This is a genomic window from Mycobacterium sp. NGS45 (genome assembly GCF_059812645.1).
Genome location: NZ_JCALDB010000004.1, coordinates 112,828 through 168,944, shown reverse-complemented (window position 1 = coordinate 168,944; position 56,117 = coordinate 112,828). Strand labels below are relative to the sequence as shown.

Annotated in this window: 52 protein-coding genes, 1 tRNA gene and 1 pseudogene (2 of these 54 only partly in view); 18 read left to right on the top strand and 36 right to left on the bottom strand. The window is 69.7% G+C overall.

The window, feature by feature from the left end; genetic code table 11:
* Positions 1–601, top strand: the 3' portion of a protein-coding gene (locus tag AC5Y3P_RS05890) for an NUDIX hydrolase (protein ID WP_500044947.1). It extends 92 nt beyond the left edge of the window; only the last 601 of its 693 coding nucleotides appear in the window; the start codon falls outside the window, past its left edge; it ends in the stop codon at positions 599–601.
* Between the two features lie 102 nt (positions 602–703).
* Positions 704–2,053, top strand: a complete 1,350-nt coding sequence (locus AC5Y3P_RS05885; RefSeq protein WP_500044946.1) for a lipase family protein — start codon at positions 704–706, stop codon at positions 2,051–2,053.
* On the opposite strand, the gene AC5Y3P_RS05880 is transcribed toward AC5Y3P_RS05885, so the two are convergent.
* The 3 genes from AC5Y3P_RS05880 to bioB are packed head-to-tail and all read right to left on the bottom strand — an operon-like array spanning position 2,004 to position 3,938.
* Positions 2,004–2,675 (bottom strand): DUF2567 domain-containing protein, encoded by a 672-nt coding sequence (locus AC5Y3P_RS05880; protein ID WP_500044945.1) that lies wholly within the window; start codon positions 2,673–2,675, stop codon positions 2,004–2,006. The genes AC5Y3P_RS05885 and AC5Y3P_RS05880 overlap by 50 nt on opposite strands.
* Positions 2,672–2,917, bottom strand: a complete 246-nt coding sequence (gene bsaP / locus AC5Y3P_RS05875; protein WP_500044997.1) for a biotin synthase auxiliary protein BsaP — start codon at positions 2,915–2,917, stop codon at positions 2,672–2,674. Before bsaP ends, AC5Y3P_RS05880 begins: the two co-directional genes overlap by 4 nt.
* A 13-nt stretch (positions 2,918–2,930) precedes the next feature.
* The gene (bioB, locus tag AC5Y3P_RS05870) at positions 2,931–3,938 is read right to left on the bottom strand and encodes a biotin synthase BioB (protein WP_500044944.1); all 1,008 of its coding nucleotides are present in this window, start codon (positions 3,936–3,938) and stop codon (positions 2,931–2,933) included.
* A 53-nt stretch (positions 3,939–3,991) separates the two neighbouring features.
* Between bioB and AC5Y3P_RS05865 the strand changes: the two genes are divergently transcribed.
* Positions 3,992–4,582 (top strand): TetR/AcrR family transcriptional regulator C-terminal domain-containing protein, encoded by a 591-nt coding sequence (locus tag AC5Y3P_RS05865; protein WP_500044943.1) that lies wholly within the window; start codon positions 3,992–3,994, stop codon positions 4,580–4,582.
* 16 nt (positions 4,583–4,598) lie between these two features.
* Here the strand turns inward: AC5Y3P_RS05865 and AC5Y3P_RS05860 are convergent, their stop codons facing one another.
* The 5 genes from AC5Y3P_RS05860 to AC5Y3P_RS05840 are packed head-to-tail and all read right to left on the bottom strand — an operon-like array spanning position 4,599 to position 8,966.
* On the bottom strand, positions 4,599–5,222 hold the full coding sequence (locus AC5Y3P_RS05860) for a hypothetical protein (RefSeq protein WP_500044942.1): 624 nt from the start codon (positions 5,220–5,222) through the stop codon (positions 4,599–4,601).
* A 40-nt stretch (positions 5,223–5,262) separates the two neighbouring features.
* On the bottom strand, positions 5,263–5,814 hold the full coding sequence (locus AC5Y3P_RS05855; protein ID WP_500044941.1) for a 2'-5' RNA ligase family protein: 552 nt from the start codon (positions 5,812–5,814) through the stop codon (positions 5,263–5,265).
* A 4-nt stretch (positions 5,815–5,818) separates the two neighbouring features.
* A complete protein-coding gene (gene bioD / locus AC5Y3P_RS05850) occupies positions 5,819–6,496 on the bottom strand; it encodes a dethiobiotin synthase (protein WP_500044940.1) in 678 nt (225 codons plus the stop codon).
* Positions 6,493–7,641, bottom strand: coding sequence for an 8-amino-7-oxononanoate synthase (locus AC5Y3P_RS05845; protein ID WP_500044939.1), 1,149 nt, complete (start codon positions 7,639–7,641; stop codon positions 6,493–6,495). Before AC5Y3P_RS05845 ends, bioD begins: the two co-directional genes overlap by 4 nt.
* A 29-nt stretch (positions 7,642–7,670) precedes the next feature.
* Positions 7,671–8,966: an adenosylmethionine--8-amino-7-oxononanoate transaminase gene (locus AC5Y3P_RS05840; RefSeq protein ID WP_500044938.1), complete on the bottom strand. Its 1,296-nt coding sequence runs from the start codon at positions 8,964–8,966 to the stop codon at positions 7,671–7,673.
* Positions 8,967–9,079: 113 nt separating this feature from the next.
* Here AC5Y3P_RS05840 and sucT point away from each other — a divergent pair, with 113 nt between their 5' ends.
* The 5 genes from sucT to AC5Y3P_RS05815 all read left to right on the top strand — a co-directional run bounded on the left by sucT (position 9,080) and on the right by AC5Y3P_RS05815 (position 18,015).
* Positions 9,080–11,278: an acetyltransferase SucT gene (gene sucT / locus AC5Y3P_RS05835; RefSeq protein WP_500044996.1), complete on the top strand. Its 2,199-nt coding sequence runs from the start codon at positions 9,080–9,082 to the stop codon at positions 11,276–11,278.
* 75 nt (positions 11,279–11,353) lie between these two features.
* Entirely contained in the window at positions 11,354–13,510 is a 2,157-nt protein-coding gene (glgX, locus tag AC5Y3P_RS05830) for a glycogen debranching protein GlgX (RefSeq protein WP_500044937.1), read from the top strand.
* A 2-nt stretch (positions 13,511–13,512) separates the two neighbouring features.
* Positions 13,513–15,792 (top strand): malto-oligosyltrehalose synthase, encoded by a 2,280-nt coding sequence (gene treY, locus AC5Y3P_RS05825; protein ID WP_500044936.1) that lies wholly within the window; start codon positions 13,513–13,515, stop codon positions 15,790–15,792.
* Complete coding sequence (treZ, locus tag AC5Y3P_RS05820) at positions 15,785–17,533, top strand: malto-oligosyltrehalose trehalohydrolase (protein ID WP_500044935.1); 1,749 nt, start codon at positions 15,785–15,787, stop codon at positions 17,531–17,533. Before treY ends, treZ begins: the two co-directional genes overlap by 8 nt.
* An 89-nt stretch (positions 17,534–17,622) precedes the next feature.
* A complete protein-coding gene (locus AC5Y3P_RS05815) occupies positions 17,623–18,015 on the top strand; it encodes a hypothetical protein (RefSeq protein ID WP_500044934.1) in 393 nt (130 codons plus the stop codon).
* A gap of 6 nt (positions 18,016–18,021) precedes the next feature.
* Here the strand turns inward: AC5Y3P_RS05815 and AC5Y3P_RS05810 are convergent, their stop codons facing one another.
* From AC5Y3P_RS05810 to AC5Y3P_RS05800, 3 genes are read right to left on the bottom strand one after another with little or no spacing between them, the layout of a single operon-like run.
* Complete coding sequence (locus tag AC5Y3P_RS05810) at positions 18,022–19,017, bottom strand: patatin-like phospholipase family protein (protein WP_500044933.1); 996 nt, start codon at positions 19,015–19,017, stop codon at positions 18,022–18,024.
* Complete coding sequence (mshC, locus tag AC5Y3P_RS05805; RefSeq protein WP_500044932.1) at positions 19,014–20,255, bottom strand: cysteine--1-D-myo-inosityl 2-amino-2-deoxy-alpha-D-glucopyranoside ligase; 1,242 nt, start codon at positions 20,253–20,255, stop codon at positions 19,014–19,016. Before mshC ends, AC5Y3P_RS05810 begins: the two co-directional genes overlap by 4 nt.
* A 26-nt stretch (positions 20,256–20,281) precedes the next feature.
* Positions 20,282–21,067 carry a 3'(2'),5'-bisphosphate nucleotidase CysQ gene (locus AC5Y3P_RS05800; RefSeq protein ID WP_500044931.1) on the bottom strand — a complete coding sequence of 262 codons (786 nt, stop codon included), beginning with the start codon at positions 21,065–21,067 and terminating at the stop codon, positions 20,282–20,284.
* A 68-nt stretch (positions 21,068–21,135) separates the two neighbouring features.
* Here AC5Y3P_RS05800 and AC5Y3P_RS05795 point away from each other — a divergent pair, with 68 nt between their 5' ends.
* Positions 21,136–21,594: an META domain-containing protein gene (locus tag AC5Y3P_RS05795; protein WP_500044930.1), complete on the top strand. Its 459-nt coding sequence runs from the start codon at positions 21,136–21,138 to the stop codon at positions 21,592–21,594.
* On the opposite strand, the gene AC5Y3P_RS05790 is transcribed toward AC5Y3P_RS05795, so the two are convergent.
* The 5 genes from AC5Y3P_RS05790 to AC5Y3P_RS05770 are packed head-to-tail and all read right to left on the bottom strand — an operon-like array spanning position 21,591 to position 24,928.
* Entirely contained in the window at positions 21,591–22,439 is an 849-nt protein-coding gene (locus tag AC5Y3P_RS05790; RefSeq protein ID WP_500044929.1) for an SCO1664 family protein, read from the bottom strand. The two genes, AC5Y3P_RS05795 and AC5Y3P_RS05790, sit on opposite strands and share 4 nt — an antisense overlap.
* The gene (locus AC5Y3P_RS05785) at positions 22,423–23,010 is read right to left on the bottom strand and encodes a DUF3090 domain-containing protein (RefSeq protein WP_500044928.1); all 588 of its coding nucleotides are present in this window, start codon (positions 23,008–23,010) and stop codon (positions 22,423–22,425) included. Before AC5Y3P_RS05785 ends, AC5Y3P_RS05790 begins: the two co-directional genes overlap by 17 nt.
* A gap of 31 nt (positions 23,011–23,041) precedes the next feature.
* A complete protein-coding gene (locus AC5Y3P_RS05780; protein ID WP_500044927.1) occupies positions 23,042–23,740 on the bottom strand; it encodes a histidine phosphatase family protein in 699 nt (232 codons plus the stop codon).
* Complete coding sequence (locus AC5Y3P_RS05775) at positions 23,737–24,567, bottom strand: undecaprenyl-diphosphate phosphatase (RefSeq protein ID WP_500044995.1); 831 nt, start codon at positions 24,565–24,567, stop codon at positions 23,737–23,739. The genes AC5Y3P_RS05780 and AC5Y3P_RS05775 overlap by 4 nt, the downstream gene beginning before the upstream one ends.
* Positions 24,568–24,616: 49 nt before the next feature.
* Positions 24,617–24,928 (bottom strand): hypothetical protein, encoded by a 312-nt coding sequence (locus tag AC5Y3P_RS05770; RefSeq protein ID WP_500044926.1) that lies wholly within the window; start codon positions 24,926–24,928, stop codon positions 24,617–24,619.
* 85 nt (positions 24,929–25,013) lie between these two features.
* Between AC5Y3P_RS05770 and AC5Y3P_RS05765 the strand changes: the two genes are divergently transcribed.
* Genes AC5Y3P_RS05765 through AC5Y3P_RS05755 form a run of 3 tightly spaced genes read left to right on the top strand, consistent with a single transcriptional unit; the run spans position 25,014 to position 27,444 of the window.
* Positions 25,014–26,087, top strand: coding sequence for a YncE family protein (locus tag AC5Y3P_RS05765; RefSeq protein WP_500044925.1), 1,074 nt, complete (start codon positions 25,014–25,016; stop codon positions 26,085–26,087).
* Complete coding sequence (locus tag AC5Y3P_RS05760) at positions 26,084–26,347, top strand: DUF5703 family protein (protein WP_500044924.1); 264 nt, start codon at positions 26,084–26,086, stop codon at positions 26,345–26,347. The genes AC5Y3P_RS05765 and AC5Y3P_RS05760 overlap by 4 nt, the downstream gene beginning before the upstream one ends.
* A gap of 5 nt (positions 26,348–26,352) precedes the next feature.
* Positions 26,353–27,444, top strand: coding sequence for a quinone-dependent dihydroorotate dehydrogenase (locus AC5Y3P_RS05755; protein ID WP_500044923.1), 1,092 nt, complete (start codon positions 26,353–26,355; stop codon positions 27,442–27,444).
* A gap of 46 nt (positions 27,445–27,490) precedes the next feature.
* Here the strand turns inward: AC5Y3P_RS05755 and AC5Y3P_RS05750 are convergent, their stop codons facing one another.
* On the bottom strand, positions 27,491–28,021 hold the full coding sequence (locus AC5Y3P_RS05750; RefSeq protein WP_500044922.1) for a YbhB/YbcL family Raf kinase inhibitor-like protein: 531 nt from the start codon (positions 28,019–28,021) through the stop codon (positions 27,491–27,493).
* A 45-nt stretch (positions 28,022–28,066) separates the two neighbouring features.
* On the bottom strand, positions 28,067–29,401 hold the full coding sequence (locus tag AC5Y3P_RS05745; RefSeq protein WP_500044921.1) for a M20/M25/M40 family metallo-hydrolase: 1,335 nt from the start codon (positions 29,399–29,401) through the stop codon (positions 28,067–28,069).
* A gap of 141 nt (positions 29,402–29,542) precedes the next feature.
* On the opposite strand from AC5Y3P_RS05745, the gene AC5Y3P_RS05740 reads away from it, so the two are divergent.
* The 4 genes and pseudogenes from AC5Y3P_RS05740 to AC5Y3P_RS05725 all read left to right on the top strand — a co-directional run bounded on the left by AC5Y3P_RS05740 (position 29,543) and on the right by AC5Y3P_RS05725 (position 30,709).
* Positions 29,543–29,628 (top strand) — tRNA-Leu (locus AC5Y3P_RS05740).
* Positions 29,629–29,771: 143 nt separating this feature from the next.
* Positions 29,772–29,867: pseudogene (locus AC5Y3P_RS05735) on the top strand (type II toxin-antitoxin system VapC family toxin); the annotation flags it as partial.
* Positions 29,868–29,896: 29 nt separating this feature from the next.
* The gene (locus tag AC5Y3P_RS05730; RefSeq protein ID WP_500044920.1) at positions 29,897–30,211 is read left to right on the top strand and encodes a helix-turn-helix domain-containing protein; all 315 of its coding nucleotides are present in this window, start codon (positions 29,897–29,899) and stop codon (positions 30,209–30,211) included.
* A gap of 6 nt (positions 30,212–30,217) precedes the next feature.
* Positions 30,218–30,709 carry a hypothetical protein gene (locus AC5Y3P_RS05725; protein ID WP_500044919.1) on the top strand — a complete coding sequence of 164 codons (492 nt, stop codon included), beginning with the start codon at positions 30,218–30,220 and terminating at the stop codon, positions 30,707–30,709.
* 1 nt (position 30,710) lies between these two features.
* Here AC5Y3P_RS05725 and AC5Y3P_RS05720 read toward each other — a convergent pair whose 3' ends face one another.
* Positions 30,711–34,823, bottom strand: coding sequence for a bifunctional nitrate reductase/sulfite reductase flavoprotein subunit alpha (locus AC5Y3P_RS05720; protein ID WP_500044918.1), 4,113 nt, complete (start codon positions 34,821–34,823; stop codon positions 30,711–30,713).
* Between the two features lie 8 nt (positions 34,824–34,831).
* Positions 34,832–36,268: a nitrate/nitrite transporter gene (locus AC5Y3P_RS05715; RefSeq protein ID WP_500044917.1), complete on the bottom strand. Its 1,437-nt coding sequence runs from the start codon at positions 36,266–36,268 to the stop codon at positions 34,832–34,834.
* Between the two features lie 301 nt (positions 36,269–36,569).
* Here AC5Y3P_RS05715 and AC5Y3P_RS05710 point away from each other — a divergent pair, with 301 nt between their 5' ends.
* Both AC5Y3P_RS05710 and AC5Y3P_RS05705 read left to right on the top strand, forming a co-directional pair.
* Positions 36,570–37,775 carry a cytochrome P450 gene (locus AC5Y3P_RS05710; protein ID WP_500044916.1) on the top strand — a complete coding sequence of 402 codons (1,206 nt, stop codon included), beginning with the start codon at positions 36,570–36,572 and terminating at the stop codon, positions 37,773–37,775.
* A gap of 59 nt (positions 37,776–37,834) precedes the next feature.
* Complete coding sequence (locus tag AC5Y3P_RS05705) at positions 37,835–38,476, top strand: phosphoribosyltransferase (RefSeq protein ID WP_500044915.1); 642 nt, start codon at positions 37,835–37,837, stop codon at positions 38,474–38,476.
* Here AC5Y3P_RS05705 and AC5Y3P_RS05700 read toward each other — a convergent pair.
* The 16 genes from AC5Y3P_RS05700 to AC5Y3P_RS05625 all read right to left on the bottom strand — a co-directional run.
* Positions 38,473–38,946: a hypothetical protein gene (locus AC5Y3P_RS05700; protein ID WP_500044914.1), complete on the bottom strand. Its 474-nt coding sequence runs from the start codon at positions 38,944–38,946 to the stop codon at positions 38,473–38,475. The genes AC5Y3P_RS05705 and AC5Y3P_RS05700 overlap by 4 nt on opposite strands.
* A 62-nt stretch (positions 38,947–39,008) precedes the next feature.
* On the bottom strand, positions 39,009–39,809 hold the full coding sequence (wag31, locus tag AC5Y3P_RS05695; RefSeq protein WP_500044913.1) for a DivIVA-like cell division protein Wag31: 801 nt from the start codon (positions 39,807–39,809) through the stop codon (positions 39,009–39,011).
* Between the two features lie 230 nt (positions 39,810–40,039).
* Positions 40,040–40,336, bottom strand: coding sequence for a YggT family protein (locus AC5Y3P_RS05690; protein WP_500044912.1), 297 nt, complete (start codon positions 40,334–40,336; stop codon positions 40,040–40,042).
* Between the two features lie 207 nt (positions 40,337–40,543).
* Entirely contained in the window at positions 40,544–41,167 is a 624-nt protein-coding gene (locus AC5Y3P_RS05685; protein ID WP_500044911.1) for a cell division protein SepF, read from the bottom strand.
* A 64-nt stretch (positions 41,168–41,231) separates the two neighbouring features.
* Positions 41,232–41,972 (bottom strand): YggS family pyridoxal phosphate-dependent enzyme, encoded by a 741-nt coding sequence (locus AC5Y3P_RS05680; protein WP_500044910.1) that lies wholly within the window; start codon positions 41,970–41,972, stop codon positions 41,232–41,234.
* Positions 41,969–42,682 carry a peptidoglycan editing factor PgeF gene (pgeF, locus tag AC5Y3P_RS05675; protein ID WP_500044909.1) on the bottom strand — a complete coding sequence of 238 codons (714 nt, stop codon included), beginning with the start codon at positions 42,680–42,682 and terminating at the stop codon, positions 41,969–41,971. The genes AC5Y3P_RS05680 and pgeF overlap by 4 nt, the downstream gene beginning before the upstream one ends.
* A 16-nt stretch (positions 42,683–42,698) precedes the next feature.
* On the bottom strand, positions 42,699–43,865 hold the full coding sequence (gene ftsZ / locus AC5Y3P_RS05670; protein ID WP_500044908.1) for a cell division protein FtsZ: 1,167 nt from the start codon (positions 43,863–43,865) through the stop codon (positions 42,699–42,701).
* Positions 43,866–44,095: 230 nt separating this feature from the next.
* Positions 44,096–45,064, bottom strand: coding sequence for a cell division protein FtsQ/DivIB (locus AC5Y3P_RS05665; protein ID WP_500044994.1), 969 nt, complete (start codon positions 45,062–45,064; stop codon positions 44,096–44,098).
* Positions 45,058–46,515 (bottom strand): UDP-N-acetylmuramate--L-alanine ligase, encoded by a 1,458-nt coding sequence (gene murC / locus AC5Y3P_RS05660; RefSeq protein ID WP_500044907.1) that lies wholly within the window; start codon positions 46,513–46,515, stop codon positions 45,058–45,060. The genes AC5Y3P_RS05665 and murC overlap by 7 nt, the downstream gene beginning before the upstream one ends.
* Positions 46,512–47,639: an undecaprenyldiphospho-muramoylpentapeptide beta-N-acetylglucosaminyltransferase gene (gene murG, locus AC5Y3P_RS05655; RefSeq protein WP_500044906.1), complete on the bottom strand. Its 1,128-nt coding sequence runs from the start codon at positions 47,637–47,639 to the stop codon at positions 46,512–46,514. Before murG ends, murC begins: the two co-directional genes overlap by 4 nt.
* Positions 47,636–49,426, bottom strand: a complete 1,791-nt coding sequence (ftsW, locus tag AC5Y3P_RS05650; protein WP_500044905.1) for a putative lipid II flippase FtsW — start codon at positions 49,424–49,426, stop codon at positions 47,636–47,638. Before ftsW ends, murG begins: the two co-directional genes overlap by 4 nt.
* A 3-nt stretch (positions 49,427–49,429) precedes the next feature.
* On the bottom strand, positions 49,430–50,902 hold the full coding sequence (murD, locus tag AC5Y3P_RS05645) for a UDP-N-acetylmuramoyl-L-alanine--D-glutamate ligase (RefSeq protein WP_500044904.1): 1,473 nt from the start codon (positions 50,900–50,902) through the stop codon (positions 49,430–49,432).
* Between the two features lies 1 nt (position 50,903).
* Positions 50,904–51,983: a phospho-N-acetylmuramoyl-pentapeptide-transferase gene (gene mraY, locus AC5Y3P_RS05640; RefSeq protein ID WP_500044903.1), complete on the bottom strand. Its 1,080-nt coding sequence runs from the start codon at positions 51,981–51,983 to the stop codon at positions 50,904–50,906.
* The gene (locus tag AC5Y3P_RS05635) at positions 51,974–53,479 is read right to left on the bottom strand and encodes a UDP-N-acetylmuramoyl-tripeptide--D-alanyl-D-alanine ligase (protein ID WP_500044902.1); all 1,506 of its coding nucleotides are present in this window, start codon (positions 53,477–53,479) and stop codon (positions 51,974–51,976) included. Before AC5Y3P_RS05635 ends, mraY begins: the two co-directional genes overlap by 10 nt.
* Complete coding sequence (locus AC5Y3P_RS05630; protein WP_500044901.1) at positions 53,476–55,011, bottom strand: UDP-N-acetylmuramoyl-L-alanyl-D-glutamate--2,6-diaminopimelate ligase; 1,536 nt, start codon at positions 55,009–55,011, stop codon at positions 53,476–53,478. The genes AC5Y3P_RS05635 and AC5Y3P_RS05630 overlap by 4 nt, the downstream gene beginning before the upstream one ends.
* A gap of 71 nt (positions 55,012–55,082) precedes the next feature.
* On the bottom strand, positions 55,083–56,117 hold the 3' portion of the coding sequence (locus AC5Y3P_RS05625; RefSeq protein WP_500044900.1) for a peptidoglycan D,D-transpeptidase FtsI family protein. 885 nt of this gene lie beyond the right edge of the window; only the last 1,035 of its 1,920 coding nucleotides appear in the window; its start codon lies beyond the right edge, outside the window — the gene reads right to left on this strand; it ends in the stop codon at positions 55,083–55,085.

Sequence of the window (56,117 nt, the reverse complement as noted above, 5' to 3'; positions counted from 1 at the left end):
CTGGGAACGGGCGCTGGACCCGCAGCGCGGCACCTGGGCGCTGCCCGGCGGCAGCCTGCGCCACGACGAGGACATGACCAGCTCGGTGCGGCGGCAGCTGGCCGAGAAGGTGGATCTGCGCGAAGTCGCCCATCTCGAACAGCTTGCGGTGTTCTCCGATCCGCACCGGGTGCCGGGCGAGCGCATCATCGCCTCGACCTTCCTGGGTCTGGTGCCCTCCCCCGCGACGCCCGAGCTGCCGCCGGACACCCGCTGGTGCCCGGTGTCGGCGCTGCCGCCGATGGCCTTCGACCACGGCCCCATGGTGGCCCACGCACATACCCGGCTGATCGCCAAACTGTCCTACACCAACATCGGATTCGCCCTGGCGCCAAAGGAATTCGCGCTGTCCACATTGCGCGACGTGTACAGTGCGGCGCTCGGTCACCAGGTGGACGCGACCAATCTGCAGCGCGTGCTGGCCCGCCGCAAGGTGATCACCCGGACCGGGACCACCGCGCAATCCGGGCGCAGCGGCGGCCGGCCGGCGGCGCTGTTCCGATTCACCGACTCGGCGCTGCGGATCACCGACGAATTCGCCGCGCTGCGCCCGCCGGTCTGACCTGACCTGCCGACGGATCCCGACGCGCTAGCCAACCGACCGGTTGGACATTAAGGGAACGGTAAGAGAGAATGTCCGGCAGCCTCGGCCGGAAGGAAGTACATGGAGCTCGGCAGCGCAGCGACCGTCAGCACCAGCCCCCGCAGCACCGAGTGGATCGGTGCTGCCGAACACCAGCCGCTGCAGCCGGGCGCCCGCCCGATCCGGCCGTCCGACGACGACTTCTACCGTCCGCCCGCCGGCTACCAACACGCCCGGCCGGGCACCGTCCTGCGCAGCCGGGACGTGCAGCTGGCGTTCCTGGGCCTGATCCCGCAGCGGATCACGGCCATCCAGCTGCTCTACCGCACCACCGACATGGACGGCGAACCGGAAGCCGCGGTCACCACCGTGCTGCTGCCGGCCGAACGTTCGCCGCGCCGGCCCACCCCGATCCTGTCCTATCAGTGCGCGATCGACGCGGTGGCCGACCAGTGCTTCCCGTCCTACGCGCTGCGCAAGGGCGCGCGGGCGCTGGGCGCGCTGCCGCAGTTCGAGTTCCTGCTGGTCGCCGCTGCGTTGGCGGAGGGCTGGGCGGTCTCGGTGCCCGACCACGAAGGTGTCCGCGGCATGTGGGGCGCACCGACTGAACCCGGCTATCACGTGCTCGACGGTGTCCGCGCCGCGCAGTCCGCGCCGACCCTGGAGCTGTCCCAGGACGCCCCGGTCGGGCTGTGGGGCTATTCCGGCGGTGGCCTGGCCACCGCCTGGGCCGCCGAGGTGGCCGCCGACTATGCGCCCGAGCTCAACGTCGTCGGCGCCGTGCTGGGCTCCCCGGTCGGCGATCTCGGCAACACCTTCCGACGGCTGAACGGGACCATCTACTCCGGGCTGCCGGCCACCGTCGTCGCCGCACTCACGCACATCTACCCGGACCTGGACCGGCTGATCAACGAGCACGCCACCCCGGACGGGCTGGCGATGCTGCGCCGGATCGAGAAGATGACCACCGCGCACGCGGTGCTGCGGATGGCCCGCGTCGACATGGACAAGCTGGTGGACTGCCCGCTGCAGCAGATCCTGGACACCCCCGAGGTGCAGCACGTGTTCAGCGAGATCAAGCTCGGCCGCACCGTGCCGACACCGCCCGTCCTGGTGGTGCAGGCCGTGCACGACCGGATCGTCTCGGTCGACGACATCGACGCGCTGGCCGACGTCTACTCGGCCGGCGGCGCGCATGTCACCTATCACCGCGACATGTTCAGTGAGCACCTGCTGCTGCATCCGATGTCGGCGCCGATGACGCTGCGCTGGCTGATCGACCGGTTCGAGGGCCGGCCGCTGTCACAGCATCTGGTGCGCACCCGCTGGCCCACGCTGCTGAACCCGATGACCTACGCCGGGATGTGGCGCCTCGGCACGGTCAGTGCCCGGGTGCTGACCGGCCGGCTGGTCCGGCGTTGTCCACTCTGATCTCGGCCGGCGTCGGCGCCGCTACCGGCGGCGCGGGCGCAGCCGGCTCGGCACCCAGATCGTCGCGCTCGACGGCGACCACGAACAGCGCATAGACCAGCGCCGCGGTGGCAGCCGGCAGCAGCACGGTTACGGCCAGCTGCAGCGGGCCGTAACCGAAGAACGCCGACGGCGCCTGCACCACGTAGTGCACCCGGTGCTCCGGGCTGACCGGCGCGCCCGCGACGTCCACGGTGCCGAACCGCCAGTGCATCAATGCCGTCCCGACCCCGGTCGAGATCAGCGTGCCGAGCCCGGCCCCGCCGATCAGCGCACCGGCCAGCACCGGTCCGCGGTGCGCGCGGCACTGCCAGACCGCGACCGCGGCCACCACCGCGACCACGGTCCACAACCCCACCATCAAGAACGCGGCCAGGAAGAAGTTGTCCGACTCGGCCCCCAGGTAGGCGTGCACCCGCTCGCCGGTGCGGGTCAGCGCCACCACGCCGCGCACCGGCGGGGCCAGCACCGCCCACAGTGCGCCCACCGCGATCCCGGCGAGCGCCAGCGCCGCCAGCACCTTGCGTGCCGCCCGGGTGCGGCCGCTGCGCCCGGCAGCGACGCCGACGGGGTCGGCGCTCATCGCCGCTCCAGATCCTTGGAATCCACCACACCGTGCCGCGAGCACTTGGCCCACCAGCCGTCCGGCCGCACCTGCACGATCATCCGCCGGCCACAGGCCGCGCAGAACCGCGGCGGTTCCAGCCCGAGTTGGGCCGCGGTCGGGACCACCGCACCGGCGGCGGCGTCGGCGGCCACCCCGGTGTAGACGTTGTAGTCCCCCGCACTCACCGGCACCGGCAGCGCCGGAAAATCCGAGACCATCACCTGTTCGGTTCTACAGGGTGGCGTTGAGTGCCTTGATCGGCATCTGCAGTTCATCGAGCAGATCCAGATCAGATTCGGCCGGCCGGCCCAGCGTGGTCAGGTAGTTGCCCACGATCACCGCGTTGATGCCGCCCAGGATGCCCTGTTTGGCGCCCAGATCGCCGAGCGTGATCTCGCGGCCGCCGGCGAACCGCAGCATGGTGCGCGGCAGCGCCAGCCGGAAGGCCGCCACGGCCCGCAGCGCATCGGCGGCCGGCAGCACCTCGAGGTCACCGAACGGGGTGCCCGGGCGCGGATTCAGGAAGTTCAGCGGTACCTCGTGCGGGTCCAGCTCGGCCAGGTTGGCGGCGAACTCGGCGCGCTGCTCGAGCGTCTCACCCATACCGAGGATGCCGCCGCAGCACACCTCCATACCGGCTTCACGGACCATCTCGAGGGTGTTCCACCGCTCTTCCCAGCTGTGCGTGGTCACCACGTTGGGGAAATGCGACTGCGCGGTCTCCAGGTTGTGGTTGTACCGGTGAACGCCCATCTCCTTGAGCCGGTCCACCTGCTCCTGGGTCAACATGCCCAGCGAGCAGGCGATCTGGATGTCCACCTCGTTGCGGATCGCCTCGATACCCGCCGCGACCTGGGCCAGCAGCCGCTCGTCGGGACCGCGCACGGCGGCCACGATGCAGAACTCGGTGGCACCGGTCTTGGCGGTCTGCTTGGCGGCCTCGACCAGGCTCGGGATGTCCAGCCAGGCGCTGCGCACCGGCGAGGCGAACAGCCCGGACTGCGAGCAGAAGTGACAGTCCTCCGGGCAGCCGCCGGTCTTGAGGCTGATGATGCCCTCGACCTCGACCTCGGGGCCGCACCAGCGCATCCGGACCTCATGGGCCAGCGCCAGCAGATCTTCGAGCTTGTCGTCGGGCAGCTGCAGCACCTGCAGTACCTGGTCCTGATCCAGACCCTCACCACGCTCGAGCACCTGCTCACGGGCCAGTCCCAGAATGTCTAGCGCTGCCTGCGTCACTCGACGCCCTCCTCACAACCCGGCTTGAACAGTGTTCAGGTTATGCTAGCGGCGTGCAGCGGCACAAACGCGACGTGCTGGCCAAGGCCACCGCGATCCTCGACGAATACGGTCTGGCCGACCTGACCATGCGCCGTCTGGCCCGCGAACTCGACCTCACCCCCGGCGCGCTGTACTGGCATTTCGCCGACAAACAGGAACTGCTCGGCGCGGTCTCCGATGAGGTGCTGGCGTCGGCCTGCGCGCCCGGTCCCGACGGCGACTGGCGCACCCGGATCCGCGGCAGCGCGCTGCGGCTGCGCGATGCGCTGCTGTCCCACACCGACGGTGCCGAACTGGTATCGGCCAGCTTCGCGGCCGGCAAATCCGTTGCGGTGCACTCGATCCTGGCCACCCTGAGCGCGGCGGCGGCCGACGCCGGACTGGGCCCGACGCACGCCGAGCTGGCGGCCCGCACCATCGTGTACTACGTACTCGGGTTCACCGGCGACGAGCAATCCCGGATCCAGTGGGACGCCGCGGGCGCGCTACCGAGCACCCAATCGGTGCTCGACGCCGATACCGATTCCGGTGCGGCCTTCGAGTTCGGCCTGGACCTGCTGCTCGACGGTCTGTCGGTGCGCAGTAACCTGCACACCTCTTAGCGCAGCGTCGGCAGACTCAAGATTCGGGTTCGAGCATCTCGGCCAATTCGAACCGAACCAGCTGACGGGGTCCGCTGGTGTCGGCCGAATCGGCGGATTCGTCCTCTTCGGCGAAGCGGATGGACACGTCGACGGACTCGGGCACAGTTCCGTCCGGCACCAGGAACGCGGCCTGCAGCTTGGCCGGCTCGGACTCCGCGCAGGATCCGGTGGTGTCCGGCGGGGCCTGCGCCGGACTGATCATCGGTTCCCAACCGTAGGATTCGCGGCGCGCCCACGCGGTTTCGCCGGCCCGCAGGGTGAATTCACAGCCCTGCGGGCTGCGCTGCGGCGCGACCGATTCGCGCTGCCAGATCACCCGCAACACGTCGAGACCGTCGGGCAGGGGCGCGTCGGACTCGCCGTCGACTCGACCTCGGTTTTCGCGCAGCACGTCGAGCACCCGCCAGCGCACACCGCCGATATCGGCGGTGTCCCGGGCCGCGACCACCTGATCCGGATCAGCTTGCAGGTCCAGCCAGTTGCGTTGATAGCCGGGCCGGGTGACGAAGTAGAAGAACGCCGGCACCGCCAGCGCGATCACGACCAGCGCCACCAGGTTGCGCCGCCGCGGTCGCCGGTACCGATCCCGGATGGTCATGCCTGAATCCCTGGCACGGTCTGGTGCACAGCGCACGATCCTAATTGGCGGCGCCGGGCGCCTGCGGGCCCAGCAGCTGCTCGACCCGCCGCTCACCGTCCCACCGGCGCAGCCCGACCAGCTGGCCGGACAGATCCCGGCTCAACGCAGGCACCTTGGCCAACGCCCGACCCAACTGTGCCGCGTCGTAGCGCCGACCCAGCGTGACATGTGGTGTCCACTCTCCGACACCGGTGTGCGGAGCCGGTTTTGGGCTCAGGTACGGCCCGCAGGCCTGCGCGACGGCCGCGTGCAGTTCCAGCAGCGCCGTGGTTGGCACCAGCTGGCGGGCCAGTGTCCAGCGTCGCGATCCAAAGCACACCGGTGCGCCGATGGTGATGTCCAGCGGGAACCGTTGGAGCAGCCCGGACAGCGCCTCGTCATCGGCCGCCGGGTCGATGCGCTCGGCGACCACCAGGGTGACGTGCGGCCGGTTGGTCGCGGCGTGCACGTCGGCGGCACTGGGCAGGCCGGCGCGGGCCAGATCGGCCCAGCACCGGCGCAGTGCGGCGTCGGTTTCGGTGTCGAACAGCAGCTCGACGGAATGCACCACCGGCTCAACCCAATCCGAGCAGCCAGTCGGTGTCGAAGGCCTGTCCGGCGAGATCGGCGAACTGCTCGGGGCGCAGCCGCCCGGCGCCGGCCGGCAGCACCGCGCGCACCGGAGCCAGCGCCGCCAGTGCGTCCCGATTGGACACCGTGGCCGCGTCGGGTTCGGCCGGCCAACTGCCGATCACCAGGCCCGCGCACGAAAGGCCTTTGTTGGCAAGGGCTTCCAAGGTCAGCGCGGTGTGGTTCAGGGTGCCCAGCCCGGCCGCCACCACGACCAGGACCGGCGCGGCCAGCGCCACCGCCAGGTCGCGCAGGGTGACGCCGTCGGCGCCGAGTTCGACCAGCAGACCGCCGGCGCCCTCGACCACGGTGAGCCGGTGCGGGGCGTCGGCGGCGCGGATGCCGGCCAGCAGCTCGTCGCCGGTGGGTAACGGCAGGCGGGCAGCCGCTGCGGCCGCGACCGGGGCCAGCGGCAGCGGATAGCGCGCAATCGAATGCAGTTGGGTCACACCGGAAAGCCGACCGACCTCGACCAGGTCGTCGTCGCCGTCGGCGATCCCGGTCTGCGCGGGTTTGCACACCGCGACGTCGCGGCCGTGCAGCCGGGCGTGGCAGGCCAGCGCGGCGGTGGCCACGGTCTTGCCGACGCCGGTGTCGGTGCCGGTGACCAGCAGCAGCGTCATTGCCGGGCCGTGGCCAGCACTCCGGTGAGCACTCGGCGCGCCAATTGCATGTCGTCGTCGGACAGCGAGGCCCGGGCGGTCAACCGCAGCCGGGAGGTGCCGGCCGGCACGGTCGGTGGCCGGAAGCAGCCCACCCGCACCCCGCGCTCCCGGCACGCGGCCGCGGCGGCCACCGCAACCTCGGGTTCGCCCAGGATCACCGACACCACAGCGGATTCCGGGGCGGGGGCCACCGCGCAGATCTCGGCCAGTTCGGCAGCCCGGGTCAGCACGGCGTCGGCGCGTTCGGGTTCGGCGGCCAGCAGCCGCAGCGCCGCGTCGGCCGCACCGATGGCCGCGGGCGCCAGTCCGGTGTCGAAGATGAAGGTGCGCGCGGTGTCGATCAGGTGGTCGCGGACCGCGACCGCGCCGAGCACCGCACCGCCCTGGCTGCCCAACGACTTCGACAGCGTCGTGGTCATCACGATGTCCGGGGCGCCGGCCAGGCCGACCTCGTCGAGCAGACCGCGGCCGCCGCGTCCGCGCACACCCAATCCGTGCGCCTCGTCGACCAGCAGCACCGCGCCACGGCGACGACACACCTCGTGCAGTTCGCGCAGCGGCGCCAAGCCGCCGTCAGTGCTGAACACCGATTCGGTGATGACCAGGGCGCGTTCCTCGGTGCGCTGCGCCAGCGCGGTGTCGATCGCGGCGACGTCGTTGTGCGGGGTCACCACTACCCGGGACCGGGACAGCCGGCAGGCGTCGACCAGCGAGGCGTGCGAGGACGCATCCGAGACGATCAGCGCGCCGGGCCCGGACAGCGCCACCACCGCACCGATGTTGGCGGCGTAGCCCGACGAGAACACCAGTGCCGCGGGTGCGCCGACGAACTCGGCGAGTCGGTGCTCGAACTCGTCGTGCAGTTCGGTGTCCCCGGTGACCAGGCGCGACCCGGTGGCGCCGGCACCCCAGGTGCGCAGCGCGGTGACGCCGGCTTCGATCACCTCGGGGTGATGCGACAGGCCCAGGTAGTCGTTGGAGGCCAGATCCAGGTCGGTGGTCACCGCCGGGCGCGGCCGCAGCGAGCGGCGCAGACCTTCGGCGCGGCGCCGGGCCGCATTGGCGTCCAACCAGGCCAACGGCGTTGTCGTGGCTCGTGTCACCGGCGCTCCTCAAGGTTCTTGAACACCGTTCAGGTTAACGCACGCGCGGCCGCCACCATGGCCGAGGTGATCTGCGCGATCTCGTCGCCGGTGCAGATGAACGGCGGCATGGCGTAGATCAGATCGCGGAACGGCCGCAACCACACCCCGTGGTCCAACGCCGCGGCGGTGGCCACCGGCAGGTCCACCGGCTGGTGCAGTTGCAGCACCCCGATCGCGCCGAGCACCCGCACGTCGGCGACCGAGGACAACTCGGCGGCCGGCGCCAGCCCGGCACGCAGCCCGGCTTCGATCTCGGCGACCCGGCCCTGCCAGTCCTGGCCCAACAGCAGCTCCACACTGGCCACCGACACCGCGCAGGCCAGTGCGTTGGCCATGAACGTCGGGCCGTGCATCAGCGCACCGGCATCCGAGTTGCTGATCGTCTCGGCGATCTCGGTGCTGCACAGCGTCGCGGCCAGTGTGACGTAGCCGCCGGTCAGCGCCTTGCCGACGCACATGATGTCGGGGCTGACGCCGGCGTGGTCGGCCGCGAACAGCGCACCGGTGCGGCCGAAGCCGGTGGCGATCTCGTCGAAGATCAACAGCACGTCGTGCCGATCGCAGATGGTCCGCAGGTCGGTCAGATAGCGCGGGTCGTGGAACCGCATGCCGCCGGCGCCCTGCACCACGGGTTCGACGATCACCGCCGCCAGTTCGTCGGCGTGCTCGGCCAGCTGGGCCTCGAAGGCCGTGCTGTAGGCCGGGTCGTAGCCGGCCGGCACCTGCGGTGCGAACACCTGCGGGAACAGCAGGTCGGTCCACAGGCTGTGCATGCCGCCCTCGGGGTCGCACACGCTCATCGGGGTGAAGGTGTCGCCGTGGTAGCCGCCGCGCCAGGTCATCAACCGGTGCTTGCCGGTGTGCCCGCGGGCGCGCTGGTACTGCACCGCCATCTTGATCGCGACCTCCACCGACACCGACCCGGAGTCGGAGAAGAACACGGTGTCCAGGCCGGCCGGGGTGATCTCGACCAGCAGCTGAGCCAACCGCGCGGCCGGTTCGTGGGTCAGCCCGCCGAACATCACGTGATTCATCGTCGCGAGCTGGCTGCGGACGGCCTCGTCGAGCACCGGATGGCCGTGCCCGTGCACCGCGGTCCACCAGGACGCCATGCCGTCGAGCACCTCGATCTCGGCGCCGTCACGCACCACGGTCAGCCAGGCGCCGCGGGCCCGGGTGGCCACCACCGCCGGCATCGCGCCGGGCGCGCCGATCGTCGAATAGGGGTGCCAGACATGCGCAGCGTCGATCGCACTGATCTGGTCCGGGGTCAGTGCGCACATGGGAAAAGAGCTTAACGAGTCCCGCTGACCGTCCGACCTGCGTTTGCTGGACGGTTGAGCGCGGGCTGCGCGAAATGAGTCTGGCGATGAAATTCGGTACATTGTCCACGACGATGAGCACCCTGTCCCCGCCCCGGCCGGCTGAAACATCCGGTTCGGGCCCTGTGACCCCGACCGCGATGGGCAACAGGAAATCGGGTTTCTACCGACATGATCTCGATGGCCTCCGCGGTGTGGCCATCGCGCTCGTCGTCGTCTTTCACGTGTGGTTCGGCCGGGTTTCCGGTGGCGTCGACGTATTCCTGGCGCTGTCCGGCTTCTTCTTCGGCGGCAAGCTGCTGCGCTCGGCGCTGGCCCCGGGCGGCTCGCTGTCGCCCGTGCGGGAGGTGAAACGGCTGATCCGCCGGCTGCTGCCGGCGCTGGTCGTGGTGCTGGCCGGCGCGGCCGCGCTGACCATTCTGATCCAGCCGCAGACCCGCTGGGAGGCGTTTGCTGACCAGAGCCTGGCCAGCTTGGGTTACTACCAGAACTGGGAGTTGGCCAACGGCGCCGGGGACTATCTGCGGGCCGGGGAGGCGGTCAGCCCGCTGCAGCACATCTGGTCGATGTCGGTGCAGGGCCAGTTCTACATCGCGTTCCTGCTGCTGGTGTTCGTCTTCGCGACGCTGCTGCGGCGGCCGTTGGGCAAACGGCTGCGGGCCTTCTTCGTGGTGCTGCTGACCGCGCTGACCATCGCCTCGTTCGTGTACGCGATCTTCGCCCACCAGGCCGATCAGATGGCCGCCTACTACAACAGTTTCGCGCGGGCCTGGGAGTTGCTGCTGGGCGCGCTGGCCGGCGCCATCGTGCCGTACATCCGGTGGCCGATGTGGCTGCGCACCGTGGTGTCGGCGGTCGCGCTGGCCGCGATCTTGTCCTGCGGCGCGCTGATCGACGGCGTGCACGAGTTCCCCGGTCCGTGGGCGCTGGTGCCGGTCGGGGCCGCGGTGCTGATGATCCTGGCTGCGGCCAACCGCCAAGATCCGCGGGCCGGCGGCAAGCTGCCGCTGCCCAGCCGGATCATGGCCTGGGGCCCGATGGTGACCCTGGGCGCGATGGCCTACTCGCTGTATCTGTGGCACTGGCCACTGCTGATCTTCTGGCTGTCCTGGACCGGCCGGCCACACGCCGGGTTCGCCGACGGCGCCGCCGTGGTCGCGATCTCGGCCGTGCTGGCCTATCTGACCATGCGGTTCGTCGAGGAGCCGCTGCGCGTGCGTTCGTCCGGTGCCACGCCGGCAGCGTCGTCGTCAGCCGCCGATCCGGTGGTGCTCACGCCGAACTGGCGAGCTCGGCTGCGCCGCCCCACCATGGTGGGCGGCTCGATCGTCGCGCTGCTCGGAGTGGCGCTGACCGCCACCTCCTTCACCTGGCGTGAACACGTCACGGTGCAACGCGCCGACGGCAAAGAACTGGCCGGGCTCAGCGCCAACGACTATCCCGGCGCGCGTGCGCTGCTGCACCCCGACGTCCGGGTGCCCAAACTGCCGATGCGACCCACCGTGCTGGAAGCCGCCAAGGACCTGCCGGCCTCGACGGTCGATCACTGCATCAGCGACTTCAAGAACGGCGACGTGATCAACTGCACCTACGGCGATCCGGACGGCACCCGCACCATTGCGCTGGCCGGCGGCTCGCACGCCGAGCACTGGTTGACCGCGCTGGATCTGCTGGGCCGCACGCACAACTTCAAGGTGGTCACCTATCTGAAGATGGGGTGCGCGCTGTCCACCGATCCCAATCCGTTGATCATGGGCAGCAATTCGCGCTATCCACAGTGCTACCAGTGGGTGCAGAAGGCGATGGCCAAATTGGTCGCCGACGATCCCGACTACGTGTTCACCACCTCGACCCGGCCGTGGAACATCAAACCCGGCGACGTGATGCCGGGCACCTACGTCGGTATCTGGCAGACCTTCGCCGACCATGACATTCCGGTGCTGGCGATGCGCGACACGCCGTGGCTGGTCAAGGGCATGGGTAAGCCGATCATCCCGGCCGACTGCCTGGCCGACGGCGGCGACGCGAAGTCCTGCGGCGCGCCGCGTTCGGAGTTGCTGGCCGATGTGAACCCCACGCTGGAGTGGCTGGTCCGGTTCCCCGGACTGCATCCGCTGGACCTGACCGACGCGGTGTGCCGCGACGACTACTGCCGCGCGGTGGAGGGAAATGTGCTCATCTACCGGGACTCTCACCACTTCACGGCGTCCTACATGCGGACCATGACCGAGGAGCTCGGCCGGCAGATGGGCAAGGCCACCGGCTGGTGGTGATCCGCGGCCGGGTATCCGCGCCGGCTCTTTCGCACTGACGCGCATCCGGGCGCGGGCGCCGATAGGGTCAGGCACATGTGGCCCGGCGATCTCGACCCCGACCCCAGCATCACCATGGTGTGGCCCGGATCGGCCTATCCGCTGGGCGCCACCTTCGACGGCGCCGGAACCAACTTCTCGCTGTTCTCCGAGGTCGCCGAACGCGTCGAGCTGTGTCTGATCGGCAAGGACGGCGCCGAGCACCGGATCGAGCTCGAAGAGGTGGACGGCCACGTCTGGCACGCCTACCTGCCGACCATCAGCCCGGGACAACGCTACGGATTCCGGGTGCACGGACCGTGGGCGCCGCACGAGGGCCACCGCTGTGATCCCAGCAAGTTGCTGCTGGACCCGTACGGCAAGTCCTTCCACGGTGACTTCACGTTCGGGCAGGCGCTGTTCTCCTACCAGCTGGGCGCCGAGGACCTGGCTTCCGGCGGCACCCCGCCCGGGGTCGACTCGTTGGGACACACCATGACCTCGGTGGTGATCAACCCGTTCTTCAGTTGGGACAACGACCGCGCGCCGCGCACCCCGTACCACGAGACGGTGATCTACGAGGCGCACGTCAAGGGCATGACCCAGACCCACCCGGCGATCCCCGAGCAGCTGCGCGGCACCTACGCCGGGCTGTGCCATCCGGTGATCATCGCTCATCTGAAGTCGTTGCAGGTCACTGCAATCGAGCTGATGCCGGTGCACCAGTTCCTGCACGACCAACGGCTGCTCGAACTCGGCCTGCGCAACTACTGGGGGTACAACACGGTCGGTTTCTTCGCGCCGCACTACCAGTACGCCGCGACCCGCAGCGCGGGTGGTGCGGTCGCCGAGTTCAAGCACATGGTCAAGACGCTGCACGCGGCCGGCATCGAAGTGATCCTGGACGTGGTCTACAACCACACAGCCGAGGGCAACCATCTGGGCCCGACGCTGAACTTCCGGGGCATCGACAACGCGGCCTACTACCGGCTGCTGGACGGAGATCCGCGCTACTACAAGGATTTCACCGGCACCGGCAACAGCCTCAACGCCCGCCATCCGCACACCCTGCAATTGATCATGGACTCGCTGCGGTACTGGGTGCTGGAGATGCACGTCGACGGTTTCCGGTTCGACCTGGCATCCACCCTGGCTCGCGAGTTCTACGAGGTGGATCGGCTGTCGGCGTTCTTCGATCTGGTGCAACAGGATCCGGTGATCAGTCAGGTCAAGTTGATCGCCGAACCCTGGGATCTCGGCGACGGCGGCTACCAGGTGGGCAACTTCCCCGGTTTATGGACCGAGTGGAACGGGAAGTATCGCGATACCGTGCGTGACTATTGGCGGGGGGAACCCGCAACCCTGGGTGAGTTCGCGTCCCGGCTGACCGGGTCCAGCGATCTGTATGCCGACACCGGTCGGCGGCCGTCGGCCAGCATCAACTTCGTCACCGCGCACGACGGGTTCACGCTCGCCGACCTGGTGTCCTACAACGAGAAGCACAACGAGGCCAACGGTGAGGACAACCAGGACGGCGAAAGCCACAACCGGTCCTGGAACTGCGGTGTGGAGGGACCCACCGAGGACCGGGCGATCCTGGCGCTGCGGGCCCAGCAGATGCGCAACATGATGGCGACCCTGATGGTCAGCCAGGGCACGCCGATGATCAGCCACGGCGACGAGTTCGGTCGCAGCCAGTCCGGCAACAACAATGTCTACTGCCAGGATTCGGCGCTGTCCTGGATGGATTGGTCGCTGGCCGAACGCAACGCCGACCTGTTGGCATTCGCGCGTCGGGCCGCCGCGCTGCGCACCGCGCACCCGGTGTTCCGGCGGCGCCGGTTCTTCGCCGGGGAACCGCCGCGCGACGACGACCCGATCGGCGACATCGCCTGGCTGACCCGCGCCGGCGAACTGATGACCACCGACGACTGGCACTCCGGCTTCAAATCGGTGGGCGTATTCCTGAACGGACAGGCGATCACCGAACCCAACCCGCGCGGTGAGCGGATCGTCGGCGACTCGTTCTTGCTGTGCTTCAACGCGCACGCCGCGGCGATCGAATTCACCATGCCGCCGGCCGATTACGCCACCGAGTGGGCCGGCGAGCTGGACACCGCCAATCCGACCGGCGCCAGCGGTGCGCTGCTTGCGCACGGTGAAACCGTGACCCGGCCCGGCCGCTCGGTGCTGGTGCTGCGAAAGACGGCGTGAGCATGCGCCCGGTCCTGTCCACCTATCGGCTGCAGCTGCGCGGCGACTGCTTCACCTTCGCCGACGCCGAGGCGCTGCTGGACTACCTGGCCGAACTCGGGGTCTCGCATCTGTACCTGTCCCCCATCCTGACCGCGACCCGCGGCTCCACGCACGGCTACGACGTCACCGACCCGACCACGGTGTCGGCCGAGCTGGGCGGCCCGGACGGGTTGGCGGCGTTGGCCGCCGCCGCGCACCGGCGCGGGCTCGGCCTGATCGTCGACATCGTGCCCAACCACGTCGGTGTCGAAGTGCCCGAGCAGAATCCGTGGTGGTGGGACGTGCTGATGCACGGCCGCGCCTCGGCCTACGCCGAGTTCTTCGACATCGACTGGTCGGCCGACCCGGATGGACGAATCCTGTTGCCGGTGCTGGGTTCTGCCGACGACGTGGAGGCCTTGACGGTCGACGGTGATCGGCTGCGGCTGGGTGAGCGCAGCTTCCCGATCGCGCCGGGCACCGGGTCGGGCACCGGCGCGCAGGTGCACGACCGGCAGCACTACCGGTTGACGGATTGGCGCACCGGGGTGTGCGGCTACCGCCGGTTCTTCTCGATCACGTCGTTGGCCGGGCTGCGTCAGGAGGACCCGCGGGTCTTCGAGGCCAGCCACCGCGAGGTGCGCCGCTGGTTCGAGGATGGGCTGGTCGACGGTTTGCGCATCGACCACCCCGACGGCCTGACCGATCCGGGCCAGTATCTGACCCGACTGCGCGAGCTGATCGGACCCGACGCCTACCTGGTGGTCGAGAAGATCCTGGCCGTCGACGAAACGCTGGATCCCGGCCTGCCGGTGCAGGGCAGCACCGGCTACGACGCGCTGCGCGAAATCGGTGGGCTGTTCCTGGATCCGGCCGGCGCACCGGCCCTGACCGCGCTGGCCGAACAATCCGGCTTCCCGGCCGCGGTGCCCGCCCTGCTGGCCGACTGCAAACGCTCAGCCGCCCGCGACACCCTGGGCAGCGAACTGGCCCGGCTGTGCCGGGCCGTCACGGCCGGCACCGGCCGCACGCACCCGCTGCTGACCGAGGCGATCACCGAACTGCTGACCCGGGTGCCGGTGTACCGCAGCGACTACCGCGGCCTGGACGCAGTGCTGCCCACTGCGCTGGCCGAAACCGCGGGGGCCGCCCCGCAGCTGGCCGAGCCGCTGGCGGTGCTGGTGGCCGGACTGCAGCAACCGGAGCCGGCCGCGAGGCTGCAGCAGCTGTGCGGCGCGATGACCGCCAAGGCGGTCGAAGACCAGCTGTTCTACCGGGATCCGCGGCTGGTGTCGCTCAACGAGGTCGGCGGTGAACCGGACCGGTTCGGGGTCGGGCTGGCCGAGTTCCACCAGGCCGCCGCCCAACGCGCCCGGCACTGGCCGTCGGCGATGATCACGTTGAGCACGCACGACACCAAACGCGGTGAGGACGTTCGGGCCCGGATCGGGGTGCTGTCCCAGGTGCCCGGGCTGTGGACCGAGCTGGTCGCCGACTGGGCCGCCAGTACCCCGTGCCCGGATCCCGCGACCGGATTGTTCCTGTGCCAGAACTTCTTCGGGGTCTGGCCGGAAAACGGCGCGGTCGACGACGAGTTGCGGACCCGGCTGCATGGCTACACCGAGAAGGCGATCCGGGAGTCCGGGGTGCACACCGCGTGGTCGGAACCGGACACCGAATTCGAGGCCGCCATGCACACCTGGGTCGACGAAGTGCTCGACGGGCCGGTGGGCGCCGGTTTGTCGGCGCTCACCAGATCGCTGGCGCCGCACGCGCACAACGACGCCCTGGGCCAGAAACTGTTGGCGCTCACCGTCCCTGGCGTCCCGGACGTCTATCAGGGCACCGAACTGTGGGAGGACAGCCTGGTGGATCCGGACAACCGCCGCCCGGTCGACTACGCCGCCCAGCGCGCCGCGCTGGCCGCCGGCACACATCCGAAGCTGGCCGTGGTTCGGGCTGCGCTGCGGCTGCGCCGTGAACGCCCGGACACCTTCCTGGCCGGGGGTTACACCCCGCTGCTGGCCGACGGCACGTCGTCGGGGCACCTGGTTGCGTTCGGCCGCGGTGCCGACGTCGTGGTGGCCGCCACCCGGCACTCGGTGCATCTGGCCGAATCTGGTTGGGGTGACACCGCTTTGCGCCTGCCGCCGGGCAGCTGGACCGACCGGATCGGCGACCGGCGGTTCGAGGGTCGCGTGCTCGCCGAACAACTGTTCACGCCGTTGCCGGTGGCGCTGCTGGTGCGTGACGATGACTGAGCTACCGGGGGCTGAGCAACACGAATTCGCGGTGTGGGCACCGCGGCCCGAGCGGGTGCAACTGCATCTGGACGGCACGACCCACCCGATGACCCGCACTGACGACGGGTGGTGGCGCGCCACGCTGCCGGCCGCGCCGGGCGTCCGGTACGGGTTCGTCCTCGACGACGACCCGACCGTGCTGCCCGATCCCCGCTCGCCGCGCCAACCCGACGGGGTGCACGAACCCTCGGCGCTGTGGGATCCGGCCACTGCGCAACGCACCGACGCCGACTGGGCCGGGAAGTCGGTGCCCGGTGCGGTGATCTACGAGTTGCACATCGGAACCTTCACGCCCGCGGGCACCTTCGACGCCGCGATCGAAAAGCTGGACCTGCTGGTCGATCTGGGTATCGACCTGGTCGAGCTGATGCCGGTCAACGCGTTCGCCGGTCCGCGCGGCTGGGGTTACGACGGCGTGCTGTGGTACGCCGTGCACGAACCCTACGGCGGCCCGGACGGGCTGGTGCGGTTCGTCGACGCCTGCCACGCCCGCGGGCTCGGGGTGCTGATCGATGTGGTGTTCAACCACCTGGGGCCGTCCGGCAACTACCTGCCCCGGTTCGGGCCGTACCTGTCCTCGGTCAACAACCCGTGGGGTGAGGGCATCAACATCGCCGACGCCGGATCCGACCAGGTCCGCCGCTACATCATCGACTGCGCGCTGCGCTGGATGCGCGACTTCGGAGTCGACGGCCTGCGCCTGGATGCGGTACACGCCTTGATCGACACCACCGCGATCCACATCCTCGAAGAACTGGCCGCCGAAACCGAGGCGCTGGCAGCCGAACTCGGCCGGCCGCTGGCCCTGATCGCCGAAAGCGACCGCAACGACCCGCGGCTGATCACCCCGCGCGAGGACGGTGGCTACGGTTTGACCGCGCAGTGGGACGACGACATCCACCACGCGCTGCACACCGCGGTGTCCGGTGAGCGGCAGGGCTACTACGCCGATTTCGGCTCCCTGCAGACTTTGGCCGATACCCTGCGCAACGGCTTCTTCCACGCCGGCACCTACTCGTCGTTCCGGGGCCGCCGGCACGGTCGGCCGTTGGACACCGCCACCATCCCGGGTTCGCGGCTGTTGGCCTACACCTGCACGCACGACCAGGTCGGCAACCGGGCGCTGGGGGATCGGCCGACGGCGTATCTGACCGCCGGCCAGCTCGCGGTCAGCGCGGCGCTGGCGCTGCTCAGCCCGTTCACCGCGATGCTGTTCATGGGCGAGGAGTGGGCCGCCTCGACACCGTTCCGGTTCTTCAGTTCGCATCCGGAGCCGGAGCTGGCCGAGGCCACCCGGGAGGGCCGCAAGGCCGAGTTCGCCGAACACGGCTGGGATGCCGACGAGGTGCCCGACCCGCAGGACGAGCAGACCTTCATCTGCTCCAAACTGGATTGGGAAGAACGGGTTTCCGGTCAGCACGCCCGGACGTTGGCCTGCTACCGCGACCTGATCACGCTGCGCCGCACCGAACCGGATCTGGCCGACTTCCGGCTCGACCACCTCGAGGTCACCTTCGACGAGCAGGCCCGCTGGATCGTGTTGACCCGCGGTGCGCTGCGCATCGTGGCCAACCTGGGGGCCGATCCCGCGGTCGTCCCGGTCACCGGCGAGGTGATCTACGCCTGGGAGCGGCCCCGCCTGGATCCGCAGAGCTGCACCCTGGACGGGCATTCCTTCGCGGTGCTGCGCAGCGCCTGATCGAGGGGCCTGTGGATGGCGGTACACGCCGTCGCGGCAACCGGTGCACGCTGGCGCGCATGATCACTCACCATTGTCCCGTCCCCCCGTTGGAAACCGCGACCGATCCGATCTACTCCACTGCCGATCTGGGTCAACGCTGGCGTGCCCTGATGGGTCCGTTCGGCTACTACCGTCGAATGGCGCACTTCTGTTTCGTCGGCCCGGACCGCTGCTTCGTCAAAGTGCTGCTCGATCTGCCGTTGCCGGCCCGGCCGCGCATGAGCGTGCTCTCCGACATGTTCGATTCGGTGCTGCCGGAATTCCTGGCTGATTTCGGCGCGGGTTTCACCGTCGCGGCGCTGCTGGCCCGGCCCGGTGCTGGTCCGTTGACCGAACGGGACCGGCGTTGGGCGGCTTTGCTCACCGACGCCGCCGATCAGTTCGGCATTCCGATGGAGCCGCTGTTCGGCGCGAATGATCAAGCCATCGTGGCGTTTTGAGTCGGCTCAGCGGAACCGCGCGGTGTAGTCGGCGAAGTCCCAGCCGGACAGGAAATCGGCGGCTGCGCCGAACCCGTCGTCGTACAGCGCGCGTTTCTGCGGCTCGGACAGGTCGAACTCGAGCACGCCGACGTCGTCGGTGCCGACCCGGATGGCACGGGCCGCCACCCACGGCTGGTTCAGGTAGGCCTGATCGCGGCCCACCAGGATGGTGGTGACCACCTGCTCGAGCAGCGTCGGCGGGGTGAACTTGTGCAGTAACCGCAGCGCCGGGATCACCTGCTCGTTGCCGCTGGGCAGATCCGGCATCAGCGTCACCCCGAACGTGGGCCAGCGCGGTGGTTGGCCGTCGGTGCGGTCCAGCGAGTCGAGCGGGAAGTTGGACAGCAACCCACCGTCAACCAGGGTCGAGGTGCTGCCGTCGGCGTGTTCCAGGGTGGCCGGCCGGTAGAAGAACGGGATGGCCGTCGAGGCCCGCACCGCATCAGCCACCGACTGGGTGTCCGGGTCCAGGCCATAGACCCGCTGATAGTCCCAGGGCAGCCGGATCAGTTGTCCCAGCGTGACATCGGCGACCGTCACCACCAGCCGGTAACGCTGCTCGGCGGGCAGTTCGGGTGCCTCGATGGCCAGATCGGCGAAGGTCTGTACCCCGAAGTCGGCCAGCCTGCTGCTCACCCAGCGGTGCAGTGCGTCGCCGCGATAGATGCCGTCCCCGGACAGCACACCCCAGGCCGGACCGAGCAGCGGAATGCGTTCCAGCGGGCCCTGATCCAGCCAGGCCCGATAGTCGATGTCCATCGCCAGCGCGGTCAGCCGCTGCACGTCGGCTTGCCCGGCCTGCACCGCCGCGGCCAGCACCGCACCCACCAGCGCCCCGGCCGAGGTACCCGAAATGCGTTGCGGCGCATAGTCGGCGTCGATCAGCGCGGCCACCGCGCCGACCAAGCCGATGCCCTTGACGCCACCACCGGACAGGACCAGGTCGGCGCGTTTGGTCATGACAGCGCGACGCCCAGCAGCGCATCGACCGCGGTGGCGACCAGGGCCGGCGACGCCGGATCGTGGCCGCCGTACTCCAGCGCGTCGGTGCACCAGGCATCCACGGCGGCAAGGGCTTTCGGGGTGTCCAGGTCATCGGCCAGATAGCGGCGCAGCCGGGTCAACAGATCGCCGGCATCCGGGCCGGCCGGCAGTGCGGTGGCCTGTCGCCAGCGCGCCAGCCGACCCAGGGCTTCGTCGAGCACCGCCGGACTCCAGTACCGGTCGGCCCGGTAGTGCCCGGCGAACAGGCCGAGCCGGATCGCATTCGGGTCCACGCCGTCGGCGCGCAACGCCGACACCAGCACCAGGTTGCCCAGGCTCTTGGACATCTTGGCGCCGTCCCAGCCGATCATCCCGGCGTGCACGTAGTGCCGGGCGAACCGACGCGCCCCGGTCGCGGCCTCGGCGTGCGCGGCGGAGAACTCGTGGTGCGGGAAGATCAGGTCGCTGCCGCCGCCTTGGACGTCGAAACCCATGCCGAGCCGGTTCAGCGCGATCGCCGAACACTCCACGTGCCAGCCCGGCCGGCCCGGCCCGAACGGGGACTCCCAGCTCGGCTCGCCGGGGCGAGCCGCGCGCCACAGCAGCGCGTCGAGTTCGTCGGCCTTACCGGCCCGGTCCGGGTCACCGCCCCGCTCGGCGAACAACTCCCGCATGGTGGCGTGGTCATAGTTGGATTCGTAGCCGAACTGCGGCGTGGCTTCGGCGCGGAAGTAGATGTCCGGATACTGCGGGTCGTCGACGACGTAGGCCGCGCCGGCGGCCAGCATCTTCTCGACCAGTTCGATGACCTCGTCGATGGTGTCGGTGGCGGCCACATAGTCGCGCGGCGGCAGCACCCGCAGCGCGGCCATGTCCTCGCGGAACAGCTGGGTTTCCCGGTCGCCGAGCTCACGCCAGTCGATGCCGTCGCGCTCGGCGCGTTCGAACAGCGGATCGTCGACGTCGGTGACGTTCTGTACGTAGTGCACGTCGTGGCCGGCGTCGAGCCACTGCCGGTACACCAGGTCGAATGCCAGGTAGGTGGCGGCGTGCCCGAGGTGGGTGGCGTCATACGGGGTGATGCCGCAGACGTACATGGTGGCCGTCGGCCCGGGTGACACCGGGCGCACCTGCCGGTCGGCGCTGTCGTAGAGCCGTAGCCCGGGGCCACGGCCCGCCAGTTCCGGAACGGGGGTCGCCGACCACGATTGCATGCGTTGGACTCTATTCGGTGCCATGTCTAGCCCAACCCGATGGCGGCCAGCAATATGCCGGCCAGTTCCGGCCGGCACATCAGCAGATCGGGCAGATACGGGTCCGGACGGTTGTAGAGCATGGGCGAACCGTCGATCCGGGAGGCGTGCAAACCGGCCGCCAGCACCACCCCGGCCGGGGCCGCCGAATCCCATTCCCACTGCCCACCGGCGTGCACGTAGGCGTCGACGTCGCCGCGCACCACGGCCATCGCCTTGGCCCCGGCCGAGCCGATCCGGACGAATTCGACGTCCATCTGTTCGGCGATCCGGTACAGCACTGCCGGCGGCCGGTTGGCGCTCGCGGTGATCCGAATCGGTGCGCTCGGGTCGACGCGCGGTCCGGCGACCACGGTGTCGGAGCGGTACACCTCGCCGCGGGCCGGCAGCGCGACCGCGGCGTCGGTGATCCGGCCGTCGGGGTGGCCGTCGCGCTGCCACAACGCGATGTGCACCGCCCAGTCCTCGCGGTACGGGATGGAGTATTCGCGGGTGCCGTCGACCGGGTCGATGATCCAGACCCGCTCAGCGCGCAGCCGCAGCAGATCGTCAGGGGCCTCCTCGGACAGCACCGCATCGTTTGGCCGCTGCACGGCCAGTCGACTCAGTAGGAGTTCGTTGGCGCGCGCGTCGCCGGCATCGCCGAGCATCCACGGATAGTCGTAGCCGACCTCGTCGCGCATCGCCAGCAGCAACTCACCGGCCTCGGCGGCCAACTTGGCGGCCAACGCCGCGTCGGAAAGCTCCGCGTCGTCTTCGGTTGCCGCACTCACCGACCCAGTATCCACCGCTGAGCCCGATGACCCGGCGTCCGGGTACGCCGCGACGGTAGATTGCGAACATGCTCACAACGTTGCGCACGACGCTCAGCATGCTGGTCGCCGTGGCGTTTTCGCTCGTGCTGGCCGGCTGTGCGGGCGCCGAGGAGCCGCGTTCGTTGGCCGGCACCAGCTGGCAACTGATCTCGCTGCGCTCCGGCGACGACGCGCAGGGCACCATCGAGGTGCCGGACCCGACCAAGTTCACCGTCGAGTTCTCCGACGAGGGCCGGGCGTTTTTCCTGCTGGACTGCAACCGCGGCAACGGCGGCTACACGGTGGCCCCAGCCGACGACGGGATGTCCGGCACGCTGGAATTCGGGCCGATCGCGGTCACCCAGATGCTGTGCCCGCAGCCGTCGTTGGACAACCAGGTGGGCGCGGCGCTGGCCGAGGTCCGCGGCTATGAGTTCGTCGACGACAAGCTACAGATGAACCAGCAGGCCGACGGCGGCGTGCTGATCTGGCAGCCAGGCGTTTAGAAGGCCGGCCACGGGATCGGGCGGCGCCGGTCCGGGCCGGGCATCACCGGGGATTCCAACAGCTCGGCCGCGCGGGTACGCAGCGCGCTGATCTCGTCGGCGGTGATCAGCTCGGTCAGCTGATCCGACCAGCCGTCGTCGAGCGCGTCGAGCAGACCGGCGACGTCGGCCAGGATGTCGTCGTCGACCGGCTTGCCGGCCCAGCCCCACAGCACGGTGCGCAGCTTGTCCTCGACGTGCAGACACAGTCCGTGATCCACGCCGTACACGCCACCGTCCACACCGGCCAGGATGTGCCCGCCCTTGCGGTCGGCATTGTTGACCAGCACGTCGAACACCGCCATCCGGCGCAGCCGGTCATCGTCGGCGTGGATCAGCAGCACCTCGGTGCCGGTGTGGTCGTAGGCCCGCAGCACCGGTAGATAGCCGACCGGCAGCTGATCGGCCGGGGCCAGGTCCACCAGATCCAGCTGCGCAGCCTCGGCGGCGTTCGCGTCGCCGTCGTCGTCGTCGGGCGTGTCACCGGGCTGGTCCACCCAGCACTGCAGCATCCCGGAACCGGCCGGTCCGTCACGAATCACGGTGTGCGGCACGATGTTCCAGCCCAGCCGCTGGGACACCAAGAAGGTGGCCAGCTCCCGGCCGGCCAGCGTGCCGTCCGGGAAGTCCCACAGCGGCTGCTCACCGGCGATCGGCTTGTACACGCAGTGCAGGGTGCGACCGGCCAGCTCGGCCTCGCACAGGAAGGTGGCGTTGGAAGCGGACCGGATCCGGCCCAGCACCGTCAACCCGCCGTCGCGCAGCACCTCGAGGTCGGCGCGGCCGAGTTCAGCCTTGTTCGTCATCGTCGGTATCGAGCGATTCGGCCCGCCGGTACCCGTTGGTGCGCACACACACGTGGCCCTCCGGGGTCAGCGGCTCGTCGCACAGCGGGCACGGCGGGCGACCCGCCGAGATCACCCGCTGCGAGCGGTTGGCGAACTGCCGTGCCGAATCCGGGCTCAAGAACACCCGCACCGCGTCGGGGCCCTCCTCGGCGTCGTCGAGCACCACTGAGGCGTCGAACTCGGTGTCGCTGACCGCGAGCAGTTCGACCACCACGGTCTGCGCCTCGGAATCCCAGCCCAGCCCCATGGTGCCGACCCTGAACTCGGCGTCCACCGGCGTCTGCAGCGGCCCGAGGTCCTCGACTTCGGCGCCTTCCGGCGGCAGCGGGGTCCCGAACCGCCGGTTCACCTCCAGCAGCAACGCGCCGATCCGATCGGCGAGTACCTCGACCTGTTGCTTCTCCAGAACCACCGACACCACCCGGGCTTCGTGCACCGCCTGCAGGTAGAAGGTGCGGTTTCCGGGCTCCCCGACGGTCCCGGCCACGAAGCGGTCGGGACTGCGGAAGACGTGAATCGAGCGGGCCATGGCTCTTCCAAAATACCCGGCTGGAACCAGTTCAGTCCGTCGAGCCGCCGACGACGGCGTCCCCGGCCGGTGCCGCGCGGTCGGTCGGCTCGGCCGGCGCGGCGCTCAACGCCGACGCCAGGGCAGGTCCGGTGTGGTTGACGTGCACGACGAACGAGCGCACCGGCGTGTAGCGGATCACACTGCAGGACGCGGTGTCGGCGACGATGCGCTGGAAACCGTCGAGGTGCAGACCGAGCGCGTCGGCGAGCACCGACTTGATCACGTCGCCGTGCGTGCAGGCCACCCACAGCACGTCGGCGCCGTGCTGTTCGGCCAGCCGCCGGTCGTGGCTGCGGACCGCGGCCACCGCACGGGCCTGCACCTGCGCGAGCCCCTCACCGCCCGGGAAGATCGCCGCGCTGGGCTGCTGCTGCACCACCTTCCACAGTGGTTCTTTGACCAGGTCGGCCAGCGGGCGGCCGGTCCAGTCGCCGTAATCGACCTCGGTGATCGCGGCGTCCACCAACGGCTGCAGTTCCAGCGCGCCGGCCAGCGGCTCAAGCGTGCGCTCACACCGCAGCAGCGGCGAACGCACCAGCGCCTTGATCGGCAACCCGGCCAGCCGGTCGACCAGCGCTGCGGCCTGGCCGCGGCCGACGTCGTCGAGGTCGACGCCCTCGGACCGGCCGGCCAGCGTGTGCGCGGTGTTGGAGGTGGAGCGGCCGTGCCGCAGCAGGATGACGGTCATGTCGCGCTGAGCACCCCCGTACCGAGCAAGGCGAGCACCAGCGCGCCGAGCGCCACCCGGTAGCCGACGAACCAGTACATGCTGTGCCGCACCAGGAACTTCAGGAACCAACTGACCGCTGCGAAGCCCACCGCGAACGCGATCAGGGTGCCGACCAGGATCTGTGCCGCCGTCGCACTCATCCCGGTGGTCCCGGGCTCGAAGACGTGCCGCAGTTCGTAGAGCCCGGAGCCCAGCACCGCCGGGATGGCCAGCAGGAAGCCGAAGCGCGCGGCGGCCTCACGTTTCTGGCCGAGGAACAAGCCGGTGCTGATGGTGACCCCGGACCGCGACACACCGGGGATCAGCGCCAGCGCCTGGGCCGATCCGACGATCAGGCTGTCCCGCCAGGTGAACTGCTGGATATCCCGGGTCTGTTTGCCGAAGTATTCGGCGGCGGCGATCACGAACGAGAAGACGATCAGGGCGGTGGCGATGATCCACAGGTTGCGGATGTCGTCTCGGATGAAGTGCTGCAGGGTGAAGCCGAACACCCCGATCGGCACCGTGCCGATGATCACCCACCAGCCCAGCCAGTAGTCCGGGGTGCGTCGGTCCGGGTCGGTGAGGCCGGCGAACCACGCCCGCACGATGCGCCCGATGTCACCGGCGAAATAGAGCAGCACCGCCAGTTCGGTACCGATCTGCACGACCGCGGTGAACGACGCGCCGGCGTCGCCGTCGAAGAACAGTTGTGAGGTGATCGCCAGGTGACCCGAGGACGACACCGGGAGAAACTCGGTCAGACCCTGCACGATCGACAAGACGACGACCTGCAGCCAGGACATCGCCGCCACTTCCACGGCCACGAACCTACCGTGAGCTGATCCGGGTGGCTCAGCGAGCCGGGCGCGGCACCGGCTGCGCGGTGGCCAGCGCGTCGCGCACCGCCGCGCTCAGGCTGCGCTCGTCGTTCAGGTCGATTTCGACCAGCCCGCGGGTGGCCCGGGCCACCACGTCCTCTTCTTGCGGCACCGGGTCGGAGCGGCGGGGTCGATACACCTCGACGACGAGTTCGCCGTGCTCGATGTGGAAGGAGAAACTGCGGCCGTCGGAGATCTCGCCGAACCCGCTGGCGTTGATGCCAGTGGAGATGTCCTCGAAGTTGACGTCTTCGCCGTCGGCGTCGGAATCGGCTGCCAGCGTCATGAGCCCGACCATACCGCCGACCGCTGGAAGTCGCGGTCATTGGGGACCGATAGAGTTTCCTCACCCCGCGCGACCCGGTCGCGGAATGTCGCCCAACGAGAGTCAGACCTTGGCACACCAGCCCAAATCCCCAGTTCGACGGCTTGTGGCCGGCGCTGCGGTGGCCCTGCTGGCGGTCTTGCCCGGCTGCTCCTCGGAGACCATCGATGTGCCGCCGCCCACCATCACGCCGGGCTCGGCCGCGGTGTCACCGCCGACCGCGGCCGCTGCGGCCGGGCGCATCGTCGAGCTGGGGGCCCCGGTTTCGGCGGCGGGTTTCGACGCCGGCACCGACACGCTGGTGGTGCTGCTACCCGGGCCTGATCCGGGTGCGTCGGCGCGGCTCGCGCGGCTTTCCGGTGTTTCCGGGGCTGCTCAGGCCGAGCTGCTGGAGTTGCCGGGACCGGCCGGCGCGCTGGTCACCGACGGCGCGGGCACCGCGTATCTGGCCACCCGGGGCGGTTACTTCACCGTCGATCTGCGCGCCTGGGCGGCCGCGCGGGTCGGGATTGCCGACCAGGACCAGACCGACTTCACCGCGATCACCCGGCGCGCCGACGGCCGGCTGGTGCTCGGCACCGCCGACGGCGCGGTGTGCATCCTGAACGACGACGGCGCCGCCGTCGAACACCGGGTGAAGATCTTCGCGCGGGTGGATTCGCTTGCCGCCCAGGGCAATACCACCTTGGTGTTGGACCGCGGCCAGACGTCGGTGACCACCCTGGGCACCGACGGTGCCACCCTGCAGGCGCTGCGGGCCGGGGACGGCGCCACCACGCTGGTGGTCGACCCGGCGGGGCGGGCGTTGGTCGCCGACCCGCGCACCGGCCAGTTGCTGGTGTTCGGGGTGGATCCGCTGATGCTGCGGCAGCGTTACCCGGTCGGCGACGCGCCGTACGGGCTGGCCGGATCCGATCGGCTGACCTGGGTGTCGAAAACCGCAACCAACGAGGTGGTTGGCTACCATCTAGCCACTGGCATCCCCACCGAAGAGGTGCGTTACCCGACTGTGCGGCAACCCGACGTGCTGGCTTACGACGACGCCACCGACACGCTGTACGTGGCGTCGGGCGACGGTGCCGGGATCCAGGTCATCGAACGCGCCTCGGAGGGCCGATGAATTCCGGTCGCGCGCGACTGGCGCGGTTGCCCGCGGGCTGGGACCATGAACTGTCCGACGACTACGACTGGGTACCGCTGCGACTGCCGCCGGACGTCACCCGGCTGACCGCGTCCACCCGGCTGTCCATCGAGGCCGAGTACCGCGGCTGGGAGCTGACCAAGGTCCGGCTGTACACCGACGGCAGTCGGCGAGTGTTGTTGCGCCGCAAGAAATCCCGCGTGACCAATCCACACGCCGACGCCCTACCGGAGCTGTAGAGACGATGTACCGAGCGCTACGCGCGGCGATGTTCGCCGTGCCACCCGAACGCATCCACACCGTGGTCTTCGCCGGACTGCGCGCCGCCACCGCAACCGGGCCGACCCGACGCGGCCTGCAGCGCGCGCTGGCGCCCACCGACCCGGTGCTGGCCAGTACGGTGTTCGGGGTGCGGTTCCCGGCTCCGCTCGGGCTGGCCGCCGGGTTCGACAAGGACGGTCTGGGCCTGGACACCTGGGCCGCGTTGGGCTTCGGCTACGCCGAGGTGGGCACCGTGACCGCTCGCGAGCAGCCGGGCAACCCGAAACCTCGGCTGTTCCGGCTGCCGGACGACCGGGCGCTGCTGAACCGGATGGGTTTCAACAACCACGGCGCCGGCGACCTGGCGCTGCAACTGGCCCGGCACCGGCCCACCATCCCGATCGGGGTGAACATCGGCAAGACCAAGACCACCCCGCCCGAGCAGGCCGTCGACGACTACCGGGCCAGCGCCCGACTGCTCGGCCCGCTGGCCGACTACCTGGTGGTCAACGTCAGCTCGCCGAACACCCCGGGCCTGCGCGATCTGCAGGCTGTCGCGTCGCTGCGACCGATCCTGGCCGGCGTGCTCGACGAGACCCAGGTCGCCGCAACGGCCGCGGGTTCGACGCCGGTGCCGGTGCTGGTCAAGATCGCACCGGATCTGTCCGACGACGACGTCGACGAGATCGCGGACCTCGCGCTGGAGTTGGGCCTGGCCGGCATCGTGGCGACCAACACCACGGTGTCGCGGGCCGGGCTGCGCACCCCCGGCGTGCACGACCTGGGCTCCGGTGGGATCTCCGGCCCCCCGGTCGCAGCCCGCTCACTGGAAGTGCTGCGCCGCTTGTATGCCCGCGTCGGGAACCGGTTGGCGCTGATCAGCGTCGGCGGTATCGAGACCGCCGACGACGCCTGGGAGCGGATCATCTCAGGTGCCGCGCTGCTGCAGGGCTACACCGGCTTCGTCTACGGCGGTGGCCTGTGGGCCAAGCGCATTCACGACGGCCTGGCGCAGCGACTGCACGACGGCGGGTTCGCGTCGCTGTCCGAAGCCGTCGGCTCGGCTGCGCGCTGATCTGCCGGTGGGCTGCCCGCCGCACACGGGCGGGCAGCCCCGGGCGTTACTTCTGTTCGTAGGTGCCGGTGAGGACCGCCCGGGCGATCGCGTGCTGGAACAGGTTGAACCCCAGGAAGGCCGGCGTGGCGTCGTCACCGATTTCGAGCTTCTCCACACCGACCGCGTGCACCACGCAGATGTAGCGGTGCGGGCCGTGCCCGGCCGGCGGGGCGGCGCCCAAGAACCGGCGCAGGCCGGCGTCGTTGGCCAGGGTGAGCGCGTCACCGGGCAGCAGGCTGCCGTCGCCGACACCGGCGGGCAACTCGGTGGTGGTGGCCGGCAGGTTGGCCACCGCCCAGTGCCAGAATCCGGAAGCCGTCGGTGCGTCGGGGTCATAGACCGTGACCGCGAAGCTGCGGGTTTCCTCGGGGAAGCCCGACCAGCTCAGCTGCGGTGAGACGTCCTCTCCCCCGGCCCCGAAGATCCCACTGACCTGCGGCTTGCCCCAGGCCCCGCCGTCGTCGAAGGATTCCGAGGTCAGGGTGAAGCTGGGCAGCTCGGGCAGAAACGAGTAGGGATCGTAGGGAAATGCCATGGCAACGGGATCCTTTCAATTGGTCCTGCTGGGCAGGGGTTCATCTCAACAGTTGCGCAGGAAGTGGTCGAGCACCTCGGCGCCGAACACCAGCGAGTCCACCGGGACTCGCTCGTCGACGCCGTGGAACAGCGCCGCGAAGTCCAGTTCCGGGGGCAGCCGCAGCGGAATGAAGCCGAAGCAGCGAATCCCCAACCGCGCGAAGTGCTTTGCATCGGTGCCGCCGGACAGCATGTAGGGCACGGTGCGCGCGTCCGGGTCGACGGTCAGCAGCGAGGCGTTCATGGCGTCCACCAACTCACCGTCGAATGTGGTTTCGTACGACGGCAGTTCGGTCACCCACTCGCGGGTCACGTCCGGACCGATGATCTCGTCGACCTCGCGTTCGAAGGCGGCCTGCCGGCCGGGTACCACGCGGCAGTCCAGCACGGCCTCGGCGCTGCCCGGAATCACATTGGCCTTGTATCCGGCGCTCAGCATGGTGGGGTTGGCGGTGTCGCGCAAGGTGGCACCGACGATCCGCGCGATGCCACCCAGCTTGGCGATCATGCCGTCGAGGTCCGGCGAATCCAGGTCGAACTCGTAGCCGGTCGCCTCGGAGACTGCGGTCAGGAACTCGGCGACCGCGGGGCGCACCACGATCGGGAACTGGTGCCGGCCCAGCTTGGCCACCGCCTCGGCGACCGCGGTGACGGCGTTGTCCGGATGCACCATGGAGCCGTGCCCGGCGCGACCACGCGCCTTCAGGCGCATCCACAGCATGCCCTTCTCGGCCGTCTCGATCAGGTAGAGCCGCTGCTCACCACCGTCGCGCCGGGGCACGGTCAGCGAGAAGCCACCGACTTCGCCGACCGCCTCGGTGATCCCGTCGAACAGATCGGGGCGCTGGTCGATCAGCCACTTGGCGCCGTAGTTGCCGCCGGCCTCCTCGTCGGCGACGAACGCGAACACCAGCTCACGCGGCGGGACCACGCCGTCGCGTTTGAACTGCCGGGCCACCGCGATCATCATCCCGACCATGTTCTTCATGTCGACCGCGCCGCGGCCCCAGACGTAGCCGTCTTCGACCGCGCCGGAGAACGGGTGCACACTCCAGTCGGCCGCCTCGGCCGGCACCACGTCGAGGTGCCCGTGGATCAGCAGCGCGCCGCGGTCGGGATCGGCGCCGGGTAGCCGCGCGAACACGTTGGCCCGGCCCGGAGCACCGGATTCCACGTAGGTGGTCTGATATCCCACCTCTTCGAGCTGCGCGGCGACCCAGCGGGCACAGTCGGCCTCACCCTTGGTGGTCGCGAGTTCGCCGGTGTTGGAGGTGTCGAACCGGATCAAGGTGCTGACCAGGTCGACGACCTCGTCGACGGCCCGCGGCGGTGTGGTCACGATCGCCTTTCTCAATCAGTCTGGTCAGCACCGAGGTGCTCAAGATCCCGGTCTTCCTTTCCTACCATCCAACCCGAGGTTCGGTTTGGGTCAACCCGGTGTGATCCGATAGCCTTAGCTGCCCCTGTCGAGGGGTCGCAGGTCCGAGTGGCGGAATGGCAGACGCGCTAGCTTGAGGTGCTAGTGCCCTATTAACGGGCGTGGGGGTTCAAGTCCCCCCTCGGACACAAAAGTTAGCGACATGGTGGTAATGCCGCACCCAGTCACGTGTACAAATCGCGGTTCGGTGAGCGTACGGATCACGGTGTGGATGTATCCGTGACCGCGGCGGCCGGTGTCTGACCGGGTCAGCGACCAGCGCCGCTGACCGGTGCCGCTCGTCTACTTCGACGCCAGCGCATTCGTCAAACTTCTCACCACCGCGACCGGGAGCTCGCTGGCACCCGATTTTTCGATCGGGGCCGATTGCATAGCAGATCTGCTATAATTCATCACATGAGTAGTTACGGTGGTGATCTTGTTCGAGAAGCGCGCAAGCGCGCCGCGCTGACTCAACGCGAACTGGCCGAACGCGCAGGCACGGTGCAGCCCGTCGTGGCGCGCTGGGAATCAGGCCGCACCGCCATCAGCCTCAACGACGTTCGCCGCCTTGTTCGGTTGTGCGGCTTCGACCTGGAGATCATGCTGGTCCCCGCCGATGACAGCGATGCGGCGCAAGCTCGCCGCCTGGCCGGCCTGACCGGACAGCAACGCCTCGACCGCCATGCCCGGCTCACGCGTCAGCTATCTGCGCTGCGCGCCGCGAAGTGACCGGCAATGGAACTCGACCTCGAGCGTCTACTGCAGGCGCTACATCGCCACGGCGTCATCTACGTGCTCATCGGAGGGCTCGCCGCCGTCTACCACGGCTCACCGTTCCCCACCGAGGACGCCGACATCACCCCGCAGACCGACCACGCCAATCTCGACCGACTCGCCGCCGCGCTGCGAGAACTCAACGCCCGGATCCGGACCGAGTCTGAGCCCACTGGGCTTCCGTTCGCCTACGACGCCGCTTCGCTGGCCGCCGCGCGGACCTGGAACCTCGTCACCGATGCCGGCGATCTCGATCTCAATTTCGAACCCGCGGGCACTCAGGGCTATCCGGATCTTCGACGCGACGCCTCGGACGCGCAGATCTACGGCCTCACCGTCCGGATCGCATCGCTGGCCGACGTCATCAGGTCCAAGCAAGCCGCCAATCGGCCAAAAGATCAGCGCGTACTCCCCACCCTGCGCGAGATCCTGGCGCAACCAGATTCGAACTGAACTAGTAGACGTCGCGCACGTAGCGCTTCTCGGCGATCAGTTCGCGTTTGTAGTCGCGGGCCGCCTCTTCGCTCATGCCGCCGTGCGTGCGGATGATGTCGGACAAGGTGGCGTCCACGTCCTTGGCCATCCGCGCGGCATCTCCGCACACGTAGAAGTGGGCGCCCTCCTGCAGCCAGCGCCACAGTTCGGCACCGGCCTGTTTCATCTTGTGCTGCACATAGATTCGTTTGGACTGATCCCGGGAGAACGCCAGATCCAGTCGGGTCAGGAACCCGTCGCTGTGCCATTCCTCGAGTTCGGACTGGTAGTAGAAGTTCTGCGCCCGATGCTGATCACCGAAGAACAACCAGTTGGCCCCGGCGTGCCCGAGCGCGCGGCGCTCCTGCAGGAAGCCGCGGAACGGTGCAATCCCGGTACCCGGCCCCACCATGATCATCGGGGTTGCGGACTCAGCCGGCGGGCGGAAGTGCGGGGAACGCTGCAGGAACACCTGCGCCGCAGTGCCATCGGGCAGGTCGGCGAGATAGGTCGAGGCCACCCCACCACGCGCCGCCCCGTCCGGGTTGCGGTAGCGCAGCACCGAGACGGTCAAGTGGATCTCGTCGGGGTGCACCAGCGGGCTCGACGAGATCGAGTACTGCCGCGGGGTCAGCCGCACCAGCACCTGCTGCCACTCCTCGGGATCGGCCCGGACTCCGAACTCGCGCACCACATCCAGGGCGTTGCGGCCGGCCAGCCATTTGTCCAGATTGTCGCGGCGACGCAGCCGCTTCGCGGAGCGGTTCGAACTGTGCTCGGCCACGAAGTCCAGCAGGTTGGGCGTCACCTTGCAGATGTCGTAGTGCGAGGTGAGCGCCTGACGCAGCGCCTTGACCGCACCGTCGACGACGACGTTGACCTCCCCGGAGAGCCCGGTGGCGGCCAGCCATTCGTCGACCACCACCGGATTGTTGGCCACGTAGACGCCCAACGAATCCCCGGTCGAGTACTGCACGTCATGGCAACTGATGTCGAAACCGAACTGCCGCACCTCTTTTGCCGCGCTCGCCGGCGTCAGCCGCACGTTGCGGGTCAACGGGGCCGGGACAGGTCGGGTTCGGGTGAAGACCGCGGGCACATTCGAGCTGGACGCAGCGGGTGCAACTGTGGCGACCGGCGAGACCGCGGTATTCACCGCCGGAACCGCCGTGGCGCTGCCCGACTCCGCCAGCAGCGTGACGACGTTGTCCGACCACTGGGTCAGCGCGTCGTCGTCGTACACCTCGTGGTCGGCACGAGCGATGAGTCGGGTGGCGCCCAGTTCGGCCAGCCGGGCGTCGAGCGCCTTGGCGTAACCGCAGAAGTCGTCATAGGCGCGGTCACCGATGCCGAGCACCATGAAACGCACAGCCGCCAGGGACGGGGCATCCGGGGAACTGAGTCGAGTCCAGAAGTCCGCGCCGTTGTCCGGCGGTCCGCCGTCACCGAACGTGCTGGTGACGATCACGACGTCGCCGGCCACGGCCAGGTCGGACAGTGCGACGTCGTCGAGCGCTTGCAGCCGCGCACCGCTCAGCCGGCCGCCGAGTGTTGCGGCGATCTCCTCGGCGTTGCCGGTCTGCGAGGCCCACAGCAGCAGCGGCCCGGCGGCCGGGGCGGGTGCGGCGACCTGGGTGGGTGCGGCAACGGCCGCGGGCGCCAGTGGCACCCCGGAGTCCAGCCGGGAGCGCATACCGGCCAGCAGACCATCGACCCACAGCCGCGTGCGGGTACCCACCGGCGCGCCGGCCGGCAGTACCGGGACTCCGGGCAGGCCCTGTTCGACGCCGGTGAGAAACGCCGACAGGTACAGCTTTTCGTCCTCGGTGAACTCGGGCGCACCGACCGGCAGCAGTCCGGCTATGGTCGCGGTCGCCGGTGCGGCAGTCACCGGCGGTGCGGCGACCGGTGCCAGCGCCACCGCGCACACTTTGTACTCCGGCTGCAGGGAGGTCGGATCCACCGCATCGTTGGTGACCGCGTTGATGTTGAGTTGCGCGCCGTGGGTGTCGTTCCAGTGGAACGGCGCCCACAGGTTGCCGGGCCGCACCCGATCGGTGAGTTGAGCCGGCAACACCGCACTCCCGCGCCGGGACCGGATCTCCACGTTCATGCCTGCACTGACACCGAGCCGGCCGGCGTCGTCGGGGTGAATCTCCACGAAGGGCGCACCGTTGAGCTTGTTGAGCTTGGCCACCGTTCCGGTCTTGGTCATGGTGTGCCACTGATGTTGCAGCCGACCGGTGTTCAGCACCATCGGGTAGTCGTCGTCGGGCAGCTCGGCGGCTTCCATGTGCGGGCGCGGATGGAAGACCGCGCGCCGCGACGCGGTGGCGAAGGCCAGCCGCGGCCGGTGCCCGTCGGCGTGCACGAACAGCTCCTGGGACACCCCGTCGTTGAGGTAGCGGATCGGATGCCGGTCATCGAGATCACCCGGGCTGCCGTCGGGGCCGAACTCGGGTGGGCACGGCCACTGCAGCGGGGTCTCCCGCAGCCGCTCATAGCTGGCTCCGCGCAGGTCGTACCCGGTCAACGGATTGTGGAAGCGGCGGATCTCGTCGAAGATCTGCTCACTGGACTTGTAGTCGAAATGGTCACCGAACCCCAGACGCTGGGCCACCCCGCAGATCAGTTCCCAGTCCGGCCGCGAGTCCCCGAGCGGCGGAACCGACTGCGTCAACAAGGTCAGGTTGCGTTCGGAGTTGACCATCACCGCATCGGCCTCGGCCCACAACGCGGCCGGCAACACGATGTCGGCGTAGGCATTGGTCGCGGTGTCGGCGTAGGCATCCTGGGTGATCACCAACTCGGCGGAGCGTAGACCGTCGATCACATTGTCCCGGTTGGCCACGGTGGCAACCGGATTGGTGCAAACGATCCAGACCGCCTTGATGGCGCCGGCCCGCATCTGATCGAACATCTCGATGGTGCCGGGCCCCACGTCGGTGCGGATGGTGCCCGGTTCCAGGTCCCACTGCGCCTCGACGAAGGCCCGGTCGGCAGCGGATAGTACCGACCGCTGACCCGGCAAACCCGGTCCCATGTAACCCATTTCGCGGCCACCCATGGCGTTGGGTTGGCCGGTCAGCGACATCGGACCGGACCCGGTGCGGCAGATGGCGCCGGTGGCCAGGTGCAGGTTGCAGATCGCGTTGGTGTTCCAGGTGCCGTGCGTGCTCTGGTTCAAACCCATGGTCCAGCACGTCATCCAGTCCCCCGCCGCGGCGATCATGGCTGCCGCGGTGCAGATATCGTCCGCCGACAGCCCGGTGATCTCGGCAACCCGCTCGGGCGGATAGTCGGCCAGGAACTCCGGCATCGCCGCCCAGCCTTCGGTGTGCTCGGCGATGAACTGCTCGTCGATCGCGCCGTCGGCGACCAGCAGGTGCAGGATTCCGTTCAGCAGTGCCAGATCGGTACCGGGCCGAATCTGCAGGAACAGATCGGCCCTCTCCGCGGTGGTGGTGCGACGCGGATCCACCACGATCAACTTGGCACCGGCCTTGAGTCGATCCACCATGCGCAGGTACAGGATCGGATGACAGTCGGCCATGTTGGACCCGATCACGAAGAACAGGTTGCTGGCGTCGAAGTCCGCGTAGGACCCGGGCGGGCCGTCCGAGCCCAACGACTGCTTGAAACCGGTGCCGGCACTGGCCATGCACAACCGCGAATTGGATTCGATGTGCACGGTGCGCAGATAGCCCTTGGCCAGCTTGTTGGCCAAATACTGTGCCTCCAAGGACATCTGGCCGGACACGTAGAGCGCCACCGCGTCCGGACCGTGCTCGTCGATGATGGCCCGCAGGCGGCTGGCCGCCTCGGCCAGCGCGTCGTCGACGTCGACCTCGACCGGATCAGCGTCCCGGGAGGGACGCAGCAGCGCCGAGGTCAACCGCCCCTCGGTGGACGCCATCATTTCGGCGTGGGTCGCGCCCTTGGTGCACAGCCGGCCGAAGTTGGCCGGGTGCAGCTTGTCTCCGGACACCCGAGCGATCACGGGCAGCCCGCTGCCAGGGTCGGTGCGGGTCTCGACCGAGATCCCGCAGCCGACCCCGCAGTATGAGCATGCGGTGCGAATCGCCTGGGTCATCGACGTCCTCAACCAGCTGCCGGGACGGGGGCACCGTCGTCGAGGGAGTCCGCGGCCGTGACCCGCGGGGTCCGCAGGAACACCAACCAGGTGACGAATGCGCACACCACGTAGAAGCCCAGGAACACCCAGAACGCGTTGGTGGCCGATTTGGCGTCGCTGACGTAGGACATCCGCAGCACCACGTTGATGAACACGCCGCCGAGCGCGCCGACCGCACCGGCGAAGCCGATCAGGGCGCCCGACATCGCGCGGGACCACTCGGCCTTACCGGCCCGGTCCAGGTCGTCGCGGCCCTGCGCCTTGGCCTCGAAGATCGACGGGATCATCTTGTAGGTCGAGCCGTTGCCGACGCCGGACAGCACGAACAGCGCGATGAAACCGGCCACGAAGGCCACCATCTGCGCGGCGCTGGGCGCACCGGCGGACGCGTCGTCCAGCGTTCCGGCGGTGACCAACACACCGGCGGCGAACATCATCGCCACGAACGTGTACAGCGTGATCTTGCCGCCGCCGATCCGGTCGGCGAGCTTGCCGCCGTACGGGCGGGCGATTGAGCCCAGCAGCGGACCGATGAAGGCGATCTGCGCGGCGTGCAGCGAAGCCTCCGCGGCGCTGTCACCGCCGGCCAGGAAGTTGATCTGCAGCACCTGGCCGAATGCGAACGAGAAGCCGATGAACGAGCCGAACGTGCCGATGTAGAGGAAGCTCATCACCCAGGAGTGCCGGAACCGCAGGGCTTCGAGCAACGCGCCCATGTTCGACCGCTGGTTGCGCAGGTTGTCCATGTACAGCGCGGCGCCCAGCGCGGCCAGCCCGATCGCCACCAGGTAGATGGCGCAGACGATCTCGGGGCGGGTGTTGCCGACGGCCGCGATGACCAACAGACCCAGCAGCTGGATCACCGGCACCCCGATGTTGCCGCCGCCGGCGTTCAGCCCCAACGCCCAGCCCTTGAGCCGCTGCGGATAGAACGCATTGATGTTGGTCATCGAGGAGGCGAAGTTGCCGCCACCGAAACCGGCGAACGCCGCGACCACCAGATACGTGGTGTAGGTGGTCGGGTTCTCCATGAAATACCAGGTCAGAGCGGTCGGGATGAGCAGCAGCAACGCGCTCACCACGGTCCAGTTGCGGCCCCCGAAGCGGGCCGGGGCCACGGTGTAGGGAATCCGCATGAACGCGCCCACCAGGGTGGGCACCGCGACCAGGTAGAACTTGCCCGCGGCGTCGATGCCGTAGACGTCCTGCGGCATGAACAGCACCATCACCGACCAGATCGACCAGATCGAGAAACCGACGTGCTCGGCGACGATCGACCAGATCAGATTGCGCTTGGCGATGTCCTTGCCGGCCGGCCGGCCGTTCGTGCCCTCCCAGGCGTCGACGTCCTCGGCATCCCATGCCTCGATGTCGCGGTTCCTGCGTAGTGCCAGTGTCGGCATGCTCGGGCCTTCCGATAGTGGTCGCGTGCTGCGAGTTGAACCTGCACATAGATGTACGGATCGGCCATTCCGCATCAATTGCGCGACGATGACCGCCTTGTCAATTGCCCCTCACAGGTCGGCCCGAGGCACGGTGAGACCGCGAGCAAACTGATTCAGCACCGTCTCGAGGCCGAAACACGCTTGAAACAAGCACGGTTTCGGGTGTCCTTCTCAGGCAACGGAGGTAGTGCACTACGCGTGTGGTGAGCCACTGCTGCCGCGCACTCTCGGAGCAGCACAGCTAGCCGAGGAGACTGCCATGACCGCCACCATCGAACTGCCGCAGATCGGCTACGACACCCTCGACGATCCCGACGACGCACACGCAATGTTCGCTGCGGCCCGCGCGGTCTCACCGATCGCGCTGGGGCCGCACGGGCCGGAGCTGCTGACCTATGATCTGGTGCGTACGGTGTTGCGGGACAACCGCTTTGTCGTGCCCAAGGGTTTCGGACTGCCGGCGCAGGGCATCACCTCGGGCCCGCTGTGGGACCGCGCGGTGAGCAGCCTGCTGTGCCTGGACGGCGCCGCGCACACCCGACTGCGGCGCCTGGTGGCCAAGGCGTTCACACCGCGTTCGGCGGACACCATGCGCACCGCGTGCGCCGAGGTGATCGACGCGCTGCTGACCCCGTGCATCGAAGCCGGGCACTGCGACGTCGTCACCGACATCTCACGGCCCTACCCGATCCCGATCATCTGTGCGCTGCTGGGCGTGCCGGCCCAAGACTGGCAACTGTTCTCCGACTGGGCCGACGATGTGCTGCGGTTGTTCAGCTGGGACGTCACCAGTGCCGCACCGGAGATCCTGCGCTCCTGGGCCGAGCTGGACGACTACATCGACGGCATGGTCGCCGAGCGCCGAGACCGGCTCGACGACGATCTGCTCTCGGCCCTGATCCGGGCCGAGGTCGACGGCGACCACTTGGACCACGACGAGCTGCTGATGTTGGCCGGCGGTCTGCTGATGGCCGGCACCGACACCACCCGCAACCAGCTGGCCGCCGCGGTCGAAGCCTTGGCCGCGCACCCCGACCAGTGGGAACTGTTGGCGGCCCACCCCGAGTTGGCACCGAATGCCGTCGAAGAACTGGTGCGGCACAGTCCAATTGCGTTCGCAACGCTTCGGGTGGCCACCGAGGATGTCGAGGTGGCCGGGGTGCCGATCCCGGCCGGCAGCCTGGTGATCGGCAACACTGCCGCGGCCAACCGCGATCCGGCGGTCTATCCCGACCCGGACCGGCTCGACATCACCCGGCAGGGCACGCCGGGACTGCTCACCTTCGGCGGCGGTGTGCACTACTGCCTGGGCGCGCATTTGGCCCGGATCGAGCTGGTCGAGGCGCTGGTCGCGATCACCAGACGCATCCCGACCGCACCGCACACCGGCGGTGGGCGCCCGTGGCGTCCGCTGGGCGGTGTCACCGGGCCGCTGCGGCTACCGGTCGAGTTCGCGGCGGCGTGAACGCCGGCGGGATCGGCGCTTCCGGGCAGCACGCAAGCCGTTTGCGGGAGAATCGACGCATGCACCACCGTTACGCCAATCGCCGCGAGGCGGGCCGGGTGCTGGGACCCGCCGTGGCGCGGGTCCTGGCGCCCGATGCCGACCCGGTGGTGCTGGGCCTGGCCCGCGGTGGCCTGCCGGTAGCCGCCGAGGTGGCGGCGACGCTGCAGGCGCCGCTGGACGTCGCCGTAGTCCGCAAGCTCGGGGCGCCCGGGCACCGCGAACTCGCAATCGGTGCCATCAGTGCGGAGCGCGTGCTGCTCAACGAGGGTTTGGTGGCCTCGCTCGAGGTGCCCCGACATCACCTCGATGAGGTGATCGAAAACGAACGCGCCGAACTGGCCCGCCGCGAACAGGTCTACCGCGCGGGTCGCCCGGCCGAGCCGCTGGTTGGCCGGACCGCGGTCCTGGTCGACGACGGCGTGGCCACCGGCGCGACCATGCGGGTCGCCGCGCTGGACGCCCGGGATGCCGGAGCGGCTCGGGTGATCGTTGCGGTGCCGACCGCACCGCGCAGCGCGGCCACCGAATTCACCGATGTCTCAGAGGATTTCGTGTGTCCGCAACTGATCGACGGGTTCGTCGCGGTGGGTATGCACTACGTCGATTTCCACCAGGTCAACGACGACGAGGTGCGCCGCGCGCTGCAGCGGCACCCCTAGGGCTTCTCGGCGTCGGACTCGGCTTCGGTGGACTCAGCCGTTTCGGTGGACTCGGCCGTTTCGGTCGGTTCCGCGTCGTCGCCGATGGCTTCGACTTCAGCCGCTCCGACCTCGGCAGCCGCCGCTTCCGCATCGTCGGCCGCCTCCGGTGCGTCTGTCGCGGCAGCCTCGGCGGCCTCGACCTCCTCGTCGGACTCCGGATACTCGGCGTCGAAGTTCTGATAGGTCTCATCGATGGCGTCGGCCGACGCACTCGGCTCGTCCTGCTCGACGACGTCGTCGTCGGCACCGACCGCGGGTTGGGCGCCCAGACCGCGCTGACGCTCCCGAATGGCGTCGACGATCAACAGGATCACACCCAGGACGCTGGCGCCGATGCAGACCCAGGCGACCAACTCGTTGCTGGTGACCACGGCCGCCACCAACGCAGCCAGGCCGATGACGGCCAAGACCAAAGCGACGATCAACATCTAAGGCAGCCTCCTCGCCGGATCACGCATTGGCCCCGCGGGCACTCGCGCGGATCGCCGAACTAGTTGTTGCCCCGGTTGAACTGGCCGAAACCGCCTTCGCTGCCGGCACCGGAATCCACCGGCGCGGCCGAGCCACGCTGGCCGAGCTCTTCGAGCTGGGATTCCAGATAGGTCTTGAGCCGGGTGCGGTACTCGCGCTCGAAGGTGCGCAGCTGCTCGAGCCGGCCTTCCAGCACGGTGCGCTGCTGATTGATGGTGCCCATGATCTCGGAATGCTTGCGTTCGGCGTCGGCCTGCAGCGCATCGGCCTTCTCCTGGGCCTGCCGCAGCTGGGTCTCCGAACGGTTCTGCGCGTCGGCCAACATGGCATCAGCGCGCGCCCGCGCGTCGGCCACGGTGGACTCGGCGGTGGCCTTGGCTTCGCTGACCATCGCGTCGGCGTTGGCCCGGGCATCGGCCAGCAGCTTCTCGGACTCGGCCCGGGCGGTACCGGTCAGCCGATCAGCGGTGTCCTGCGCCAGCGCCAGTACCTTGGCGGCCTTGACGTGTGCCTCTTCGCCGCTGGGAGCGGCCGCCGCCACCGGGGCCGGGGCCTCGTAGACCGGCTCGGGTTCGGGCTCGGGCTGATACAGCGGCACGGCCTGCGGAGCCTGCCCACCGCCACCGGCGCGGGCGCTGGCCAGTTCCTGATCGAGTTCGGCGACCCGCTGGCGCAGATCGGCGTTCTCCTCGATGAGGCGGGTCAGCTCGTTCTCCACCAGGTCGAGGAAGGCATCGACCTCGTCCTCGTTGTAGCCGCGCTTGCCAATCGGCGGCTTGCTGAACGCCACATTGTGGACGTCGGCTGGTGTAAGCGGCATTGTCTGCCCCCTCGCGTCTCGGACGGATCGGACCGGTCTGGCAAGTTTAGAAGATAGACCAAGTTGGTAGCCAAGTTGTAACTGGCGTCCATCCTGTCACACCAGAACCGTCGGTTGCGGGCGAGCCCGGATATTTAAGAATTTAAGAGTGGATTTCAAACTCTGGGTGGTCGAGTTTGATCACTCAAATACCCACTACCTGCCCAATGGCATGCCTGGCGAGCGGGCGACTACGGCGCCGTCGCGACGTCGAGAGCCATTGAATGACCGATGAACACCACCACCAACAGCACCATGATCGAGAGGTCGAGGCGGATGGAGCCGATGGTCAGCGACGGAATCAGCCTGCGCAGCAACTTCACCGGCGGATCGGTGATCGTCATGATCAGTTCCAGGATCACGACGGTGAAGCCACGCGGCCGCCAGTCGCGGCTGACCGACCGGATGAACTCCACCACGATACGGGCGATCAGCAGCAGCCAGAAGACGAACAGCGCGAAGCTCAGGATCGCGAAGAATTCCTTCACCTGCAGAAGACCTATCGTCAAGAAGATGCGGGTGCTGCCACCGACTGGATCGCAGCGCCCCGGCCCGCTGGTGCGTGGCGCTCGCCAGCCTACCGATGCGCACCGGCGTGATCTTGTTCGGCCACGGAACGGGCCGCATGCAGGTCAGACGGGAGGATCAGCTGGGGACCCGGCAGGGGCTCAGCAAGAGACCGAGGACCGGGACCCTCAGGAGTAGAAGCCGGCCTCGGCCATCCGACGACGCTCTTCCGGGCTCACCTCGACGTCGGCCGGCGAGAGCAGGAACACCTTGGTGGCGACCTTGTCGAACGAGCCGCGCAGCGCGAACGCCAAGCCCGCGGCGAAGTCCACCAGTCGCTTGGCGTCGGCGTTGTCCATCGACACCAGGTCCATGATCACCGGCGTTCCGTCGCGGAACCGCTCACCGATGGTGCGGGCCTCGCTGTAGTCCTTGGGCCGCAGCGTGGTGATCTTGGACAGCGGGCTGCCGGCCTCGAACAACTCGGCCATCCGGCGCGGGTCCATCGCCAGCGATCCGCGGGTGCCAGCGGTCCGCATCGCCCCCAGCCGCGCCGGCGCGGGACGCTCGAATTCGGGTGTGCGGAAACGAGATTCGTCGGCATAGCCACCGCGGTAGGCACCCGCGTACTCGGCTTCCTCGTCGTATTCGATTCCCCGCTCCGGGTAGCGCGGGCGCTCATATCCGTCGTCGAAGCGGTCCCGCCGCGGGTAGGCCGCGCGAGCGCCGGGGTGGTCGTCGTAGTACTCGTCCTCGTAGTCCTCCAACGGAGCCATCCCGAAGTAGGCCTTGACCTTGTGCAGTGCGCTCATCGCTTGGACCCTTCTCGAGCGAGCTTTCTGATGCCTGTGATGAAGATGTGACTAGAGTGACTACTCACGGTGACGTTAGCGGTCGCGATCCCAGAACCGCGGTACCGACACGCACACATGTCGAACCATGTTTGACGGCAATTTCCAGATCCGAAGTCATGCCCGCCGACAACCCCAACGGCCGCGACCAGCGCTGTTGTGCCCGACGGTGTTCTGCGGCCAGCCGCGCGAACGCCCGCTCGGGATCGGCGGCGCGCGGCGGAATCCCCATTAACCCGACGAAGCGCAGCGCCTCGGCTTCCTCGACCTGGGCGATCAGCGCGTCGATGGCCGCGGTGTCCTCGATCGGCACACCGCCGCGCGTGGTGTCGCCGTCCAGGCTGAGTTGCAGGTAGACCGCCAGCGGTTCGGTGCGCTCGCCCGCCGACAGCGCCGCGCCGACCGCCCGATCCAGCGCCACGATCACGCGGGGTGTGCTCACCGAGTGCACGGTGTGCGCCCAGCGGGCAATCGAGCGGGCCTTGTTGCGCTGGATCTGCCCCACCATGTGCCAGGCCACCGATCCCAACCGGCCGCCGAGTTCGACCACCTTGGCCGCGGCCTCTTGATCCCGCGACTCACCGAACGCCCGACAACCCAAGCCATACAGAATTTCCACATCGGTTGCCGGAAAGAATTTGGTAATGGGCAGAAGTTGAATGTCTTCGACTTTGCGGTCGGCCATTTCTGCGGCATTCGACAAACGATTTCGGACAGCGGTCAATGCACGATCCAATTCAATTCTGCGTGCATCGAATTCCGTCATTCCATCCACACCACCGAGGCCAGTCGGCCGGTTGGCGCACCACGCCGGTGGCTGAACAGCTCAGGGTCGGCAACCGTGCAGCGCGGGTCGACGTCGATCGCGGTGACCCCCAAATCCTTGAGCTGACGGGCGATTCCGGCCCGCAGGTCCAGACCCGGGGTGCCCTTGGCGGTCCGCACCCGGCTGCCCGGCAGCGCGGCCTCGACCTCGTCGGCCATCGCCGCGGGTACCTCGTAGTTGACTCCGCTGACCGCGGGACCGAGCAGCGCCGAAACGTCGCCGACGTGCGCGCCGACTTTTTCCATCGCCGCCACGGTGGCCGGCACCACGCCGTTTTGTGCACCCACTCGGCCGGCATGCACTGCGGCCACCACCCCGGCCCGGGCATCGGCGAGCAATACCGGTACGCAATCGGCGGTCACCACCACCAGCGCCAGCCGCGGCGTGGTGGTCAGGAGCGCGTCGGTGGCCTCGACGGCCCGGCCGTCCGGCGGGGCCGCGTCAACGACTTCCACCCGGGTGCCGTGCACCTGGTTCATCCACACCAAGCGGTCGGCACCCAGGCCGATCGCCTCGGCCAGCCGACGACGGTTGGCCGCCACGGCCGCCGGGTCATCGCCGACGTGGTCGCCGAGGTTGAAGGAGTCGTACGGCGGCGCCGACACGCCACCCGCCCGGGTGGTCGTCACGCGCCGGATGCGAACGCTCACGGCGCACCCCGGCCGATCAGTGGCGCATGAACGGCGGCACGTCGACGTCGTCGTCGTCGATACCGTCGTCCCGTCCGCCGCCGACCCGGACCGTGGCCCCGTTGGTGGGTGCCGGGACGCTGGCGGCGTCGGCCGGGTCGAACAGCGAGGTACTGACCCGGCCGGCCTGACCCGAGGCGATCGGCGGGGTGGCCGGCGCCTGGCCCCCGGGCGCTACCACCGGCTTGCGGCCGGCCGCACCGGTTTCGAAGCCGGCCGCGATCACGGTGACCCGGACCTCGTCGCCCAGCGAGTCGTCGATCACGGTGCCGAAGATGATGTTGGCTTCCGGATGCGCGGCCTCCTGCACCAGCGAAGCGGCCTCGTTGATCTCGAACAGGCCCAGGTCGCTGCCGCCGGCCACGGACAACAGCACGCCCTGCGCACCGTCCATCGAGGCCTCCAGCAGCGGCGAGTTGATCGCCATCTCGGCGGCCTTGAGCGCGCGCCCGTCGCCACGCGAGGCACCGATACCCATCAGGGCCGTGCCGGCTCCGCTCATCACGCCCTTGACGTCGGCGAAGTCGACATTGATCAGACCCGGTGTGGTGATCAGGTCGGTGATCCCCTGCACGCCGTTGAGCAGCACTTCGTCGGCACTGCGGAAGGCGTCCATCAGCGAGACGGCGGCGTCGCCCATCTGCAGCAGCCGGTCGTTCGGGATCACGATCAGGGTGTCGCAGCTTTCGCGCAGCGCCTGGATCCCGTTCTCGGCCTGGTTGGACCGCCGCTTGCCCTCGAACGAGAACGGGCGGGTCACCACACCGACGGTGAGGGCACCGAGCTTGCGGGCGATCGACGCGACCACCGGCGCACCGCCGGTGCCGGTGCCGCCGCCTTCGCCGGCCGTGACGAAGACCATGTCGGCGCCGCGGAGCAGCTCCTCGATCTCGTCCTTGGCGTCCTCGGCGGCCTTGCGGCCGACCTCGGGATCGGCGCCGGCACCCAAACCACGGGTGGATTCGCGACCGACGTCGAGCTTGACGTCGGCATCGCTCATCAGCAGGGCCTGGGCATCGGTGTTGATCGCGATGAACTCCACGCCCTTGAGGCCTTGTTCGATCATGCGGTTGACGGCGTTGACGCCGCCGCCGCCGATGCCGACCACCTTGATGACGGCGAGGTAGTTGTGCGGGGGGGTCATCGGTCTTCCTCCCAATGGATCGGTTGTCTGGTGGAACGGCCGCCGAACCCTTGATGGCAAACCCTCAACCTCAACCATAGGCTTAGAGTTATGTCAAGTAGCTCCGCGTAAACAGAACCGTATGGCCGCCAACCCGGTCCGCCCGGCAGGCGCGCCGGTGAGTCGCGGGCGAATTTCGCCACCGTCGCTGCCAGTCCGACCGCCGGTCACCGCCAGTCAGCCGGATCCAGCTACTTGACCGTGGGCAGGTCCGGGCTGGACACGTCGTAGGTGTGGCCCGGTTGAGTCAGCAGCGCCGCGAGTTTCTCGGCCTTCTCCTCGGTGCGCTCATTGGTCCCCCACACCACCACCCGCCCGTCGGTGAGCGTGAGGGTCACCGAGGCCACCGAGGTGGCACCGACCCGGCCGACCTGACCGGCCACCTCCGGGCGCAGCGAGGTCAGCACATCCAGCGCGGCCCGGGTGGCCGGATCTGCCGGGCCCGGCGACTCGACGTCCAGGTAGGGCAGGTTGGGTGGCGGGGCCGGGATGGTGAAGTCCACGCCGTCGGCGTCGTAGAGCCGGGATCCCTCGGGAAAATCCTTGACCGCCACCGGAATCCGCTCGGTCACCGTGATCCGCAGGGCGGACGGGTACTCCCGCTGCACCCGTGCGCTGGCCACCGGCCGGATGGCTGCCACCCGGTTAGCCACCCCGCCGGTGTCGATCTGCAGCAGCGGTGTGCCGACCACGACCTGCGCGGCCTCCAGCACTTCCTCGTTGGTCACCGCTGCGGTCCCGACCACCACCACGTTGCGCACCGACATCAGCGGCGTGAAGTACAGCACCAGTCCGAGCCCGAGCAACCCGAGCGCCAGCAGCACCGACAACACCAGCATCTTCAAGCCGCCGACCGTGCCGCGGGCGGCGGGTTTGCCGTCGGTTCCGGTACCGCCGCGGGCCCGGCGCTTGGCCTCGAGTTGGGCGTCGGCCAGCGCCCGGGCGCGTTGTTGGGCCTCGCGCCGCTGTTCGCGCTCCCGGCGGGCCCGCCGGCGCGGGCCCTCGAAGGCGGTCTCCTCGGCTTCGGGTTCTGCGGCCTCAGCGGCCTCGGCGGCGTCGGCCGGTGGGGCGGACTCGGGATCGGGTGCGTCGGAGTCCGGCGGTGTTGTCGCGCGGTCGGGATCCTCGGGCCCGGCGGGCCCGTCCGGCGAGGTCACCAGGACGCCCCGGGCCGACCGGGCTGGCCCCGGCTGGCCCGGGCGGTCACGGCGGACAGGATCTCGGGTCCCAGCATGGTGACGTCGCCGGCCCCCATGGTGACCACCACGTCGCCGGGCTGGGCCAGTTCGGCCACGGTGCGCGCGACGGCCGAGAAATCCGGCAGGTAGCGCACCGGCACCCGGACGTGTTCGGCCACCGTCGCGCCGCTGATCCCGGCGATCGGTTGTTCGCGGGCGGCGTACACGTCGAGCACCACGGCGCGGTCCGCCAGCGACAACGCGTCGCCGAACTCCTTGGCGAAAGCCTTTGTCCGGGAATACAAGTGCGGCTGGAACACCACCAAAGTGCGGCCGCCGCCACTTTGTTCGGTCACGGTGCGCAGCGCCGAGAGCACCGCGCGCACCTCGGTCGGGTGGTGTGCGTAGTCGTCGAAGACCCGCACCCCCTCGGTGGTGCCGATCAGCTCGAACCTGCGGCGCACACCTTCGAAGCCGGCCAGCCCGTCGAGCACGTCGGCGACCGGAGCCCCGGCTTCGACCGCGGCCAGCAGCGCCGCCAACGCATTGAGCGCCATGTGCCGGCCGGGCACCGACAACCGCAGCGCGCGCGGCACCGGTTCGCCGGCCAACTGCACCTCGGCCACCGCGCCGGTGCCCTGCTGCTGCCAACTCAACAACGTCCCGGCCAGCGGCCGCTCCCCCGGCGAACCGTAGGCCAGCACCCGCACCCCGAGTTCACCGGCGCGGTCGGCCAGCGCGGCCGCACCCGGATCGTCGGTGCACACCACCAGCGCGCCGCCCGGTGCGATCCGTTCCACGAACGCGTCGAACACCGCGCCATACGCCTCGGGGCTGCCGAAGTGGTCCAGGTGATCGGATTCGATGTTGGTCACCACCGCGACGTCGGGGCGGTATTCCAGCAGCGAGCCGTCACTCTCGTCGGCCTCGGCCACGAAGCAGCGCCCGCTGCCGTGGTGCGCGTTGGTGCCGGCCTCGCCCAGGTCGCCGCCGACCGCGAAGGACGGATCGGCGCCGGCGTGCTGCAGCGCCACCACCAGCATCGAGGTGGTGGTGGTCTTGCCGTGCGTGCCGGTCACCATCACCGTGGTGTGCCCGGCCATCAGTTTGGCCAGCACCACCGGACGCAGCACCACCGGGATACCGCGCCGACGCGCCTCGACCAGTTCCGGGTTGGTCTTCGGGATCGCGGCGTGCGTGGTGATCACCGCGGTCGGCCCGCCGGGCAGCAGGTCCAGCGCCGCCGCGTCGTGCCCGATGTTGATCTGGGCACCTGCGGCGCGCAGCGCCACCACACCGCGCGACTCCTTGGCATCCGAACCGGAGACCAGGGCACCGCGGTCCAGCAGGATGCGGGCGATCCCGGACATCCCGGCACCGCCGATGCCGACCATGTGGACCCGGGTCAGATCCGCGGGCAACTCGGTGTTCACTTGCGGCCCGCCCTTGCCGCGGCAGCGACTTCGAGTGCGGCCGCGGCCACCGCGCGGGCCGCGTCGCGGTGCCCGACCCGGGCCGCCGCCGCGGTCATCGCGGCCAGTCGGGGCGCGTCGGTCATCAGGTCGGCAACCGTGCGCCCGACGTAGTCCGGGGTCAGATCGGCGTCGGCGACCAGCAGGCCGCCGCCGGCCTCGACCACCGGCAGCGCGTTGAGCCGCTGTTCGCCATTGCCGATCGGCAGCGGCACGTACACCGCGGGTAGCCCGACCGCCGACACCTCGGCCACCGTCATCGCACCGGAGCGGCAGATCGCCAGATCGGCCGCCGCGTACGCCAAATCCATCCGGTTCAGGTACGGCACCGCGACGTACGGCGAGTCGCCGGGTGCCGGCGTGCGCAGCTCCAACGTGTTCTTCGGACCGTGCGCGTGCAGCACCGCGATCTTGCGCGCGGCCAGCGCGTCGGCGGCCCCGCTCACGGCCCGGTTGACCGACACCGCGCCCTGGGAACCGCCGAAGACCAGCAGCACCAGGGCGTCGTCGGAGAAACCGAAGTGCGCGCGCGCCTCGGCGCGCAGCGCCGCCCGGTCCAGACTGGTGATGCTGGACCGCACCGGCACCCCGACCACGTCGGCGTCGCGCAGACCGGAGTCGGGTACCGCCGCCAGCACCCGGGCCGCACCGCGGGCGCCGAGCCGGTTGGCGATGCCGGCACGCGCGTTGGCCTCGTGCACCACCACCGGAACCCGGTGCCGGCGCAGCGCGCCGCCGCGCGCGGCCAGATAGGCCGGGACGGCGACGTAGCCGCCGAAGCCGATCACCACGTCGGCCTGCACCCGGCGCAGCACACTGCGGGTTTCGCGGACCGATCGGCGCACCCGCAGCGGTAACCGGGCCAGGTCAGCGTTCAGCTTGCGCGGCAACGGAACCGGCGTGACCAGTTCCAGCGGGTAACCGCGCTCCGGAACCAGTTTGGTCTCCAGGCCGCGTTCGGTGCCCAACGCGGTGACGCGCACCTGCGGGTCCAGCGCCTTGAGGGCGTCCGCCACCGCCATCGCCGGTTCGATGTGGCCGGCCGTGCCGCCGCCGGCGAGAACCACCGAAAACGAGTCGCTCACCCGTAACGCTGACCTTCCCGTGCTCTGGTTCGGCTCGCGCGCTCGGAGCCGTGGCCGGCCCGGGCGCGCTGATCGTCTCCATGATGCACCGCGCGGCGCGCGCCCCGGTCAGCGGCATAGATCTTGGCGGGTCGGCGACCGGCGGCCGCGCGCGGGGTCGAGGCCGCCGCCCGGGTGCCGCGGCCGGTCGAGGCGCGGGTCGAGCCGGTCGGCTTGGCGGGCTGACCGGCCCGGGTCCGTCCGGACGCCGCCTTGGGCGATTTGGTCTTGGCCGACGCCGCCTTGGCCGACTTGGGCTTGGCCGATTTGCTCGCGGCTTTGGCCGACTTGGCCGATTTGCTCGACGACGCACCGGACTTGGAGCGCAACCGGTCCCGGAGTGCCTCGACCCGGCTCGGCGTGTAGGGCTCGGGCAACGGCAGCCGCAACAGACGGTTCATCCGGTCGTCGCGGCCGGCCCGCAACGCGGCCACCGCGTCGGGTTCGTGGCGGGCCGCGTTGGCCATCACACCGATCATGAACAGCGTGGTGGCCGTCGACGTGCCGCCGGCCGAGATCAAGGGCAGCTGCAGTCCGGTCACCGGCAGCAAACCGATCACGTAGCCGACATTGATGAACGCCTGTCCCAGGATCCACAACGTGGCCGTCGCGGTCAGCAACCGCAGGAACGGGTCCGCACTGCGCGCCGCGATCCGCATCCCGGTGTAGGCGAACAGGCCGAACAGGCACAGCAACGCGAACGCGCCGACGAAGCCGAGTTCCTCGCCGATGATCGCGAAGATGAAGTCGTTGTGCGCGTTGGGCAGGTAGTTCCACTTCGCGGTGCCCTGGCCCAGCCCGTCGCCGAACACACCCCCGTTGGCCAGCGCAAACTTGGCCTGCCGGGCCTGATAGCCCGAACCCTGCGCGTCGGCCGACGGGTCCAGCCAGGACTGCACCCGGGCGCTGCGGTAACCCTCCGACACCGCCAGCACCGCACCCGCGACGAACACCGAGAACAGCGAGGTCAAGAAGACCCGCAGCGGCAGGCCCGCGTACCACAGCAGCGCCAGCAAGATGATGCCCAGCGACACCGTCTGCCCGAGGTCGGGCTGCAGCACGATCAGGGCCAGCGCGATCACCGCGGCCGGCAGCAGCGGGATCAGCATCTCGCGCAGCGACGCGCGTTCCATCCGGCGGGCCGCCAGCAACTGGGCACCCCAGATCGCGAACGCGATCTTGGCCAGCTCCGAGGGCTGCATGGAGAACCCGGCGACCACGAACCAGCCCCGGGATCCGTTGGCCTCGGTGCCGATACCGGGGATCAACACCAGAATCAGCAACACGATGGTCAGGGCAAACGCCGGAAAGGCCAACCGGCGCAACGTCGCAACCCGGATCCGCACCGCGATGTAGAACGCGATCAGCCCGATGACGGTCCAGAGCACCTGTTTGGCGAAGATGGTCCAGGGCGAGCCGTCGGCGTCGTAGGAATGCACACCGGAGGCCGACAGCACCATGATCAGGCCGAGGGTCACCAGCAGTGAGGCCACCGCGACGATCAGGTGGAACGACGTCAGCGGCTTACCCAACCAGGCGCCGAACCGGGTACGCGGCCCGTCCTTTTCGGCCGTGGGCAGCGCGGCTGCGGTCGCGGTCTTGGCCGAGCCCTTGGCCGCCTCGCCGGCCGATTCGTCGCCTTGTTCTGCGGCCGGCTGGCCGGCCGAGGTGTCCTTGGCCTCGGTCGGGGTGGCATCGTCGCCGGCGGCCCGCCGCCGACGCCAGGCCCGGGTCGCGATGTTCGCCATCTACTAGTCCGTGACGTCGAGGTCGCGAACCGCCGCGGCAAACACCTCGCCGCGATCGGCATACCCCGCGAACTGATCGAACGACGCCCCGGCCGGCGCCAGCAGCACGGTGTCCCCCGGTCGGGCGAGTTCGCGGGCGGTGGCCACTGCGGCCGACATCACCGAGCTGGCCGAGCCCGCGGGCGCCCTGACCACTCGAGTCACAAATGCCCCATTAGTCCCAAGCATCTCAACATCCTCCCCCGTCACAACCTCGACGGCGGGGACATCGGGTGCGTGTCGTGATAACGCCTTGGCTACCAAACCGCGGTCCCGGCCGATCAGCACCACACCGGCCAGCCGGTCGGCGATCCGGGTCACCATGTCGTCGACCGCCGCACCCTTGAGCAAACCGCCGGCAATCCACACCACCCGCGGGTACGCGCGCACCGAGGCCTCGGCGGCATGCGGGTTGGTGGCCTTGGAGTCGTCGACGTAGGCGACGCCGTCGACGACGGCGACCAGTTCGGCGCGGTGCCGACCCACACTGAACGAGGCCAACGCCGTCGCGATCGCCTCGGCCGGCACGTCGACCGCGCGGGCCAGCGCCGCGGCGGCCAACGCGTCGAGCACCCCGACCGGACCGGCCACCGGAATCGAATCCGCCGCAGCCAGCGTCAGCTCCGGATCGGCGAACGCGTGGTCGGTCAACCGACCGTCGCGCACCCCGAGCTCGCCGGCCGCCGGCGCCCCGAGCCGGAAGCCGACCTTGACTTCCGCGGCGGCGTCGCGCAACAACTCGGCGGCCAGCGGGTCGTCGAGCCCGGCCACCGCGACCCGGCCGGTCAGCGCGCGGGCCTTGGCCGCGGCATAGTGCGCCAGGCTGCCGTGCCAGTCCAGGTGGTCTTCGGCGACGTTGAGCAGCACGCCGGCGTCCGGGCGCACCGACGACGACCAGTGCAGCTGGAAGCTGGACAACTCGACGGCCAGGAACTCCGATGGCGTGCCGAGCACGTCGAGCACCGGCTCACCGATGTTGCCGCACAGCAGACTGGCCCGCCCGGCGGCAGTCAGCATGGCGTGCAGCATCGAGGTGGTGGTGGTCTTGCCGTTGGTGCCGGTGACCACCAGCCAGCGCCGCGCCGGCCCGTAACGCCCGGATTGGTCCAGCCGCCAGGCCAATTCGACGTCACCCCAGATCGGCACGCCGGCGCGGCCGGCGGCCACCGCGACCGGGGCGCTGGGCGGCAGACCCGGACTGACCACCACCAGCGCGTAGCCGGCGATCCGGACGAGCGCGGTCGCGGCGTCGACGACGACGGTGCCCTCGGCGGCGCGGGCGGTCAGCACGGCCGGGTCGTCGTCGGTCAGTTCGGCGCGCACATCCAACGGGGCCAACGCCGCCAGCACCGCGCGGCCGGTCACCCCGGCCCCGACCACCAGCACCGCGGCGTCCGGACGCAGCGGACCCAGACCTTCGGAGCCGGCCGGGTTCAAGCTAGGCGCCGATCGCCGCGAGCCACTCGCTGTAGAACAGCGCCACACCCAGGCCGCAGGCGATCGCGGTCAGCAGCCAGAACCGGATGATCACGGTGGTCTCGGCCCAACCAACCAGTTCGAAGTGGTGGTGGAACGGCGCCATCCGGAACACCCGCCGGCCGGTGGTGCGGAACGCCAGGATCTGCACCACCACCGAGACGATCTCGGCCACGAACAGCGCACCGAGCACCACCGCGAGCACCTCGGTGTGGCTGGTCACCGACAGCCCGGCGATGATCCCGCCGAGTGCCAGCGAGCCGGTGTCGCCCATGAAGATCTTGGCCGGTGCGGCGTTCCACCACAGGAAGCCGATGCAGGCACCGGCAGTGGCGGCCGCGATCAACGCCAGGTCCAGCGGGTCGCGCACGTTGTAGCAGCCCAGCCCGGGTGCGGTGGCGCACGCATTGCGGTACTGCCAGAAGGTGATCAGCACATAGGCCGCGCTGACCATGCCCATGCTGCCGGCCGCCAAACCGTCCAGCCCGTCGGTGAAGTTCACCGCATTCGACCAGGCCGACACCAGGAACACGATGAACAGCAGGAACAGCAGCGGCGGCAACGTCACGGTGGCGATCTCGCGCACGTAGGACAGCTCGCGGCCACCGGGCGTCAGGCCGGACGGGTTGCGGAACTGCAGCACCAGGATGCCGAACAGCACCGCCGCGCCCACCTGCCCGACGGTCTTGGCGGTCTTGTTCAGTCCCAGGTTGCGCGAGCGGCGGATCTTGATCAGGTCGTCGAGGAAGCCGACCGCGCCCAGCACCGTGGCCAGGCCCAGCACCAGCAAACCCGAGGCGGTGGGTCCGGTGCCGTCCAGGGCCAACCCGACCAGGTGCGTGCCGAGGTAGCCGGCCCAGATGCCGGCCAGGATCGCCACGCCGCCCATCGACGGGGTACCGCGTTTGGTGGCGTGGCTCGGCGGGCCGTCCTCGCGGATCTCGTGCCCGAAGCCCTGCCGGGTGAACAGCCGGATCAATGCCGGTGTGAGCAGGATCGCCACCGCCAGCGACAGGCCGACGGCAATCAGGATCAGTCGCATGCCGGTCCGTCTCCGTCGTCGATCAGCTGCTGGGCCAGAGTCGCCAACCCGGCCGAGTTGGAGGCCTTGACCAACACCACGTCACCGGGCTGCAGTTCGGCGCGCAGCAACGCCAGCGCGGCGTCGGCATCGTCGACGCGGGTGGCTTCGGATCCCCACGAACCCTCCATCACCGCGCCCTGGTGCATGGCGCTCATAGCTCTCCCGGTTCCGACGACGACAAGTCGAGAAACATCTAATCGCACCGCCAATCTGCCGATGCGGTCGTGTTCGGAAATCGCGTCCTCGCCGAGTTCGGCCATCTCGCCGAGCACCGCGAAGCTGCGGCGCGCCGGCGCGCCGTGCTCGCGGGGCGCGCGGGCCATCCAGGCCAACGCGGCCAGGCCGGCGCGCATCGAATCCGGGTTCGCGTTGTAGGCGTCGTTGACGACGGTGACGCCGTCGACGCGGTCGGTGACCGCCATCCGGTGCGGCGAGACGGGTCCGGCCGCACCCAGTGCCCGCGCCACACCGTCGAGGTCGGCCCCGCATTCCAACGCGACCGCGGCCGCGCACAGCGCGTTGGACACCTGGTGGTCGCCGTGCACGGCCAGCGTCACCGGAACCGACTCGTGACCGTGGTGCAGCACGAACCGGGGCCGGGCCAGCTCGTCGAGTTGCACGTCGGCGGCCCACAGATCGGCCGGGCCGGCCCGGCTGACCCGCACCACCCGGGCCGAGGTCTTGTTCGCCATCGCCGCGACCGCGCTGTCGTCGACGTTGAGCACCACCACGCCGTCAGCTGGAATGGCTTGAGCCAGCTCGCTTTTGGTGTCAGCGATGGCTTGCCGGGAACCGAACTCGCCGAGGTGCGCGGTGCCCACGTTGAGCACCACACCGAGCGACGGCGGCGCGACGGCAGCCAACGCGGCGATGTTGCCGGGATGCCGCGCGGACAGTTCCAGGATCAGGAAGTCGGTGTCGGCGTCGGCGCGCAGCACGGTCCAGGGGTGGCCGAGCTCGTTGTTGAACGATCCGGGCGGGGCCACCACCTGCCCCAACGGCGCCAACACGGCGGCCAGCAGGTCCTTGGTCGAGGTCTTGCCCGACGAACCGGTCACCCCGATGATCCGCAGTCCGTCGGCAGCCAACCGGCGCGCGACCTCGGCGGCCAACCGGGCCAGCGCAGCCAGCACCGCGGCCCCGGAGCCGTCCTGGTCGTGCTCGAGCACGCTCGAACTGGTGTCGCCCGGCGCCGGGTCGACCACGATCGCCGGGACCCCGACCGGGCGGGCCGCCAGCACCGCGGCGGCGCCCGCGGCGTGCGCGGCCGCGGCGAAATCGTGGCCGTCGCTGCGCGCGCCCGGCAGAGCCAGGAACAACCCGTCGGCAGTGACTGCGCGGGAATCGAATTCGACACTGCCACGGACGTGCGTACCGGCGGCGTCGGCGGCGCTGATGTCGGCCAGCCGACCGCCGACGATCTCGGCGATCTCGGCGACGGTGAGGTCGATCATGACCCCGACCCCAGCGCGTCGATCGCCTCGGCGAGCACTTCGCGGTCGTCGAACGGCACGGTGCGATCCCCTCCGGTCTGTCCGGTCTCATGGCCCTTGCCGGCGATCAGCACCACGTCCCCGGTGCGCGCCCAGCCGACCGCGGCCGTGATGGCGGCGCGCCGGTCCCCCACCTCGAGCACCTCGGCGGCGTGCCCGCTGGCCCCGGCCGCGATGGCGGCGCGGATCGTGGCGGGGTCCTCGGTGCGCGGGTTGTCGTCGGTGATCACCACCAGGTCGGCGAGTTCGGCGGCCACCGCACCCATGTCGGCTCGCTTGCCCGGATCGCGGTCACCGCCGGCGCCGAACACCACGGCGAGCCGGCCCTCGGCCTGGTTGCGCAGGGTCTCCAGCACGGCCCGCAGCGCCCCGGGTTTGTGCGCGTAGTCGACCAGCGCCAGGAAGTCCTGGCCGCGTTCGACCGGCTCCAATCGGCCCGGCACCCGTGCCTGCATCAGACCGGGCGCGGCCTGTTCGGGGGCCACCCCGATGGCGTCCAGCAGCGCCAACGCCAGCAGGGTGTTGGCCACGTTGTAGCGGCCGGGCAGCCGGATGCCGATCCGGTGGTGCACGCCGGCCGGGTCGGTGACGGTGAACTCCTGACCGCCGTCGCCGCTGTGCACGATGTCGGCGCAGGTCCAGTCCGCGGGCCCGGTGCTGGACACCGTGATCGGATCGGCCGCGCGGGCGGCCATCGCCACGCCGGCGTCGTCGTCGATGCAAATCACGGCGCGCTCGGCATGCAGCGGGGACGCCGGATCGAACAGCAGCGCCTTGGCCTCGAAGTAATCGGCCATGCTGGGGTGGAAATCCAGGTGGTCGCGGGACAGGTTGGTGAAACCGCCGGCCGCGAACCGGACGCCGTCGACCCGGCCCAGGGCCAGCGCGTGGCTGGACACCTCCATCACCGCGGTGTCGACGCCGCGCTCGACCATGCTGGCCAGCAGCCGCTGGACGGCGGGGGCTTCCGGCGTGGTCAGCGCGCTGGGCTGGGCGGCGCCGTCGATCCGGATGCCGACCGTGCCGATCAGCCCGGCGCTGCGGTCGGCGGCGCGCAGCCCGGCCTCCATCAGGTAGGTGGTGGTGGTCTTACCCGAGGTTCCGGTGACCCCGATGACCGTCAGCGAGTGCGACGGATCGCCGTAGACGCGGGCCGACACGGCTCCGAGCACCGACCGCGGCGCGTCGTGCACCAGCACCGGCACCGCTATGTCGCCCAGGATCTGCGCGCCGGCCGGGTCGGTCAGGATCGCGACCGCGCCGCGGCTGACCGCGTCCGGTCCGAAAGCTGCCCCATGCGCCGACGAACCCGGGAGCGCGGCGAACAGATCGCCCGGATGGGCGTCCTGGGCCCGCAGCGTCACCCCGCTGAGCTGCGGATCGGCGCCGGCCGGCGCAACCTCGCCGGCGCGGATGCCGGCCCCGTCGGCCAGCGCAGCGAGCTCACGCAGCGTCGCGGGAACCAGGATGCGTGGACGCAGGCCCGAGCTCACCACACACCTCCGCACTAGCGACCGTCATCAGCCTTGACACCCTACCGACTGGCCGGGCGGACCGAAGCCGCTCAGGTGGCCTGCAGGATCAGATCCGGTCCCGGATCCGGCGAGAGCGGAACGTTCTCACGACGCAGCAGCCAGGACGCGATGCTGTGGAACAGCGGAGCCGCCGAGGATCCCGGGCTGCCGTCGGCGGCCCGGTGCGGGGCGTCCATCATGATGCCGATGACGTAGCGCGGGTCGTCGGCGGGCGCCATCCCGGCGAAGGTGATCCAGTAGACGTCGCTGTAGTAGCAGCCGCATTCCGGGTTGATCTTCTGCGCGGTACCGGTCTTGCCGGCGATCTGGTAGCCCTCGACCGCGGCCTGCGGGCCGGTGCCCTGCTGATAGCCCATCGGGTCGCGCTGTACGACGGCCCGGAACATGTTCCGCACGGTGCGCGCGGTCTCGGCCGACACCACCCGCACTCCCTCGGGGCGTTCCTCGTCGGTGCGGGTGCCGTCCGCGGCGATGGTGGACCGCAGGATCCGCGGCGGGATCCGCACCCCGTCGTTGGCGATCGCCTGGTACATGCCCGCCATCTGCAGCAGGGTCATCGAAAGACCTTGCCCGATGGGCAGGTTGGAGAACGTGCTACCGGACCACTGCTCCATCGGCGGTACCAGACCGGCGCTCTCGCCGGGTAGTCCGACATTGCTGCGCTGACCCAGACCGAACTTCTCCAGCATCTCGAAGTACCGGTCCGGGCCCACCCGCTGCGCCAGCATCAGGGTGCCGACGTTGGAGGACTTCCCGAAGATCCCGGTGGTGGTGTAGGGCATCACGCCGTGTTCCCAGGCGTCGCCGACGGTCACCCCGCCCATGTGGATCGAGCCGGGCACCTGCAGTACCTCGTCGGGATTGGTCAAGCCCAGCTCGATCGCGGCGGCCGCGGTGACGATCTTGTTCACCGATCCGGGTTCGAACGGCGAGGACACCGCCAGGTTGCCCATCTCCTTGTGGCCCTGCCGGCCGAGATCCTGAGCGGGGTCGAAGGTGTTGTCGTTCGACATCGCCAGCACCTCACCGGTTTTGGCGTCGAGGACCACCGCCGAGACGTTCTT

What these genes read in the sequence shown, in the direction of transcription:
- AC5Y3P_RS05780 (WP_500044927.1), bottom strand. Translation starts at nt 23,740, where the DNA reads ATGACCGTCATCCTGCTGCGGCACGGCCGCTCCACCTCCAACACCGCG.
- AC5Y3P_RS05795 (WP_500044930.1), top strand. Translation starts at nt 21,136, where the DNA reads ATGCTCACAACGTTGCGCACGACGCTCAGCATGCTGGTCGCCGTGGCG.
- bioD (WP_500044940.1), bottom strand. Translation starts at nt 6,496, where the DNA reads ATGACGCTGCTGCTGGTCACCGGCACCGACACCGGCGTCGGCAAGACC.
- AC5Y3P_RS05840 (WP_500044938.1), bottom strand. Translation starts at nt 8,966, where the DNA reads ATGTGCGCACTGACCCCGGACCAGATCAGTGCGATCGACGCTGCGCAT.
- AC5Y3P_RS05760 (WP_500044924.1), top strand. Translation starts at nt 26,084, where the DNA reads ATGAATTCCGGTCGCGCGCGACTGGCGCGGTTGCCCGCGGGCTGGGAC.
- AC5Y3P_RS05685 (WP_500044911.1), bottom strand. Translation starts at nt 41,167, where the DNA reads ATGAGCGCACTGCACAAGGTCAAGGCCTACTTCGGGATGGCTCCGTTG.
- AC5Y3P_RS05715 (WP_500044917.1), bottom strand. Translation starts at nt 36,268, where the DNA reads ATGCCGACACTGGCACTACGCAGGAACCGCGACATCGAGGCATGGGAT.
- AC5Y3P_RS05765 (WP_500044925.1), top strand. Translation starts at nt 25,014, where the DNA reads ATGTCGCCCAACGAGAGTCAGACCTTGGCACACCAGCCCAAATCCCCA.
- AC5Y3P_RS05810 (WP_500044933.1), bottom strand. Translation starts at nt 19,017, where the DNA reads ATGACCAAACGCGCCGACCTGGTCCTGTCCGGTGGTGGCGTCAAGGGC.
- wag31 (WP_500044913.1), bottom strand. Translation starts at nt 39,809, where the DNA reads ATGCCGCTTACACCAGCCGACGTCCACAATGTGGCGTTCAGCAAGCCG.
- AC5Y3P_RS05750 (WP_500044922.1), bottom strand. Translation starts at nt 28,021, where the DNA reads ATGGCATTTCCCTACGATCCCTACTCGTTTCTGCCCGAGCTGCCCAGC.
- AC5Y3P_RS05860 (WP_500044942.1), bottom strand. Translation starts at nt 5,222, where the DNA reads ATGACCATCCGGGATCGGTACCGGCGACCGCGGCGGCGCAACCTGGTG.
- AC5Y3P_RS05790 (WP_500044929.1), bottom strand. Translation starts at nt 22,439, where the DNA reads ATGACGAACAAGGCTGAACTCGGCCGCGCCGACCTCGAGGTGCTGCGC.
- AC5Y3P_RS05700 (WP_500044914.1), bottom strand. Translation starts at nt 38,946, where the DNA reads ATGTTGATCGTCGCTTTGGTCTTGGCCGTCATCGGCCTGGCTGCGTTG.
- AC5Y3P_RS05755 (WP_500044923.1), top strand. Translation starts at nt 26,353, where the DNA reads ATGTACCGAGCGCTACGCGCGGCGATGTTCGCCGTGCCACCCGAACGC.
- AC5Y3P_RS05720 (WP_500044918.1), bottom strand. Translation starts at nt 34,823, where the DNA reads ATGACCCAGGCGATTCGCACCGCATGCTCATACTGCGGGGTCGGCTGC.
- ftsZ (WP_500044908.1), bottom strand. Translation starts at nt 43,865, where the DNA reads ATGACCCCCCCGCACAACTACCTCGCCGTCATCAAGGTGGTCGGCATC.
- AC5Y3P_RS05680 (WP_500044910.1), bottom strand. Translation starts at nt 41,972, where the DNA reads ATGACGGAATTCGATGCACGCAGAATTGAATTGGATCGTGCATTGACC.
- bsaP (WP_500044997.1), bottom strand. Translation starts at nt 2,917, where the DNA reads ATGGTCTCGGATTTTCCGGCGCTGCCGGTGCCGGTGAGTGCGGGGGAC.
- ftsW (WP_500044905.1), bottom strand. Translation starts at nt 49,426, where the DNA reads ATGGCGAACATCGCGACCCGGGCCTGGCGTCGGCGGCGGGCCGCCGGC.
- mraY (WP_500044903.1), bottom strand. Translation starts at nt 51,983, where the DNA reads ATGCGACTGATCCTGATTGCCGTCGGCCTGTCGCTGGCGGTGGCGATC.
- AC5Y3P_RS05880 (WP_500044945.1), bottom strand. Translation starts at nt 2,675, where the DNA reads ATGAGCGCCGACCCCGTCGGCGTCGCTGCCGGGCGCAGCGGCCGCACC.
- AC5Y3P_RS05710 (WP_500044916.1), top strand. Translation starts at nt 36,570, where the DNA reads ATGACCGCCACCATCGAACTGCCGCAGATCGGCTACGACACCCTCGAC.
- AC5Y3P_RS05705 (WP_500044915.1), top strand. Translation starts at nt 37,835, where the DNA reads ATGCACCACCGTTACGCCAATCGCCGCGAGGCGGGCCGGGTGCTGGGA.
- AC5Y3P_RS05635 (WP_500044902.1), bottom strand. Translation starts at nt 53,479, where the DNA reads ATGATCGACCTCACCGTCGCCGAGATCGCCGAGATCGTCGGCGGTCGG.
- AC5Y3P_RS05775 (WP_500044995.1), bottom strand. Translation starts at nt 24,567, where the DNA reads ATGTCCTGGCTGCAGGTCGTCGTCTTGTCGATCGTGCAGGGTCTGACC.
- AC5Y3P_RS05770 (WP_500044926.1), bottom strand. Translation starts at nt 24,928, where the DNA reads ATGACGCTGGCAGCCGATTCCGACGCCGACGGCGAAGACGTCAACTTC.
- sucT (WP_500044996.1), top strand. Translation starts at nt 9,080, where the DNA reads ATGAGCACCCTGTCCCCGCCCCGGCCGGCTGAAACATCCGGTTCGGGC.
- treZ (WP_500044935.1), top strand. Translation starts at nt 15,785, where the DNA reads ATGACTGAGCTACCGGGGGCTGAGCAACACGAATTCGCGGTGTGGGCA.
- AC5Y3P_RS05885 (WP_500044946.1), top strand. Translation starts at nt 704, where the DNA reads ATGGAGCTCGGCAGCGCAGCGACCGTCAGCACCAGCCCCCGCAGCACC.
- treY (WP_500044936.1), top strand. Translation starts at nt 13,513, where the DNA reads ATGCGCCCGGTCCTGTCCACCTATCGGCTGCAGCTGCGCGGCGACTGC.
- AC5Y3P_RS05785 (WP_500044928.1), bottom strand. Translation starts at nt 23,010, where the DNA reads ATGGCCCGCTCGATTCACGTCTTCCGCAGTCCCGACCGCTTCGTGGCC.
- glgX (WP_500044937.1), top strand. Translation starts at nt 11,354, where the DNA reads ATGTGGCCCGGCGATCTCGACCCCGACCCCAGCATCACCATGGTGTGG.
- AC5Y3P_RS05725 (WP_500044919.1), top strand. Translation starts at nt 30,218, where the DNA reads ATGGAACTCGACCTCGAGCGTCTACTGCAGGCGCTACATCGCCACGGC.
- AC5Y3P_RS05730 (WP_500044920.1), top strand. Translation starts at nt 29,897, where the DNA reads ATGAGTAGTTACGGTGGTGATCTTGTTCGAGAAGCGCGCAAGCGCGCC.
- mshC (WP_500044932.1), bottom strand. Translation starts at nt 20,255, where the DNA reads ATGCAATCGTGGTCGGCGACCCCCGTTCCGGAACTGGCGGGCCGTGGC.